47 protein-coding genes and 2 tRNA genes are annotated in these 57,671 nt (G+C 72.9%); 12 read left to right on the forward strand and 37 right to left on the reverse strand.

The genetic code is table 11. The features are described 5' to 3' along the window. The first annotated feature begins 197 nt into the window (after positions 1 to 197). From ACIRPK_RS30455 to ACIRPK_RS30465, 3 genes are all read left to right on the forward strand, one after another. Positions 198 to 1,160: an acyl-CoA desaturase gene (locus ACIRPK_RS30455; RefSeq protein WP_403044324.1), complete on the forward strand. Its 963-nt coding sequence runs from the start codon at positions 198 to 200 to the stop codon at positions 1,158 to 1,160. Between the two features lie 26 nt (positions 1,161 to 1,186). After that, on the forward strand, positions 1,187 to 1,897 hold the full coding sequence (locus ACIRPK_RS30460; protein WP_403044326.1) for a TetR family transcriptional regulator: 711 nt from the start codon (positions 1,187 to 1,189) through the stop codon (positions 1,895 to 1,897). Between the two features lie 91 nt (positions 1,898 to 1,988). Next, positions 1,989 to 2,480: a MarR family winged helix-turn-helix transcriptional regulator gene (locus ACIRPK_RS30465; protein ID WP_403044465.1), complete on the forward strand. Its 492-nt coding sequence runs from the start codon at positions 1,989 to 1,991 to the stop codon at positions 2,478 to 2,480. Between the two features lie 432 nt (positions 2,481 to 2,912). On the opposite strand, the gene ACIRPK_RS30470 is transcribed toward ACIRPK_RS30465, so the two are convergent. From ACIRPK_RS30470 to ACIRPK_RS30505, 8 genes are all read right to left on the reverse strand, one after another. After that, positions 2,913 to 4,448, reverse strand: coding sequence for a polysaccharide biosynthesis protein (locus ACIRPK_RS30470; RefSeq protein ID WP_403044328.1), 1,536 nt, complete (start codon positions 4,446 to 4,448; stop codon positions 2,913 to 2,915). 55 nt (positions 4,449 to 4,503) lie between these two features. Further along, positions 4,504 to 5,367, reverse strand: a complete 864-nt coding sequence (locus tag ACIRPK_RS30475; protein WP_403044331.1) for a LuxR C-terminal-related transcriptional regulator — start codon at positions 5,365 to 5,367, stop codon at positions 4,504 to 4,506. A 225-nt stretch (positions 5,368 to 5,592) separates the two neighbouring features. Further along, a complete protein-coding gene (galK, locus tag ACIRPK_RS30480; protein ID WP_403044333.1) occupies positions 5,593 to 6,723 on the reverse strand; it encodes a galactokinase in 1,131 nt (376 codons plus the stop codon). Next, positions 6,720 to 7,682 (reverse strand): UDP-glucose 4-epimerase GalE, encoded by a 963-nt coding sequence (galE, locus tag ACIRPK_RS30485; protein WP_403044335.1) that lies wholly within the window; start codon positions 7,680 to 7,682, stop codon positions 6,720 to 6,722. The genes galK and galE overlap by 4 nt, the downstream gene beginning before the upstream one ends. After that, the gene (gene galT / locus ACIRPK_RS30490) at positions 7,679 to 8,767 is read right to left on the reverse strand and encodes a galactose-1-phosphate uridylyltransferase (protein ID WP_403044337.1); all 1,089 of its coding nucleotides are present in this window, start codon (positions 8,765 to 8,767) and stop codon (positions 7,679 to 7,681) included. Before galT ends, galE begins: the two co-directional genes overlap by 4 nt. A 353-nt stretch (positions 8,768 to 9,120) precedes the next feature. Further along, a complete protein-coding gene (locus ACIRPK_RS30495) occupies positions 9,121 to 9,789 on the reverse strand; it encodes a LuxR C-terminal-related transcriptional regulator (protein WP_403044339.1) in 669 nt (222 codons plus the stop codon). A gap of 174 nt (positions 9,790 to 9,963) precedes the next feature. Further along, positions 9,964 to 10,039, reverse strand: a tRNA-Thr gene (locus tag ACIRPK_RS30500). 91 nt (positions 10,040 to 10,130) lie between these two features. After that, positions 10,131 to 11,471 carry an MFS transporter gene (locus tag ACIRPK_RS30505; protein ID WP_403044342.1) on the reverse strand — a complete coding sequence of 447 codons (1,341 nt, stop codon included), beginning with the start codon at positions 11,469 to 11,471 and terminating at the stop codon, positions 10,131 to 10,133. Positions 11,472 to 11,627: 156 nt separating this feature from the next. Between ACIRPK_RS30505 and ACIRPK_RS30510 the strand changes: the two genes are divergently transcribed. Continuing rightward, entirely contained in the window at positions 11,628 to 11,804 is a 177-nt protein-coding gene (locus ACIRPK_RS30510) for a hypothetical protein (RefSeq protein WP_403044344.1), read from the forward strand. Between the two features lie 61 nt (positions 11,805 to 11,865). Then, positions 11,866 to 13,761, forward strand: a complete 1,896-nt coding sequence (locus tag ACIRPK_RS30515; protein ID WP_403044346.1) for an FUSC family protein — start codon at positions 11,866 to 11,868, stop codon at positions 13,759 to 13,761. Positions 13,762 to 14,053: 292 nt separating this feature from the next. Here ACIRPK_RS30515 and ACIRPK_RS30520 read toward each other — a convergent pair whose 3' ends face one another. From ACIRPK_RS30520 to rsmI, 8 genes are all read right to left on the reverse strand, one after another. Continuing rightward, positions 14,054 to 15,847, reverse strand: coding sequence for an ABC-F family ATP-binding cassette domain-containing protein (locus ACIRPK_RS30520; protein ID WP_403044349.1), 1,794 nt, complete (start codon positions 15,845 to 15,847; stop codon positions 14,054 to 14,056). A gap of 66 nt (positions 15,848 to 15,913) precedes the next feature. Then, on the reverse strand, positions 15,914 to 16,900 hold the full coding sequence (locus tag ACIRPK_RS30525) for an aldo/keto reductase (protein WP_403044351.1): 987 nt from the start codon (positions 16,898 to 16,900) through the stop codon (positions 15,914 to 15,916). A 74-nt stretch (positions 16,901 to 16,974) separates the two neighbouring features. Continuing rightward, positions 16,975 to 17,892: a 4-(cytidine 5'-diphospho)-2-C-methyl-D-erythritol kinase gene (locus tag ACIRPK_RS30530; RefSeq protein ID WP_403044354.1), complete on the reverse strand. Its 918-nt coding sequence runs from the start codon at positions 17,890 to 17,892 to the stop codon at positions 16,975 to 16,977. Further along, positions 17,889 to 18,773, reverse strand: a complete 885-nt coding sequence (gene rsmA / locus ACIRPK_RS30535) for a 16S rRNA (adenine(1518)-N(6)/adenine(1519)-N(6))-dimethyltransferase RsmA (protein ID WP_403044356.1) — start codon at positions 18,771 to 18,773, stop codon at positions 17,889 to 17,891. Before rsmA ends, ACIRPK_RS30530 begins: the two co-directional genes overlap by 4 nt. A gap of 20 nt (positions 18,774 to 18,793) precedes the next feature. Further along, the gene (locus ACIRPK_RS30540) at positions 18,794 to 19,663 is read right to left on the reverse strand and encodes a TatD family hydrolase (RefSeq protein WP_403044359.1); all 870 of its coding nucleotides are present in this window, start codon (positions 19,661 to 19,663) and stop codon (positions 18,794 to 18,796) included. Beyond that, positions 19,663 to 21,282: a methionine--tRNA ligase gene (gene metG / locus ACIRPK_RS30545; RefSeq protein WP_403044362.1), complete on the reverse strand. Its 1,620-nt coding sequence runs from the start codon at positions 21,280 to 21,282 to the stop codon at positions 19,663 to 19,665. Before metG ends, ACIRPK_RS30540 begins: the two co-directional genes overlap by 1 nt. A 75-nt stretch (positions 21,283 to 21,357) precedes the next feature. Continuing rightward, a complete protein-coding gene (locus ACIRPK_RS30550; RefSeq protein ID WP_403044365.1) occupies positions 21,358 to 21,774 on the reverse strand; it encodes a hypothetical protein in 417 nt (138 codons plus the stop codon). Between the two features lie 205 nt (positions 21,775 to 21,979). Beyond that, positions 21,980 to 22,828 (reverse strand): 16S rRNA (cytidine(1402)-2'-O)-methyltransferase, encoded by an 849-nt coding sequence (rsmI, locus tag ACIRPK_RS30555; protein WP_403044368.1) that lies wholly within the window; start codon positions 22,826 to 22,828, stop codon positions 21,980 to 21,982. Between the two features lie 431 nt (positions 22,829 to 23,259). Here rsmI and ACIRPK_RS30560 point away from each other — a divergent pair, with 431 nt between their 5' ends. Together ACIRPK_RS30560 and ACIRPK_RS30565 are read left to right on the forward strand one after the other, a co-directional pair. Then, on the forward strand, positions 23,260 to 25,104 hold the full coding sequence (locus tag ACIRPK_RS30560; protein WP_403044371.1) for a dolichyl-phosphate-mannose--protein mannosyltransferase: 1,845 nt from the start codon (positions 23,260 to 23,262) through the stop codon (positions 25,102 to 25,104). Positions 25,105 to 25,225: 121 nt separating this feature from the next. Further along, positions 25,226 to 26,929, forward strand: coding sequence for a penicillin-binding transpeptidase domain-containing protein (locus ACIRPK_RS30565; RefSeq protein WP_403044374.1), 1,704 nt, complete (start codon positions 25,226 to 25,228; stop codon positions 26,927 to 26,929). Between the two features lie 7 nt (positions 26,930 to 26,936). Here ACIRPK_RS30565 and ACIRPK_RS30570 read toward each other — a convergent pair whose 3' ends face one another. The 8 genes from ACIRPK_RS30570 to ACIRPK_RS30605 form a co-directional block, all read right to left on the reverse strand. Continuing rightward, positions 26,937 to 28,448: a N,N-dimethylformamidase beta subunit family domain-containing protein gene (locus ACIRPK_RS30570; protein WP_403044377.1), complete on the reverse strand. Its 1,512-nt coding sequence runs from the start codon at positions 28,446 to 28,448 to the stop codon at positions 26,937 to 26,939. Positions 28,449 to 28,496: 48 nt separating this feature from the next. After that, the gene (locus ACIRPK_RS30575) at positions 28,497 to 29,816 is read right to left on the reverse strand and encodes a glycosyltransferase family 87 protein (protein WP_403044380.1); all 1,320 of its coding nucleotides are present in this window, start codon (positions 29,814 to 29,816) and stop codon (positions 28,497 to 28,499) included. Between the two features lie 105 nt (positions 29,817 to 29,921). Further along, on the reverse strand, positions 29,922 to 31,403 hold the full coding sequence (locus ACIRPK_RS30580) for an amino acid permease (RefSeq protein ID WP_403044382.1): 1,482 nt from the start codon (positions 31,401 to 31,403) through the stop codon (positions 29,922 to 29,924). A 136-nt stretch (positions 31,404 to 31,539) separates the two neighbouring features. Continuing rightward, positions 31,540 to 32,799 carry a glycosyltransferase 87 family protein gene (locus ACIRPK_RS30585; protein WP_403044384.1) on the reverse strand — a complete coding sequence of 420 codons (1,260 nt, stop codon included), beginning with the start codon at positions 32,797 to 32,799 and terminating at the stop codon, positions 31,540 to 31,542. A gap of 180 nt (positions 32,800 to 32,979) precedes the next feature. Beyond that, positions 32,980 to 34,386, reverse strand: a complete 1,407-nt coding sequence (locus tag ACIRPK_RS30590; protein ID WP_403044467.1) for a penicillin-binding transpeptidase domain-containing protein — start codon at positions 34,384 to 34,386, stop codon at positions 32,980 to 32,982. A gap of 113 nt (positions 34,387 to 34,499) precedes the next feature. Continuing rightward, positions 34,500 to 35,870, reverse strand: coding sequence for an FtsW/RodA/SpoVE family cell cycle protein (locus ACIRPK_RS30595; protein WP_403044386.1), 1,371 nt, complete (start codon positions 35,868 to 35,870; stop codon positions 34,500 to 34,502). 73 nt (positions 35,871 to 35,943) lie between these two features. Beyond that, a complete protein-coding gene (locus ACIRPK_RS30600) occupies positions 35,944 to 36,453 on the reverse strand; it encodes a DUF1269 domain-containing protein (protein WP_403044389.1) in 510 nt (169 codons plus the stop codon). Between the two features lie 112 nt (positions 36,454 to 36,565). After that, complete coding sequence (locus tag ACIRPK_RS30605; protein WP_403044391.1) at positions 36,566 to 37,753, reverse strand: FAD-dependent monooxygenase; 1,188 nt, start codon at positions 37,751 to 37,753, stop codon at positions 36,566 to 36,568. A 90-nt stretch (positions 37,754 to 37,843) separates the two neighbouring features. On the opposite strand from ACIRPK_RS30605, the gene ACIRPK_RS30610 reads away from it, so the two are divergent. The 3 genes from ACIRPK_RS30610 to ACIRPK_RS30620 are packed head-to-tail and all read left to right on the forward strand — an operon-like array spanning position 37,844 to position 40,789. After that, positions 37,844 to 38,563: a TetR/AcrR family transcriptional regulator C-terminal domain-containing protein gene (locus ACIRPK_RS30610; protein WP_403044393.1), complete on the forward strand. Its 720-nt coding sequence runs from the start codon at positions 37,844 to 37,846 to the stop codon at positions 38,561 to 38,563. 37 nt (positions 38,564 to 38,600) lie between these two features. After that, positions 38,601 to 39,914, forward strand: a complete 1,314-nt coding sequence (locus ACIRPK_RS30615) for a VWA domain-containing protein (protein ID WP_403044394.1) — start codon at positions 38,601 to 38,603, stop codon at positions 39,912 to 39,914. 2 nt (positions 39,915 to 39,916) lie between these two features. Beyond that, complete coding sequence (locus ACIRPK_RS30620; RefSeq protein WP_403044396.1) at positions 39,917 to 40,789, forward strand: peptidase; 873 nt, start codon at positions 39,917 to 39,919, stop codon at positions 40,787 to 40,789. Between the two features lie 577 nt (positions 40,790 to 41,366). On the opposite strand, the gene ACIRPK_RS30625 is transcribed toward ACIRPK_RS30620, so the two are convergent. The 12 genes from ACIRPK_RS30625 to ACIRPK_RS30680 form a co-directional block, all read right to left on the reverse strand. Continuing rightward, positions 41,367 to 42,317 carry a GNAT family N-acetyltransferase gene (locus tag ACIRPK_RS30625; protein WP_403044399.1) on the reverse strand — a complete coding sequence of 317 codons (951 nt, stop codon included), beginning with the start codon at positions 42,315 to 42,317 and terminating at the stop codon, positions 41,367 to 41,369. Between the two features lie 194 nt (positions 42,318 to 42,511). Then, complete coding sequence (locus ACIRPK_RS30630; RefSeq protein ID WP_403044401.1) at positions 42,512 to 44,053, reverse strand: M28 family peptidase; 1,542 nt, start codon at positions 44,051 to 44,053, stop codon at positions 42,512 to 42,514. A 334-nt stretch (positions 44,054 to 44,387) separates the two neighbouring features. Continuing rightward, positions 44,388 to 45,449, reverse strand: a complete 1,062-nt coding sequence (locus ACIRPK_RS30635) for a CU044_5270 family protein (protein ID WP_403044404.1) — start codon at positions 45,447 to 45,449, stop codon at positions 44,388 to 44,390. Next, positions 45,446 to 46,075, reverse strand: coding sequence for an RNA polymerase sigma factor (locus ACIRPK_RS30640; RefSeq protein ID WP_403044407.1), 630 nt, complete (start codon positions 46,073 to 46,075; stop codon positions 45,446 to 45,448). Before ACIRPK_RS30640 ends, ACIRPK_RS30635 begins: the two co-directional genes overlap by 4 nt. A 162-nt stretch (positions 46,076 to 46,237) precedes the next feature. Then, a tRNA-Ala gene (locus ACIRPK_RS30645) sits at positions 46,238 to 46,314 on the reverse strand. Between the two features lie 58 nt (positions 46,315 to 46,372). Next, positions 46,373 to 47,404: a hypothetical protein gene (locus ACIRPK_RS30650; RefSeq protein WP_403044409.1), complete on the reverse strand. Its 1,032-nt coding sequence runs from the start codon at positions 47,402 to 47,404 to the stop codon at positions 46,373 to 46,375. Positions 47,405 to 47,554: 150 nt separating this feature from the next. Then, a complete protein-coding gene (locus tag ACIRPK_RS30655) occupies positions 47,555 to 48,136 on the reverse strand; it encodes a GNAT family N-acetyltransferase (protein WP_403044410.1) in 582 nt (193 codons plus the stop codon). A gap of 41 nt (positions 48,137 to 48,177) precedes the next feature. Further along, entirely contained in the window at positions 48,178 to 48,699 is a 522-nt protein-coding gene (locus ACIRPK_RS30660; protein WP_403044412.1) for a molybdenum cofactor biosynthesis protein B, read from the reverse strand. Next, positions 48,696 to 49,127, reverse strand: a complete 432-nt coding sequence (gene moaC, locus ACIRPK_RS30665; protein ID WP_403044475.1) for a cyclic pyranopterin monophosphate synthase MoaC — start codon at positions 49,125 to 49,127, stop codon at positions 48,696 to 48,698. Before moaC ends, ACIRPK_RS30660 begins: the two co-directional genes overlap by 4 nt. Before the next feature lie 107 nt (positions 49,128 to 49,234). Further along, on the reverse strand, positions 49,235 to 50,536 hold the full coding sequence (gene glp, locus ACIRPK_RS30670) for a gephyrin-like molybdotransferase Glp (protein ID WP_403044415.1): 1,302 nt from the start codon (positions 50,534 to 50,536) through the stop codon (positions 49,235 to 49,237). A 20-nt stretch (positions 50,537 to 50,556) separates the two neighbouring features. After that, positions 50,557 to 51,474, reverse strand: coding sequence for a UTP--glucose-1-phosphate uridylyltransferase GalU (gene galU, locus ACIRPK_RS30675; RefSeq protein ID WP_403044418.1), 918 nt, complete (start codon positions 51,472 to 51,474; stop codon positions 50,557 to 50,559). Positions 51,475 to 51,548: 74 nt separating this feature from the next. Next, positions 51,549 to 52,427, reverse strand: a complete 879-nt coding sequence (locus ACIRPK_RS30680; protein ID WP_403044421.1) for a GGDEF domain-containing protein — start codon at positions 52,425 to 52,427, stop codon at positions 51,549 to 51,551. A 100-nt stretch (positions 52,428 to 52,527) separates the two neighbouring features. On the opposite strand from ACIRPK_RS30680, the gene ACIRPK_RS30685 reads away from it, so the two are divergent. Further along, complete coding sequence (locus ACIRPK_RS30685; protein ID WP_403044424.1) at positions 52,528 to 53,106, forward strand: 5-formyltetrahydrofolate cyclo-ligase; 579 nt, start codon at positions 52,528 to 52,530, stop codon at positions 53,104 to 53,106. Between the two features lie 29 nt (positions 53,107 to 53,135). Here the strand turns inward: ACIRPK_RS30685 and ACIRPK_RS30690 are convergent, their stop codons facing one another. Next, positions 53,136 to 55,856: a penicillin acylase family protein gene (locus ACIRPK_RS30690; protein WP_403044426.1), complete on the reverse strand. Its 2,721-nt coding sequence runs from the start codon at positions 55,854 to 55,856 to the stop codon at positions 53,136 to 53,138. A gap of 273 nt (positions 55,857 to 56,129) precedes the next feature. On the opposite strand from ACIRPK_RS30690, the gene ACIRPK_RS30695 reads away from it, so the two are divergent. Then, positions 56,130 to 57,614 (forward strand): potassium/proton antiporter, encoded by a 1,485-nt coding sequence (locus ACIRPK_RS30695; RefSeq protein WP_403044429.1) that lies wholly within the window; start codon positions 56,130 to 56,132, stop codon positions 57,612 to 57,614. Positions 57,615 to 57,671 lie beyond the last annotated feature (57 nt).

Genomic DNA, 57,671 nt, shown 5'->3' on the forward strand with positions numbered 1-57,671 from the left:
AGCTACCTCGCCGGCCTCCAGCTTCGCGGCGCGATGATCTGGATCAAGGACCTCGCCAGAACCACCGCTTGATCACGACCAAATACGCGCCCTAGGGGCCCCTAGCCATGGCCGACACGTCTTCCCAACCGGGGCGGCAGAACTTACGATGCCGTAGGTTACGGCTACGTAGGTAGCCCCTTCCCTCAAGGAACCCCATGACGATCCAGGCCAGCGAAGCGCCCCCAGAGGCTGATGCCATCGCCGCCACCCAGCTCTCCGCCACCCGAGGTGGCGAGAAGCAGGGCCTCGCCGAGCGGATCACGCTCGGCCTCTTCATCGGGGTGCCCTTCCTGGCGCTGCTGGCCGTCGTGCCGGTGGCCTGGGGCTGGGGCCTCGGCTGGACCGACCTGGCGATCGCCACGGTGATGTACTTCGTCGCCTGCCACGGCATCACGATCGGGTTCCACCGCTACTTCACGCACGGCTCGTTCAAGGCCAAGCGCCCGCTGGTGATCGCGATGGCGATCGCCGGCAGCCTGGCGATCGAGGGCCCGCTGGTGCGCTGGGTGGCCGACCACCGCAAGCACCACCGGTTCAGCGACAAGGAGGGCGACCCGCACTCGCCGTGGCGTTACGGCGAGTCGGTGCCCGCGCTGCTCAAGGGCCTCTGGTGGGCCCACATGGGCTGGCTCTTCGACGAGGAGCAGACCTCCCAGGTCAAGTACGCGCCCGACCTGGTGAAGGACCCGGTGCTGCGGACCGTCTCCCGGCTGTTCTGGGTCTGGACCCTGGTCTCGATGCTGATCCCGCCACTGGTCGGCGGTCTGGTCTCGATGTCCTGGCAGGGCGCGCTGACCGCCTTCTTCTGGGGCTCGCTGGTCCGGGTGGCCCTGCTGCACCACGTCACCTGGTCGATCAACTCGATCTGCCACGCGATCGGCTCCCGGCCGTTCAAGTCCCGTGACAGGTCCGGCAACGTCTGGTGGCTGGCGGTGCTGTCCTGCGGCGAGTCCTGGCACAACCTGCACCACGCCGACCCCACCTCGGCCCGGCACGGGGTGCTGCGCGGCCAGATCGACTCCTCCGCCCGGCTGATCCGCTGGTTCGAACTGGCGGGCTGGGCGACGGATGTGCGGTGGCCGGACGCGGAGCGGATCGCGGCCCGCCGCACCGCATGACCCGACGCCTGCAGCATGATGTAAGGGTGAACGGGAGCAACGGAGACACCACGGACGGCCGGACCACACGAGCGGAGACCGCCCGTACCCGGTCGGCCGCTCCCGCCCGGACCACCAAGGCGGGCCGGGTCAGGATGACCGGCAAGCAGCGCCGCGAACAACTGCTCGACATCGGCCGGACGGTGTTCGCCGAGCGCGGCTACGACGGCACCTCGGTGGAGGAGATCGCCGAGCGGGCCGGGGTCTCCAAGCCGGTGGTCTACGAGCACTTCGGGGGCAAGGAGGGGCTGTACGCGGTCGTGGTCGACCGGGAGATGCAGCTCCTCCTCGACATGGTCACCGGCGCGCTCACGGGGGGGCACTCCCGTGAGCTGCTGGAGCAGGCCGCCTTCGCGCTGATGGACTACATCGACACCTCGACCGACGGTTTCAAGATCCTGGTCCGGGACTCCCCGGTGGCGCAGTCCACCGGCAGCTTCGCCTCGCTGATCAGCGACATCGCCACCCAGGTCGAGGACATCCTCGGCCTGGAGTTCAAGTCCCGCGGCTTCGACGCCCGGCTGGCGCCGATGTACTCGCAGATGCTGGTCGGCATGGTCGCGCTCACCGGCCAGTGGTGGCTGGAGGTCCGCCGCCCGGGCAAGGCCGAGGTGGCCGCCCACCTGGTGAACCTGGCCTGGCACGGCCTGGAGGGCATGGAGCGGCACCCCAAACTGGTCGGCGACCGGCAGCTCTGACCCTCGCGGCAGCTGTGCCCGCGGTGTTCACCGAGGAAGTCTTGACGTCAAGAGGCTTCATATCGACACACCCGTGGCTACACTGATCCACATGGAGGACGAGGTCGACCGGCTGGTCGCTGCATGGCGCCGTGAGCGCCCCGACCTCGACGTGCGACCGCTTGAGGTGCTCAGCCGGGTCAGCCGGCTCGCCAGGCACCTGGACCGCGCCCGCCGCACCGCCTTCGCCGAGCACGGCCTGGAGCCGTGGGAGTTCGACGTGCTGACCGCCCTGCGCCGGGCCGGCTCCCCCTACCAGCTCTCCCCCGGCCAGCTGCTCACCCAGACCCTGGTCACCTCCGGCACCATGACCAACCGGATCGACCGGCTCACCGGCAAGGGCCTGGTCAAGCGGCTGCCCGACCCCGACGACCGGCGCGGCGTGCTGGTCCGGCTGACCGAGGACGGGCGGGACCGCGCGGACGAGGCGCTGGCCGGTCTGCTGGCCCACGAGCGAGCCCTGCTGGCCGAACTGACGGGGCAGCAGCAGACCGAGCTCGCGGGGCTCCTCCGCCAGCTGGTGGCACCGTTCGACGCGGTCTGAGTCCGCCTCCGGCTGCTCAGCTCTTGGCAGGTGCTCTGGGTCTACGGTCCAGGGGCTCGGGGAACTGCGAGGAGATCTGGCGTGCGGGTCACTGCGAAAGTGCCTGACCACCTACGCACGCGTGACCTCTTCCGAGGCCGGCGTCGCAGTTCCCCGAGCCCCTGACCGTAGATGCCGAGCCACCTGCAAAAAGTCGGCGCCGCCCACGCGGCGGAGCCGCACAACAGCAGAGCCCCGAGCCCCTGACTCCGTAGCGGGCTGAGCACCTGCCAAAAAGTCGGCGTCGCCCACGCGGCGGAGCCGCACAACAGCAGAGCCCCGAGCCCCTGACTCCGTAGCGGGCTGAGCACCTGCCAAAAAGTCGGCGTCGCCCACGCGGCGGAGCCGCACAGCAGCAGAGCCCCGGGCCCCTGTATTTCCGACAGCTCGTGCCTAGAAACCGTCCGGGTAGGGGCTGCTGAGGGCGGGGACGGGCTGGGCGACGGGGGTTTGGTAGCCGGGGAGGAGTTCGGCCAGGCGGCGGCGGACCTCGGCGTCGGAGTTGCCCGCGGCGGCCTGGTAGAGGCCGGTCAGGCCACCGGCCAGGTCCTCGGGGCCGGCCGTGTGGTCGGCGACGGTGGCGTAGATCCGGGCGTGGGCGGTGGGGACGCGGACCTCGCCCTCGGAGAACAGGGCTTCGTTGAGCTTCTCGCCGGCCCGGAGACCGGTGTACCGGATCTCCACCTCCTCGGCCTCCAACTGGACCTGCCGGGCGAAGTTGTGCACCAGGTCGACGATCCGGACCGGCTCGCCCATGTCCAGCACGAACACCTCGCCGCCGTGCGCCATCCGCCCGGCCTCCAGCACCAGGCCGACCGCCTCCTCGATGGTCATGAAGAACCGGGTCACGTCGGGGTGGGTGACCGTCACCGGGCCGCCGCTGCGGAGCTGTTCGGCCAGCACCGAGAGCAGCGAGCCCCGCGAGCCGAGCACGTTGCCGAACCGGACCGCCGAGAAGACGCCGGTGCCGAGGTTGCGGGCGTCCCGGGCGTTGGCCTGCACGATCAGCTCGGCCAGCCGCTTGCTGGCGCCGAGCACCGAGGTCGGGTCGGCCGCCTTGTCGGTGGAGATCAGCACGAACCGCTCGACGCCGGTGGCCAGGGCGGCCTCGACCAGGTTGTCGGTGCCCAGCACGTTGGACTTCACCGCCTCGGAGGGGTGGCGCTCCAGCAGCGGGAGGTGCTTGTGGGCGGCGGCGTGGAAGACCACCTCGGGCCGGAGGTCGCGGAAGATCTGCTGGATTCTCGGCCGGTCCCGGATGTCGGCGATCACCAGCGAGTCGTCGGTGAGCAACGCCTCGCCCCAGATGTCGAGTTGGAGCCGGTGCAGGTTGGACTCGTCGTGGTCGAGCATGTACAGCTCGGCCGGTCCGAAGGCGTGCAGCTGACGGCAGAGTTCGCTGCCGATCGAGCCGCCCGCGCCGGTGACCAGGACCCGGCGGCCCTCGATCACGGCCCGGACGTCCGAGGAGACCACGTGCACCTCGTGCCGGCCGATCAGCCGGTTGACGTCCAGGCTGCGCAGGTCGGAGCCGACCACCTCGCGGCGGAGGGCGGACAGGAAGGACGGCAGGTAACGGACCGAGGCGCCGGCCGCCGCCGCCGCGGTGGCCAGCTGGCGGACCCGCTGGTGGGCCAGCCCGGGGATCGCCAGCACCACCACCTGGGCCCGGTGCCGGACCGCGAGCTCGGTCAGCTCGGCGAGCGTGCCGAGCACCGGTGCGCCGCTGACCAGCTGACCGGCCTTCAGCGGGTCGTCGTCCAGCAGCCCGACCGGGAGCAGCCCGAAGTCGGGCGTCCGGTCGAGGTCGCGGACCAGCGCGGTGCCGGCCGAACCGGCACCGACCACGATCGTACGCAGACCTGAACCGCCCTCCTGGAGTGGATGGTTGGACGGCTTCAGGCGTGCGGCATTGTTGTACGGCGACATGTGTCCTCCGAATTCCCTGACCTGACGATGTCGGTACCTGGGCTTGGGGGGCTGGTCAGCCGGCGCCGGGGCCTGTGGCGACGGTTGGGGTGGCGCGCGGGGTGGGCGGGGCGGCCGGTTCGGACGGGCTGACGCCCGCCCGTCGGGCCACGGCGACGGCGGCGAGGGTGGAGTGCACCCCCAACTTGCCGAGCACGTTCTGCATGTGGGTGCGGACGGTGTGCGGCGAGAGGTAGAGCCGCTCGGCCACGGCCTGCCGGCCGAGACCGGCGACCATGCAGCGGAGCACCTCCTCCTCCCGGGGGGTGAGGCTCTCCACCAGCCGTTCGCTCTCCGTCCGGTCCCGTCGGGCGGCGGTCAACTCCCGTACCACCCCGGTGAGCAGGGCGGGCGGCAGGTGGGTCTCGTCCCGCAGGACGCCGCGGATCACGGCCATCAGCCGCGGCAGCGAACTGTCCTTGGCCACCCAGCCGCAGGCACCGGCCTGCAGTGCCCGGACGGCGCGGCGCGGGTCGTCCTCGCGGGCCAGCACCACGGCACGCAGCTCGGGGTACGTCCGACAGGCCCTGGCCAGCAGGGGTAAGCCGTCGGGTGCCGGCCCTGCGGGCGGCCTGAGCGGGCCCGGCTGGGTCGGCACGGAGAGCCGACCGGGTGCCGGTGCGCGGCCGAACTGTCCTTCCGGCTCGGCCTGTTGGCGGGGGCGGCGCAAGGCGGCGGCGCCTACGGGGCCCAGGTCGGCGTCGATCAGGATCACGTCGAAGGCCCGCCCTTCGGCGGCGGCCCGCTCCAGGGCGCGCTCGGCGCCGGCCGCGCTGCCGGCCACGCCGACCTCGACGTCCGCCTCGGCGGCCAGGGTGGCCGCCAGCGCCTCGGCAAAGATGCGGTGGTCGTCGACCACCAGGACGCGAACCCGCCCCATCGTCGTTCCCCCCTGCTCAGGTGCCGACCCCCACCGGCTGCCGGGCCCACTGCGGCGGGCTCGCCCACTTCATGCCCCCCGGTTCCCTGCGGGACTCAGCGTACGGAAGAGGGCAGCGCATCGGTGGGGATTTGGTGAAGTTTCGTCATTCACCCCGCAGTTGTCCGGACACGACGGCGCCCCGGGCCGACGCTGGGTCGGCCCGGGGCGCTGTACCGCCGCAGGTCAGCTCAGCCGACGTGCCCCGGCCGCCGGGGTGGCGGTGAAGGTGCGCGGGTCGGCGTACCCGGCGGACTTGAAGGCACCGGTCACGGCGGCCGCGACGGCGTCCAGCCGTTCGGCGTCGACCAGGGCGATCACCGAGCCGCCGAAGCCGCCGCCGGTCATCCGGGCGCCGAGCGCACCGGCCTCGACCGCCGCCGCCACCGCCAGGTCGGTCTCCGGGCAGGAGACCCCGTAGTCGTCCCGGAGCGAGGCGTGCCCGGCGGTCAGCACCGGGCCGAGCCCGGCGAAGTCACCGGCGTCCAGCAGGGCGACGGCCTGCTGCACCCGGGCGTCCTCGGTCACCACGTGCCGGACCAGCGGCCGGAGTTCGGCCGGCAGCGCGGCCAGCGCGGCGGCCAGCCCCGCCGGGTCGAGGTCGCGCAGGGCGGGCAGCCCGAGCAGCGCGGCGGCCCGCTCGCAGCCCGCCCGCAGGTCGGCGTACGCACCGTCGGCCAGGTCGTGCTTGACCCGGGTGTCGATCACCAGCAGGCGCAGGCCCCGGCCGGCCAGGTCGAGCGGCACCTGACGCTGCGCCAGGTCCCTGGTGTCCAGGAAGAGCGCACCGCCCTCGGCGCAGCACGTCGAGGCCATCTGGTCCATCACCCCGCACGGGACGCCGACGAAGGCGTTCTCGGCCCGCTGCGCGAGCAGGGCCAACTCGGCCGCGTCGAGGTCCAGTTCGTACAGGTCGCGGTAGGCGGTGGCGACCACGCACTCCAGCGAGGCGGAGGAGGACAGACCCGCCCCGGTCGGCACGTCGCTGTCGAACCAGAAGTCCGCGCCGCCGACCGGGTGCCCCGCCTCGCGGAACGCCCAGACCACTGCGGCGGGGTACTTGGCCCAGCCCGCCACGGCGCCGGGGGTCAGCCCCGCGACGTCCAGCTCGGTCACCCGGCCGTCGCCCTGCTCGCTCCACAGCCGCAACAGGCCGTCGGTGCGCAGCCGGACGGCCGCCCTGGTGGTGTGCGGCAGGGCGATCGGGAGCACGTAGCCGTCGTTGTAGTCGGTGTGCTCGCCGATCAGGTTGACTCGGCCGGGCGCCGCCCAGACCCCGGTCGGGGCGGCACCGTGGACGGACTGGAAATCGGTCATGCGGGCTTCTTCTCCAGGGTGAACTGCCAGGCGTCCTTGACGATCTCGTCCAGGTCGGCACGACGGGGGGTCCAGCCCAGCGCCTGGTGGGCGCGGGCGGCGGAGGCGACCAGGACGGCCGGGTCGCCGGGGCGGCGGTCGGTGACCACGACCGGGATCTCCCGGCCGGTCACCCGCTTCACCGACTCGATCACCTGGCGGACGGAGAAACCGCTGCCGTTGCCGAGGTTGCAGATCAGGTGCTCGCCGGGCTTGGCGGCGTCCAGCGCCAGCAGGTGGGCGTCGGCCAGGTCGGCCACGTGGATGTAGTCGCGGATGCAGGTGCCGTCCGGCGTCGGGTAGTCCTCGCCGTAGACCGCGATGTGCGGGCGGTCGCCCAGGGCGGCCTGGAAGACCAGCGGGATCAGGTGCGACTCCGGGTCGTGCCGCTCGCCGTACGCCCCGTACGCCCCGGCCACGTTGAAGTAGCGCAGCGAGACGGCGGCCAGGCCGTGCGCGACCGCCTCACTGGTGATCAGGTGGTCCACCGCGAGCTTGGTGGCGCCGTAGGTGTTGGTCGGCGAGGTACGGGCGGTCTCGGCGATCGGCACCTCCTCCGGCTCGCCGTAGACGGCGGCGGTGGAGGAGAACACCAGCTTGCCGACCCCGGCCTTGCGCATCGCGCTGATCAGCTCCAGCGAGCCGGCCACGTTGTTCCGCCAGTACTTCTCCGGGTCGGCCACCGACTCGCCGACCTGCGAGCAGGCGGCGAAGTGCAGCACGCCGTCGAAGGAGGAGTCCAGCACCTCGGCCGCGTCCTGGATCCGGCCCCGGACGAACTCGGCCCCGGCCGGGACCCCCTCCCGGAAGCCGGTCGAGAGGTCGTCGAGCACGGTGACCTGGTGGCCCGCCTCCAGCAGGTGCGCGGTGACCACACTGCCGACGTAACCGGCGCCACCGGTGACCAGGTACTTACTCATGTTGCGACCTCCCGCAGGCGACGGGCCGCCGACTCCGGCGACACGTCGTTGATGAATGCGTCCATGCCGGACTCGACGCCGGCCAGGAACTTGAGCTTGCCTACCGTACGACGGATCGTGAACAGCTCCAGGTGCAGTGCCAGCTCGGTGCGGTGCCGGGCGGGCGCCTGGTGCCAGGCCGCGATGTACGGGGTCGGAGCGGCACCGTCGAACAACCGGTCGAAGCGGCGCAGCAGTTCGAGGTAGATCCCCGGGAACTCGGCCCGCTCCGGCTCGGTCAGCCCGGTCAGGTCGGCCACCCGGCGGTTCGGGTACAGGTGCACCTCGTACGGCCAGCGGGCGGCGAACGGGACGAACGCCGTCCAGTGCTCGCCCCGGAGCACCACTCGTACGGGATCGGCGAGTTCGGCCGCGAGCAGGTCCTCGGACAGGTTCCGGCCGGTGGCGGCGCGGTGCTCCTCGGCCCGGGCGGTCATCTTGACGGTGCGGGGGGTGACGAACGGGAAGGCGTAGATCTGGCCGTGCGAGTGGGCCAGCGTGACGCCGATCTCGGCGCCGCGGTTCTCGAAGCAGTAGACCTGCTCGACGCCCGGCAGCGCGGAGAGCTCGGCCGTCCGGTCGGTCCACGCGTCCAGCACCAGGCGGGCCCGGCCCTCGCTCAGGTCGGCGAACGACGCCTGGTGCTCGGCGGTGAAGCAGACCACCTCGCAGCGGCCCACCCCGGCCGCCAGCTCGCGCAGCGGCGTGGCGTCCGGCTCCACCTCGGCGGCGGCACCGAGCGCGAGCGAGGGGAACCGGTTCTCGAACACCACCACCTCGTAGTCCGACGCCGGGATCTCGCTCGACCGCCCGTCCCGGGACGGGCAGAGCGGGCACTCGTCGGCCGGCGGGTGGTAGGTCCGGCCCTGCCGGTGGGCCGCCACCGTGACGTGGTCCCCGGTGACCGGGTCGCGGCGCACCTCCGACAGGGCGGTGGTCGCCTCCAACGGACGCAGGTCGATGGAGGAGCGGTCGGTGGGGCCCTCCGCCGCATCGAAGTAGATGAGCTCGCGACCGTCCGCGAGCTTGGTCGTGGTCTTCTGCACGGCTCCGCCTTCCGAATGTGCACTGCGCTCACATAATCAAACACAACTACACATGAGTCAACACCGGAGCTCAGGGCCGCACGCTGGGCGGGCGCTCCGGGGCTGTGCCTTTTGCGAGCGATCCAGGGGTTCGGGGCTGCACTGTAGGCAGGCGCTCAACGGTCGACTACCCAGGGGCTCGGGGAACTGCGAGGAGATCTGGCGCCGGGATCACTGCGAAAGTGCCTGACCGCCTACCCACGTGTGACCTTTTCCGAGGCCGGCGTCGCAGTTCCCCGAGCCCCTGGCGCCGTGGGCGGCTGAGCAGTTCCCCGAGCCCCTGGAGCCGTAGGCAGTGAGCACCTGCCGAAGGATCAGGGGCGGGTGATGCGGGCGAGGAGGCCGGTGCGGACGGCGAGGGCGGTGGCTTCGAGGCGGGTGCGGGCGCCGAGCTTCATCAGGACGCGTTGGACGTGGGTGCGGGCGGTGCTCGGGGCGATGCCCATGCCGGCGGCGATCGCGGTGGTGTCCTGGCCCTCGGAGATCCGGAGCAGGACCTGGACCTCCCGCAGGGTCAGGGCCCGGAGCAGCCGCAGCGAGTCGTCGTCCGGTTCGGGGACCGGGCGGAGCACCCGCTCGAACGCCCCCTGCAGCACCTCGACCGCGACCGCCGCCTCGCCCGCCCGGACCCGGGCGATCGCCCGCTCGACCACCTCGATCCGCTCGTCGCTGCGGACGTAGCCCGCCGCGCCGGCCGCGAAGGCCGCCGCCACCCGCCCGGGCTCGCCGACCGGGCCGAGCACCACCACGGCGATCTCGGGCCGTTCCCGGCGCAGCCGCCGGAGCGGTTCGAAGGCGTCCGGGGCACCCGCTCCGGCCACCCCCAGCAGGCAGACCTCGGGGCGTCGGCCGACCACCGACTCGGCCACCGCCCGGGCCGGCGAGCCGATCGCGAGCACCCGGTGCCCGCGCAGGGTCAGCGCGGCGGCCAGCGCCTCCGCGAGCAGTCTGTGGTCGTCGACCACCACGAGCCGAACGCCCACGGCGCCCTCCACTCCCCGTCCGGCCACCCTCCGCACCCCGTCCGTACCCGGCGGGCCACCGTGACGCACCATCAGAGCGCATTCGGCCCCGGCCCGCCAGAGCGCGGGCGGGTCGGGTCACGCCCTCGGGAAACACAACAGGCCCCCGCCGAGATGGCGGGAGCCTGTGATGAGTGGAGCCCCCATGCGGAATCGAACCGCAGACCTTCTCCTTACCATGGAGACGCTCTACCGACTGAGCTATAGGGGCGAACCGGTCGAACGAGGAAGACATTACACGGTGATCGGCCCGTACGGGAAATCCGTTCCGCCGCCCACCCCGCTCCCCGTCCGACGGCCCGTCAGCCGGGCTCGGCGAGCAGCCCGGGCCGCCGCACCGCGCCCAGGTCGCGCCCCCGGGTCTCGGGCAGCGCGAGCAGGCTGAGCAGGGAGACCACCCCTACCCCGGCCGCGTACCAGCCGATCGGGACGGCAGTGCCGTAGACGCCGTACAGCCGGGTGGCGACCAGCGGGGCGGTGGCCCCGCCGACCACCCCGCCGAGGTTGTAGCCGAGCGCCACGCCGGTGTACCGCACCCGGGTCGGGAACAGCTCGGGCAGGTAGCCGGCCACCGGCCCGAAGTGCAGCCCGAGCACGGCCATCGAACCGATCAGCGCCACCCCGACCAGCACCGGCCTGGCGGTCTCCAGCAGCACGAAGAGCAACGGCGCCCAGCCGACACCCAGGGAGGTCGTGACGAGCAGGGTCCGCCGCCGGCCCCAGCGGTCGCCCTGCCCCGCGCTGAGCCAGACCGTGCCCGCCATGGCCAGCGCGCCGGCCAGCAGCAGCCCGAGCACCAGGCCGCCGGCCAGGCCCAGTCCAGCGGTCGCGTAGGCCAGCGCGTAGGTGGTGGTCAGGTAGAACAGCGTGTACCCGACCATGATCGAGAGTCCGGCGAGCAGCACCGTCCGCCCGTGCTCCCGGAACAGCTCGACCACCGGCACCCGGGCCCGCTCCGGCTGCTCCCGGAACAGCGGTGACTCGGCGACCCGCAGCCGGACGAACAGCCCGAACGCCACCAGCACGGCCGAGGCCAGGAACGGCACCCGCCAGCCCCAGCCCAGGAAGGCCGACCTGCTCAGCCCCTCGGAGAACGCCAGGAAGACCGCGTTCGCCAGGAAGAAGCCCGCGCACGGCCCGAGTTGCAGGTACCCGCCGTACCGCCCGCGCCGCCCCGCCGGGGCGTGCTCGGCCAGCAGCAGGGCCGCGCCGCCCCACTCGCCGCCCAGGCCGATCCCCTGACAGAACCTCAGGACGACCAGCAGCACCGGCGCCCAGACCCCCCAGGCCCCGTACCCGGGCAGCAGCCCGACCAGCGCGGTGGACGCCCCCATCAGCAGCAAGGAGCCGACCAGGGTGGTCTTCCGGCCGAGCCGGTCGCCGTAGTGGCCGAACAGCACCGCCCCCACCGGCCGGGCCAGGAACGCCACCGCGTACACCGAGAAGGCGGCCAGCAGCCCGCCGGCCGCACCGAGGCCGGGGAAGAACACCTGGCCGAAGACCAGCGCGGCCGCCGTCCCGTAGATGAAGAAGTCGTAGAACTCGATCGTGGTGCCGACCAGCGCGGCCGCCGCCACCCGGCGGAGCGCCGGAGCCTGTTCGTCGGACCGGTCGGCCACGGCCGCCGGAGGGGAGGAAGTCATGCCCCCACCCTGGAGCGGCCGGACCGGCCCGGACAGCGGTCAGCCGGGTGATCCGGGAGTGCGGTCCCGGATGTCCGCCGGGGTGGTGCATGTCCCGGTACCTGGCGGTATGGTGTGCGCTCCTGGGCAGGAAAGGACGCGGACATGCAGGGGCTGTTGAGCAATCGTGGTGTCCTCCACCGGGTCCTCCCGGTACTCGGCCTGGCCCTCGGATTCTTCCTGCTGGACCTGGGGCTGACGCTCTGTCGGGAGGGCGCCTCGTTCGGCTGGCCGATACCCGGCGCGGTGGTCGCCGCAGGCTCCCTCGGGCTGACGGTGCGCAGCTTCCGCTGAGCGTCCCGTTCTATGCTGGGATGATCCGGTACGCCCGAATCCCAGCGCAGTAGGTGAGCACGTGTCAGCCCCTGGCCGTCCCCGTGGCTGGTGGGCGCACGCCGCCCGGGCCGACCGGCCGCCCGTCCCCTGGGTGCTGGTGATCCGGGCCGCGATCGGCATGCTCACCCCGCTCGCCCTCGGCCTGCTCGGCGGCCGCCTCGACCTCGGCGTCTACGCCGGACTCGGCGCGATGCACGCCACCATGAACGACCGGCTGGAACCCACTGCCCTCCGGGTCCCCCGGATCGCCGGAGCGGTCACCGCCTCCGCGCTCGGCATGCTGGTCGGCGCCGCGCTCCAGCACGCCGGCGCCGGGACGCTCACCGCCGGAGCCGCCCTCACCCTGGTCGCCTTCGCCTCCGGCGCGCTCAGCGCCACCGGTCCGCGCGGCTCGGGCGCCGGGATGCTGCTGCTGGTCTCCGCCGCCCTCGGCGCCGGGATGCCGCTCTCCCACCCCTGGTGGGCCGCCCCGCCGATGATGCTGCTCGGCGCCGGGTACGTCCTGCTGCTCGGCCTCCCGCACCGCGCCCACGCCGGCCACCCCGACGCCGACCCGCGCCGCCGCGCCCTGGCCGCCGCCCTGCGCGCCCTCGGCGCCACCCTCGCCGACCTCGGCACCCCGGCGGGCCCGGCCTCCCGGCAGCTGCTCACCGCCCGGCTCAACCAGCTGCAGGACCTGCTGCCCCCGGCGCACCGTCAGGAAGCCGAGCCGGTCCGGCAGTTGCGGCGCCTGTACGAGGCCGTGCTGGGCGCCACCGAGACCGCCGGCGGACTGCTCTGGGCCCGCCGCCCCGTCCCTGCCGAGGTCGCCGCCCTGCCGGGCGCCCTGGCCGACGCCGTCCTCGGCGCGCCCCCGCCCCGCTACCCCGACTGGCACCCCGACACCCCCGCCCTGCGGGCCCTGGACACCGCCCTGCGCGCGGTCGCCGACACCGCCGCCGGCCGGCCCGTGGTGCTCGGCACCGCTCCGGCCCCGCCGCCCGACCCCTGGCGGCTGCGGGCCCGGCTGCTCTCCCCCGGCTCCGCCCGGTACGGCCTGCGGGTCGCGCTCTGCATCGCGGTCGCCGGGGTGGTCACCGCCGGGGTGCCGCTCAGCCGCAGCTACTGGGTGCCGATGACGGTCGCCTTCGTGCTCAAGCCCGATCTCGGCTCAGTCTTCCAACGGGCCGTCAGCCGGTCGGTCGGCACCGTGCTCGGGGTCGCGGTGGCGGCGGCCGTGCTCTCGGTCACCTCCTCGCAGTGGACGCTCACCGTGATCGCCGCCCTCTGCGTCGCGCTGCTGCCCTACTCGGTCGGGGTGCACTACGGCCTGAACGCCGCCGTGATGACGCCGATGGCGCTGATCCTGGTCCAGTTCGGCGGCGAACCGGGCACCGAGGAGCTCTGGCCCCGGGTGCTGGACACCGCCCTCGGCAGCGGCATCGTGCTGCTCTTCGGCTACCTGCTCTGGCCCGAACGCCCCCGGCACCGGATCGAACCCAAGCTGGTCGCCGCCACCACCGCCGTCCGGGCCTACCTGACCGCCGTGGTGGCCGAACCGGAACCGCTCGCCGAGGTGTGGCTGCGCCGCACCGCCTACCGTGCCCTGGCCGACGCCCGCCAGGAGGTCCGGCACGGCCTCACCGAACCACCCCCGAACGGCCGGCTGGCCGAACAGTGGCTCCCCGCCACCGCCGCCCTGGAGCGGCTCGGCGGAGCGGTCGCCGCCTACGGTGCCCAGCTCCGCTACGGCGGGCGCAGCCCCGACCCCACCGAGGTCGACCGGGTGCTGGACGCCCTCGACCGCCTCACGGCCGCCGCCCGCGACCACCGGCCCCCGAGCGGGCCGGCGGCGCACCCGACGGGGCCGCACGACCCCGCGCTCAGCGTGCTGGGCCGCGCGGCCACCGAGCTCGACACGCTTCTCGCGCCGTAGACCGGGGCCCGGGGGCTGCGCCTTTTGGCAGGGCGTTCAGTTGCACCACCCAGGGGCTCGGGGAACTGCGAGGAGATCTGGCGCTCGGGTCACTGCGAAAGTCCCTGACCACCTACGCAACGATCACCTTGCAAGGGCCGGCGTCGCCCACGCGGCGGAGCCGCACAACAGCAGAGCCCCGAGCCCCTGACTCTTCCGTCCACCTGCCAAAAGCGAGGCGTCGCCCACGCGGCGGAGCCGCACACCAGCACAGCCCCGAGCACCTGCCAAAAGAGTCGGCGGCGTCTGGGGGTTACTCCTGTTCGGCGAGTTCCATCCAGGCGAGCTCGAGCTCCTCCTTGTCCTCGCGGACCTTGCGGAGCTGGGCGTCCAGGTCGGAGATCTTGGCGAAGTCGGCCGCGTGTTCGGCGAGTTGGGCGTGGAGCTTGACCTCCTGGGCGTCCAGCTTGACGATCTGGCGCTCCAGCTTCTGCATCTCCTTCTTGATCGCCCGGCTGTCCCCGGCGGGCTTGCCCACCGGCGCGGCGAGCGCTGCGGGGACGGCCTGCTCGACCATCTTGGCCCGCCGCTCCAGGTACTCGTCGACGCCCTTCGGGAGCATCCGCAGCCGCTGGTCACCGAGCAGCGCGTGCACGGTGTCGGTGGTCCGCTCGATGAAGAACCGGTCGTGGCTGATGACCACCATCGAGCCGGGCCAGCCGTCGAGCAGGTCCTCAAGCTGGTTCAGGGTCTCGATGTCGAGGTCGTTGGTGGGCTCGTCGAGGAAGAGCACGTTGGGCTCGTCCATCAGCAGCCGGAGCAGCTGGAGCCGACGCCGCTCACCACCCGAGAGGTCGCCGACCGGCGTCCACTGCTTGTCCTTGGTGAAGCCGAACTGCTCGCAGAGCTGACCGGCGCTCATCTCCCGGCCCTTGCCGAGGTCGACCCGGCCGCGGATCTGCTCGACGGCCTGGAGCACCCGGGTCGCCGGGTCCAGCTCGGCGATCTCCTGGGAGAGGTAGGCCAGCCGGACGGTCTTGCCGACCTTGATCACCCCGGACGCGGGCTGCACGTCGCCCTGGGTGGCGTGGGCGGCCTGCATGGCGCGCAGCAGCGAGGTCTTGCCCGCGCCGTTGACGCCGAGCAGACCGATCCGGTCACCGGGGCCGAGGTTCCAGGTCAGGTTCTCCAGCAGCAGCTTGGGACCGGCCTTGACGGTGACGTTCTCCAGCTCGAAGACCGTCCGGCCGAGCCGGGCGTTGGCGAACTTCATCAGCTCGCTCTTGTCCCGGGGCTCCGGCACGTCGGCGATCAGGGCGTTCGCGGCCTCGATCCGGTAGCGCGGCTTGGAGGTCCGGGCGGGGGCGCCCCGGCGCAGCCAGGCCAGCTCCTTGCGGGCCAGGTTCTGCCGCTTCTGCTCCTCGGTGGCCTCGGCCCGGGTGCGCTCGGCGCGGGCGAAGACGTAGTCGGAGTAGCCGCCCTCGTACTCGCGGACCTCGCCGCGCTGGACGTCCCACATCCGGGTGCAGACCTGGTCCAGGAACCACCGGTCGTGGGTCACGCAGACCAGGCCGGAGCGGCGGTTCTGCAGGTGCTTCGCCAGCCAGGCGATGCCCTCGACGTCGAGGTGGTTGGTGGGCTCGTCCAGCACGACCAGGTCGTGCTCGCCGAGCAGCAGCTGGGCCAGCGCGATCCGGCGGCGCTCGCCACCGGAGAGCGGACCGATCACGGTGTCCAGGCCCTGGGGGAAGCCGGGCAGGTCGAGGCCGCCGAACAGGCCCTGGATGATGTCGCGGATCCGGGAGTCGCCGAGCCACTCGTGGTCGGCCCGGCCGGCGATGACCTCCTGCCGGATGGTCTTCTTCGGGTCCAGCGAGTCGTGCTGGGTGAGCACCGCGAGCTGGAGGCCGCCGGAGTGGGTGATCCGGCCGCTGTCCGGCTCCTCCAGCTTGGCCAGCATCCGGATCAGCGTGGTCTTGCCGTCACCGTTGCGCCCGACCACACCGATCCGGTCCCCCTCGCTGACGCCGAGGGTGACCCCGTCGAGCAGGGCCCGGGTGCCGTAGACCTTGCTGACGGACTCGATGGTGGCGAGGTTGACGGCCACTGCAGCTGCGCTCCTGGAACTAGAGAGGCCGGGAGACGTCCCGGGGTCTCCAGCCTAGTGGGGTGCTCAGCCGGCGCTGTCCAGCCGTCCGCGCTGCTCGGCCGACAGCTCCAGGTCGAGGGCGGCCAGGCTCTCGTCCAGCTGGGCCACCGAGGAGGCGCCGACCAGCGGGACCACCGGGATCCCGCCGCCGATCAGCCAGGCCAGCACGACCTGGTTGACGGTGGCGCCGGTCTCGGCGGCGACCTGGTCCAGGACGGTCCGGCGGGCCCGGGTGCCCGCGTGGTCGAAGGCCGGGCCGAGCGGCTTGTCCGGCCGGGTGTAGCCACCGCCGAGCAGCGGCGAGTACGCCACCAGGGTGAGCGCCGGGTCCTCCCGGACGTAGCTGAGCAACTCGCCGGTGACCACGCCCTGGTCGCCGTCGACGCTGAGCGCACCCGGCAGGTCGGCCCGGCGGCGGAAGTAGCTGTGGCTGTACTGGAGCACCTCGTACCCCGGCAGCCCGGCCTGCGCGGCCAGACTGCGGGCCCGCTCGACCCGCCAGGTCCAGTGGTTGCTGACGCCCAGCAGGCCCACCGTGCCCTCGCCCACCAGTGCGCCGAGCGCCTCGACGGTCTCCGCCGGCGGCACCTTGGTGTCCTCGACGTGCGCGTACAGCAGGTCGAGCCGCTCGACCCCGAGCCGCTCGCGGCTCTGCTCGGCCTGCTCCCGGACCGCCCGGGCGGACAGGCCGGCGCCGTTCTCCACGTATCCGGTGCCCGGGGCCAGCGGGCGGGCGCCGAGCTTGGTGGCGATCACCACCTCGTCGGTGACGCCCCGGCTGCGCAGCCAGCGGCCGACCAGCAGCTCGCTGGCGTCGCCCTGGCTGCCGTCGATCCAGTACGCGTAGTTGTTGGAGGTGTCGATGAAGGTGCCACCCGCCTCGACGTACCGGTCCAGCACGGCGAACGAGGTGGCCTCGTCGGTCAGCGTGCCCATCAGCATGGCGCCGAGGCTGAGCACGCTGACCTCCCGGCGGGTCTTCGGGTCGGTGCCGATCGTGCGGTACTGCATGCCAGACTCCCCGTCTCACGGCCCGTCGACCGCGGGCGCTGACCAGGAGTCTGGATTCTGGAGTGCACTCCAGGTCAACCGGCCAGGACCGCCGCTCCCGGCACCGGGCCGTAGGTGGCGTGCGCGGCCCGGCAGGTGCCGGAGGCCAGCAGCGCCGCCGCGACCGCGGCGGCGCTCTCGGCGTCCGCGACCAGGAACGCCGTGGTCGGGCCCGAGCCGGAGACCAGCGCGGCCAGCGCGCCCGCCTCGGTGCCGGCCAGCAGGGTGTCGGCCAGCGCGGGCCGGAGCGAGACGGCGGCGGGCTGCAGGTCGTTGGTCAGCGCCTTGGCCAGCGCGGCCGGGTCACCGGCGGCCAGGGCGGCCAGCAGCGCCGGGTCGGCGTCCGGCGTGGGCACCTCGACGTCGGTGCAGCCGATGCCGGCCTCGACCCGCAGCCGGTCGCACTCGCGGAAGACCGCCGGGGTGGAGAGCCCGCCGTCGGCCACCGCGAAGACCCAGTGGAACGTCCCGGTGACCGGCAGCGGCTCCAGGAGCTCGCCCCGCCCCCGGCCCAGCGCGACCCCGCCGAGCAGCGCGAACGGCACGTCCGAGCCGAGCTCGGCGGCCAGCTCGTGCAGCACCCCGGCCGGGGTGTCCAGACCCCACAGCGCGTCGCAGGCGACCAGCGCGGCCGCCCCGTCGGCACTGCCGCCCGCCATGCCGCCCGCGACCGGGACAGCCTTGGCGATGTGCAGCGCGACGTTCGGCTCGATGCCGTGGTGGGCGGCCAGCAGCCGGGCCGCGCGGGCGGCCAGGTTGGTGTCGTCCAGCGGGACCGCACCGGCGTCCGGCCCGGAGCAGGTGAGGGTGACGCCCTCGCCGTGACGGGCCGTCACCTCGTCGCCGAGGGCGACCGCGAAGAACACGTTGGCCAGGTCGTGGAAGCCGTCGGCCCGCAGTCCGCCGACCCCGAGCTGCACGTTGACCTTGGCGGGCACCCGGACCGTGATCACTCGGCACCCCCGACCGGCTTGTGCTCGGCGATCGCGGCGAACTGCTCGACCGTCAGCATCTCGCCGCGCAGCTTGTGGTCGATCCCGGCGGCGGCCAGCGCCTGCTCGGCCCCGGCCGCCGAGCCGGCCCAGCCGGCGAGGGCGGCCCGCAGGGTCTTCCGGCGCTGTGCGAAGGCGGCGTCCACCACCGCGAACACCTCCTTGCGGGTCGCGGTGGTCTGCGGCGGCTGACGACGGACCAGCGAGACCAGCCCGGAGTCCACGTTCGGCGCGGGCCAGAAGACGTTCCGGCCGATCGCCCCGGCCCGCTTCACCTCGGCGTACCAGTTGGCCTTGACCGAGGGCACCCCGTACACCTTGTTGCCCGGCTTGGCGGCGAGCCGGTCGGCGACCTCGCTCTGCACCATCACCAGGGTGCGTTCGATGGTCGGGAAGGTGGCCAGCATGTGCAGCAGCACCGGCACGGCCACGTTGTACGGCAGGTTGGCGACCAGCGCGGTGGGCGGCGGGCCCGGCAGCTCGGTGACCTCCATCGCGTCGCTGAGCACCAGGTCGAAGTCCTTCACCCGCTCCGGCAGCCGGGCGGCCACCGTGGTCGGCAGGTGCCTCGCCAGCAGCGGGTCGATCTCCACCGCCGTGACGTGCTTGGCCACCTCCAGCAGCGCCAGCGTCAGCGACCCGAGCCCGGGCCCGACCTCGACCACCACGTCCTCGGCCGTCACCCCGCCCGCCCGGACGATCCGGCGCACGGTGTTGCCGTCGATCACGAAGTTCTGCCCGCGCTGCTTGGTGGGCTTCACCCCGAGCGTGGCGGCCAGCTCACGGATGTCGGAGGCGCCGAGCAGGAAGCTGTCGGCCGTGGGGGTGGGGTCGCTGTTCACCCGCCAAGGATACGAGCCGTTCAGTACCCGAAGGCGCGGGCGGTGTTGGCCGCGACCGCCGTGGCGAGGCCGTCGTCGGACAGGCCCAGGGTGGCCGCCATCGAGCGCAGGGTGACCGGGATCAGGTACGGCGCGTTGGGGCGGCCCCGGTACGGGTGCGGGGTGAGGAAGGGCGCGTCGGTCTCGATCAGCACCCGGTCCAGCGGGGTGGCCAGCAGGGCGTCCCGGAGCGGCTGGTTCGCCTTGAAGGTGACCGGGCCGGCGAAGGACAGGTACCAGCCGTGCTCGGCGCAGACCCTGGCCATCTCGGCGTCGCCGGAGTAGCAGTGGAAGACGGTGCGCTCGGGCGCGCCCTCGGCCAGCAGGACGTCGATCACGTCCTGGTGCGCCTCCCGGTCGTGGATCACCAGCGCCTTGCCGTGGCGCTTGGCGATCTCGATGTGCCGGCGGAACGACTCCTTCTGGATGTCCACGCCCTCGGGCCCGGTCCGGAAGTAGTCCAGACCGGTCTCGCCGACCGCGAGCACCTGCGGCAGCGCGGCCAGCCGGTCGATCTCGGCCAGCGCCGCCTCCAGCGCGGGCGAGCCGCCCGGGGCCCGCTGCTGCCCCGACCAGCCGTCGGGGTCGCCGAGCACCAGCCGGGGCGCCTCGTTGGGGTGCAGCGCGACGGCCGCGTGGACCTGCTCGAACTCCGCCGCCAGCTCGGCCGCCCAGCGGGAGCCGGCCACGTCGCAGCCCACCTGGACCACGGTGGTCACCCCCACCGAGGCGGCCTTGGCCAGGCTCTCGGCGGGGGTGCCGGACTGCATGTCCAGGTGGGTGTGCGAGTCGGCGACCGGCACCCCGAGGGGGACGGGCAGCGGCGGCGGGGTCGAGCGGTCGTCGGCCATCAGACGGCGGGCTTCTCTTCCAGGCGGGGGAACAGGATCTCGCCCTTGGTCACCGTGGCGCCCACCGGCAGGCGGCCCCAGTCGGCGACGGTGGCGATGGTCTGCGCGGCCAGCGGGCCGAGCTCGGGCTCCGCGCCGAGCGACTCCCAGAGCTTCTCGGCGGTTGCCGGCATCAGCGGGTTGAGCAGCACGGCGGTCGCCCGCAGCGCCTCGGCGGCGGTGTACAGGATGGTGGCGAGCCTCGCCTGGCCCTCCGCCGAGGTGTCCTTGGCGACCTTCCACGGCTCCTGCTCGGTGAGGTAGCCGTTGACCTGCTTGATGAACTCGAAGACGGCCGCGATGCCGCCCGCGAAGTCCAGCTCCTCGCCGATCTTCCGGTCGGCGACCTGAGTGGCCGTCACCAGCCCGTCGGCGACCGCCTGCTCGGCCGCACCGGCCGCCGTGGCGGCGGGCAGCGAGCCCTCGTGGTACTTGCCGACCATGGCGGCGACCCGGGAGGCCAGGTTGCCGAAGTCGTTGGCCAGCTCGGAGGTGTACCGGGCGGAGAAGTCCTCCCAGGAGAACGAGCCGTCGGTGCCGAACGGGATCGCCCGCAGGAAGTAGTACCGGTACGCATCCACGCCGAAGTGCGAGGTGAGGTCCTGCGGGGAGATGCCGGTCAGGTTCGACTTGGACATCTTCTCGCCGCCGACCATCAGCCAGCCGTTGGCGACCACCCGCTTGGGCAGCGGCAGCCCGGCGGCCATCAGCATGGCCGGCCAGATCACCGCGTGGAACCGCAGGATGTCCTTGCCGACCAGGTGCACCGAGGCCGGCCACAGCTCGGCGAACCGCTCCGGGTCGGCGCCGTAACCGGCGGCGGTGATGTAGTTCTGCAGCGCGTCCACCCAGACGTACAGGACGTGCTTCTCGTCCCAGGGCAGCGGGACGCCCCAGTTGAAGGTGGAGCGGGAGATCGACAGGTCCTTGAGGTCCTGCTCGACGAACCGCAGCACCTCGTTGCGGGCCGAGGCCGGGGCGATGAAGTCGGGGTTCTCGGCGTAGAACTCCAGCAGCTTCGGGCCGTAGGCGGAGAGCCGGAAGAAGTAGTTCTCCTCCTCCAGCCACTCGACCGGCTTCTTGTGCACCGGACAGAGCTTCTCGTCCTCGGTGGCGCCCGGCAGCAGCTCGCCGGGGAGCTTGTACTCCTCGCAGCCGACGCAGTACGGGCCCTCGTAGCCGCCCTTGTAGATCTCGCCCTTGTCGAACAGGTCCTGGACGAACTCCTGGACCCGGTCGGTGTGCCGCTGCTGGGTGGTGCGGATGAAGTCGTCGTTGGCCACGTTGAGGTGCTGCCAGAGCGGCTTCCACTCCTCCTCGACCAGCTTGTCGCACCACTCCTGCGGGGTGACCCCGTGGGCGTCCGCCGTGCGCATGATCTTCTGGCCGTGTTCGTCGGTACCGGTCAGGTACCACACCTTCTCCCCGCGCTGGCGGTGCCAGCGGGTGAGGACGTCCCCGGCGACCGTGGTGTACGCGTGGCCCAGGTGCGGGCGATCGTTCACGTAGTAGATCGGGGTGGTGACGTAGTAGGCCGAGTTCGATGCCTCGGTGGTGCTGTGGTCTGCAGTGGCCGCCATGGTCGGAAATCTTAGCGGCGCGAAGGAACCACCCTCGACTCGATTGGCTCGGGGGTGGTCCCCAGGACGCGAGGGTCAGGCCGCGCGGCCGAACAGCGAGCGCAGCCAGGTGCCGAACGAGCGGTGCGGCAGCCGGGTGCGGTGCGGGTGCTCCGGCTCGGCCCGGCCCGCGTAACCGGGGGCGTGGTGCCAGGACCGCTCGACCGAGGCGACCCGGCCGGCCGGCATGATCCGCACGGTGTGCCCGCCGCAGCCCGGGCAGGTCGGCTTCAGCAGCGGGGAGGGGACCCGGACGCCGTTCGCGTGGTACTCGACCACCAGGTGACCGTCCCGCGCCTTGTGGTGCTCGATCCGGTAGTCCTGCTCCCAGCCGTAGCCGCAGCTCAGGCAGGCGAAGGAGTACGCCTCCCGGACGGTCTCCACCGGCGTCGGCGGCCTGGTCGTGCCCAGCGTGGGGTCGGTGTTCGTCGGACTGCCGATCGTGTCGCTCATGACCGTCTCCCAGCGCCCGCCGGGCGTTCGCCCGGCTCGGGTCTTTCCATCCCAGGGAATGCCCGGGGCCCGGACTCCGCCAACCGGGTTTCCGAAGCTTGGCTCCGAATTGGAAATACCTGTACGACAACCGGGCCAAAGCTTCAACAACCCATGGTTTTACGGAGTGCTTCCTCCACGGTACGCGCGGGTCCGGCGGCCCGCGTCAGCTGCCGTGCTTGGCCGCCACCACCGCGTCGAACACCGCCCGCTTGGGCAGCCCGAGCTCGGCGGCGACCGAGGCGATCGCCTCCTTGCGGCCCTCGCCCGCCTCCTGCTCCCGCAGGGTGACCAGCCGGGCCAGCTCGGCCGGGGTGCGCTCCTGCGGCGCGGTCGGCGGGGCGCCGGCCACCACCACGGTGATCTCGCCCCGGACCCCGTCGGCGGCCCAGGCCGCCAGCGTGGCGAGGCCGCCGCGCTTGATCTCCTCGTACGTCTTGGTCAGCTCGCGGCAGACGGCCGCCGGGCGGTCCGCTCCGAAGGCGTCCGCCATCGCGGCCAGCGACTCGGCGATCCGGTGCGGGGCCTCGAAGAACACCATGGTGCGCGGCTCGGCCTTGAGCTCGGCCAGGGTCCGGGCCCGGTCGCCGTTCTTCCGGGGCAGGAAGCCCTCGAAGGTGAACCGGTCCACCGGCAGGCCGGACAGCGCCAGCGCGGTGAGCACGGCGGACGGCCCCGGCACGGCGGTGACCTTGATCCCGACGGCCACGGCGGCGTCCACCAGCCGGTACCCCGGGTCCGAGACGGACGGCATCCCGGCGTCGGTGACCAGCAGCACCCGGGAGCCGTTCTGCAACGCCTCCACCAGCTCCGGGGTCCGGCCCACCTCGTTGCCCTCGAAGTACGACACCACCCGGCCGGTCGGGGTCACCCCGAGCGCCTGGGTCAGCCGACGCAGGCGGCGGGTGTCCTCCGCCGCGATCACGTCCGCCGTGGCCAGCTCGGTGAGCAGTCGGGGCGGCGCGTCCGAGACGTCACCGATGGGAGTTCCTGCGAGCACGAGTACGCCTGTCACCCACCCATCCTCCCAGCTCCCGACGACTCCTCGGCCATCTCCCTCCGGGGGCCCGACGCTGCGCTTTTGGCAGGCGAGTCAGTTGCACTGTCCAGGGGCTCGGGGCTGCGCCTTTGGCAGGGCGTCCAGTTGCACTGTCCAGGGGCTCGGGGAACTGCGAGGAGATCTGGCGTGCGGGTCACTGCGAAAGTGCCTGACCACCCACGCAACGGTGACCTTGTACGAGGCCGGCGTCGCAGTTCCCCGAGCCCCTGGACCGTAGACCCGAAGCGCCTGCCAAAAGTCGGCGACGACCGCGTGGCGGAGCCGCACACCAGCGCAGCCCCGGCCTCCTGGCTTCCGAAGCGTGTACCTGGAGTTCCCCGGCAGAAATGGTGACGAAAGGGGCAGGATCACGGCGGGCCATTGCCTGCTCGGGAGCCGCCCCTACGATGTGGCGGGTGAGCGGCGAAAAGGGCCTTGAGGGGCCGGCTGGCGTAGACCACTCGGAGCGGGGCGGAGCCGTCCTGCTGGACGGTGCTGCCGCCGTGCCGAGCCCCCGGGCGGAAGAGCCCGAGCGGCCGAGCTGGCGCGGTGCGCTGGAACGGTTCGGGCACCGGCCGACCGACCGGGCCGGGACGGCGGAGCGGCTGGCGCCGCCGATGCCGGACGGCCCCGGCGTGACGCCCGACCGGGTGCCGCCCTCGCCGCTGCTGCTCCGCCTCGGGGTGCGCCTGCCGGACGCACTGTGGTCCTGGCTGTGCCGCTGGGCCGGCTGGCTCGGCCCGCTCGTGGTGGCGCTGTTCGCCGGGGTGCTGCGGTTCAGCGGCCTGGGCGGCCCGCACTCGATGATCTTCGACGAGACCTACTACGCCAAGGACGCCTACTCGCTCTGGCAGGTCGGCTACGAGACCAGCTGGCCGGACGACGCCAACGGCAAGATCCTCTCGCCGGTCCAGTCCATCCCGTTCCGGACCGATCCGTCGTACATCGTCCATCCGCCGGTCGGGAAGTGGGTGATCGGGCTGGGCGAGCAGCTGTTCGGGATGAACCCGTTCGGCTGGCGGTTCGCGGTCGCGGTGCTCGGCACCCTCTCGGTGCTGATGGTGGCCCGGATCGGGCGGCGGCTGTTCCGCTCCACCCTGCTGGGCACGGTGGCCGGGCTGCTGCTCGCGGTGGACGGGCTGCACTTCGTGATGAGCCGGTCGGCGCTGCTCGACCTGGTGGTGATGTTCTGGTGCCTGGCCGCGTTCGGCTTCCTGCTGCTCGACCGGGACCGGACCAGGGCGCTGATCGCCCGTCGGCTGGAGCACACGCCCGGCGGTGACTGGCTGTTCCTGGGCTGGCGCCCGTACCGGCTGGCCGCCGGGGTCTGCATCGGCCTGACCCTGGCCACCAAGTGGAGCGGGATGTGGGTGCTGGTGGTCTTCTGGCTGCTCGGCGCGCTCTGGGACACCGGGGCCCGTCGGCTGGCAGGGGCTCGGCACCCGGTCCGGGGCGCGCTGTGGGACTCCGTGCTCGCCGGGGTGGTCCTGTTCGTCGTCACGATCTCGGTCTACGTCGCCAGCTGGGCCGGCTGGTTCGCGTCCAGCACCGAGCCGGGCAAGGGCGGGTACGGCCGGGACTGGGCCCTGCACCGGGGCGGGCTCTCACCGGAGCACATCGGCGGCGTCAGGATGCCGTTCCAGGTCGACCTGACCTGGGTGCCGGACGCGCTGCGCAGCCTCTGGCACTACCACGCGACGATGTGGGACTTCCACGTCGGCCTGACCAGCCCGCACACCTACCAGTCGAACCCGTGGAGCTGGCTGGTCGTCGGCCGCCCGGTGTCGTTCTTCTACGAGTCGCCGAAGCTGGGGCAGTCCGGCTGCACGGTGAACGAGTGCGCGGCCGAGGTGCTCGGGATCGGGACGCCGCTGCTCTGGTGGCTGGGCCTGGTCGCCCTGCTCTACTGCCTGTACCGCTCGGTGCTGCGGGCGGACTGGCGGGCGGGCGCGATCGTGCTCGGGCTGGCGGCCGGGTACGCGCCCTGGTTCCTCTACCAGGAGCGCACCATCTTCCTGTTCTACGCGGTGATCTTCGTGCCGTTCCTGGTGCTCGCGGTGACCATGATGCTCGGGGCGCTGATCGGCCCCGCGACGGCCTCCCGGGACCGGCGGGTGATCGGCGGTACGGCGGCCGGGCTGCTGGTGCTGATGGTGATGTGGAACTTCCTCTACTTCCTGCCGATCTACACCGGCCAGACCATCCCGATGGACGACTGGCGGGCCCGGATGTGGCTCAACAGCTGGATCTGACCCGCCATCCGGCGGATTCTGTACCAGATGCGTCACAAATGACCCTCCGATAACAGGTACACGGAGTTCCCCCACCTACTGTGGAGTGGACCTGCCATGACCATCGGGGGAATTCCGCACCATGAACAACGCCGCCAAGATAGGCATCGCCACCGTCTGCACGGCGCTGGTCGGGGTCGCCGGATTCGGCGCTTACAACGTGTACGACGCGATGAACGGGGACGACGCCAAGTCGCCCAAGGTCCGTACGGTGGTGGCCGAGGCGCCCGCCGCCGACCTGGCCGCAGCCGGGGCCAAGGCGTTCCTGGAGGCGTGGGCCAAGGGTGACCTGGAGGCGGCCGGGGCGCTGACCGACCAGCCGGACACCGCGATCGCCGCCCTGCGGGCCTTCCAGGAGAAGGTGAAACCGAGCGGCGTCACGCTCACCCCCGGTGGCACCCCGACCGCCTCGGCCAGCCCGTCCGCGAGCGCTTCCGCCTCGGCGAAGGCCGCCCCGAGCGCGAGCGCCCCGGCGAGCGCCCCGACCGGCACCGAGGTGCCGTTGAGCTTCCGGGCCAAGGTGGAGTTCGCCGGGACCGCCAACGCCTGGAACTACGAGGGCCGGCTCGGCCTGGTCAAGATGAGCGACGGCAAGGCCGCCGTGCACTGGACCCCGAACGTGATCCACCCGAAGCTGGACAGCGGCGAGAGCATCGCGGTGAAGCCGGTCTTCGCCGAGCCCGCGATGGTGGTGGACCGCAACGGCAAGCCGCTGAACTACCCCTCGCTGACCCCCGCCCTGATGGCCAGGTTCAAGCAGAACGCCGCCGGGGCCCCGGAGGACGCCGGGACCGGTGTGGTGATCACCAAGGACGACGGCAGCGGCACGGCGGACAAGCTGTTCACCATCACCGACCCGAAGCCCGTGCCCTCGCTCAAGCTGACCCTGGACGGCAAGCTCCAGGCCGAGGCCGAGAAGGCGGTGGCGGGCGCGTCCAAGGGCGGCACCCTCCCGGCCTCGCTGGTCGCCATCGAGCCCAGCACCGGGAACGTGCTGGCCTTCGCCAACGCCCCGGCCGGCGGGCAGAACCGGGCCTTCCTGGCCGCGATCGCACCGGGCTCCACCATGAAGGTGATCACCGCGGCCGCACTGCTGGAGGCCGGGGTCAAGCCGGACGACGTGCTGCCCTGCCCCGCCACCCTGAGCGTGGCCGGACAGACCTTCAAGAACGACTTCCCGGATCCGCACGAGGACTGGAAGTTCTCCCAGGACCTCGCCCAGTCCTGCAACACCGCCCTGATCAAGAAGGGTCTGGAGGTGCTGAAGAGCGGCGACATGGAAGCACTGGCCAAGGACGCCTTCGGCATCGGGCCGACCTGGAAGACCGGCATGCTGCTGGCCCCCGCCAAGGCCCCCGCGCCGACCGGGGACAACCTGCGCGCCGCCCAGCTGATCGGCCAGGGCCACATCACCATGAACGCCCTCACCATGGCCTCGATCTCCGCGACCGTGCAGAGCGGCACCTTCCGGCAGCCGATCCTGGTGCCCGGCTCCGAGCAGCAGAAGGCCGACCGGACGCTCTCCCCGGCCACCCTGCAGGGCCTGCGCGCGATGATGAACCTGACCGCCACCAGCGGCACCGCCGCCGGGCCGATGAGCGGCATCACCGCCGGCGCGGGTGCCAAGACCGGTACGGCCCAGGTCGACGGCCAGGCCGACGACAACAGCTGGTTCACCGCCTACCGGGGCAACCTCGCGGTGGCCGCCGAGGTCGGCGGCGGCGGGCACGGTGCCGCGGCCGCCGGACCGGCCTCCGCGATGGTGCTCAAGGTCGGCAACGGCTGACGCCGGATCAGGCCACGGGGTGCCGGTGCGCCGCCGGGCCGGCGGCGAAGGCCCGCAGCAGGTTCTCGGTGACCTGCCGGGTGAACGCCCCGGCCCGGTGGTCCATCCCGTGGTCGGCCCTACCGCCGCCCGGGCCGTCGGCGTCCAGCGCCTCCACCCAGCGCATGGTGCCGGTGGCGAACACCCCGGCCCCGCCGGCCACCGTGCCGTACGCCGAGTCGGCCCGGCTGCGGCGACCGTCGCAGACCACCGGTGAGCTGGCGACGATCTCGACCGGGCCCGCCGCCGGGCCGGCCGAGGGCACCCGGTCGTACTCGACCCCGACCAGGTGCGGGAAGCTGTCGCCGGCCACCGCACCCGTACCGGCCAGCAGCCAGTGCCCGGGGTTGCTCACCACGTACGGCGCGTCCACCGGGTAGCCGTCGTAGCTCACCCCGAGCAGGCCGCTCTCCGGGTCGGCGCCAGGCCCTTCCCGGAAGTCGGTGGTGGCGGGCCGCCCGGCCCGGAAGCCGGGGTCGTCCCGGTAGTCGGACTTCCAGCACACCACCGTCCGGTCGGGACCGAGCGCCGAAGGCTCGTAACGGACCCTGCGGTAGCAGCAGTTGGCGCCCAGGAAGGCCAGGTTGGTGCCCGAGTCGCGGGCCGCCGTGACGTGCTGCCGCTGCTCGTTGGACCAGTACTCGTCGTGCCCCAACGAGACCACCGCCGCGGCCCCGCGCAGCAGTTCGGGCTCTCGGGCCAGGTCGGTCCCGGTGGCGTAGCCGAGCGGCAGCCCGAGCCGTTCGGCCAACGCGATCAGCGGGGCCTCGTAGACCAGGAACAGCCCGGCGCCGTCGTCGTAGTGGTAGGGCCGGTCGAAGACGACCTCCAGCGCCCGGGTGCCGTAGCCGCCGGTCGGGCCGTTGTAGAGGCTGTACCCGCCCCACTCGTTGTACGCCTGCCAGGTCGCCACGGCGTTCACCAGGACGGTCCGCCCCGCGGTCTCCCGGGAGCGGACGGTGACCGGGACGTACCGCTGGCCGGGGCCGCCGACCGCGTCCAGCCGGAGCAGGTAACCGCCCTCGGGCCAGCCGGTGGTGTCGACCGTGGTGGTCCGCGGCCAGTCGGCCCGGACGGTCCTGGTCCCGGCGGCCACGGTGGGCCCCGGGCGGGCCGCGCCGGGCAGTCGCCCGGACCGCCAGACCAGCCGGGCCCTGGCGCCGCCGTACCAGCCCATCCGGTAGGCGGAGACGGTGAAGCCGGGGGCGGTGGTCGACACGTGCAGGCCGAGCGGCTCGCCGGGGAGCACGCTGACCCGGTCGGCGAAGCCCTCGATCGCGTCCGGTGGGCCCGGTGCGGTGACCTTCCAGTCCGCGTCGCCCGGGCGGTCGTTCTCGGCCCTGGCCGGTGCCGGGCTGGGCAGCGGCTGCTGGTTTGCGACCGGGGGCTCGGTGGCGGCCGGGGTGCTCCCACAGGCCGTCAGGCCGGCGGCCGCCACGGCCAGTCCGAGGAACTTCCGCCGCCCGGTATGTTGCGCCATGTCCGCATCGTCCCACGCCCCGGCCGGGAAACCGGGGAGCGGCCCGGGTCAGAGCTGAACGCCCGTCAGGATCGTGGTGAGCCGGTCCCTCGGCCGGGGCCCGGCGGCCAGCCGGGGCCAGATCACCAGCACCGCCGGGAGCGCCAGATAGCCGAACCGGCCGGCCGGGGCGAGCGTGAACGCGACGGTCAGCCCGACCGCCAGCACGTCGCAGGCGGCCACCGCCGAGGTCGGCGGGTAGGCCAGCAGCCAGAGGGTGACCCCGAGCCCGCCGAGGCAGAGCAGGGTGAGCGAGATGGTGTGCCCGGTCGGCCCGAACCCGGCCAGTACCTTGCCCGGCAGCGGGCTGCCCGCCGGGGTGTGCACGGCGGTCAGCCCGAGCGGGAAGCGCACCACCTGTTCGCGCAGCACCTGGCCCTGGGTCAGCAGGTACGGCAGCACCAGCGCGAGGCCGCCGGCCACCGCGGTCAGCGTGGCGCGGGCGGCCGGGCGGCGGCCGTACAGCCGCCAGAGCAGCAGGGCCGCCACCGGGAGCGCGGGCCAGGCGGTCCACTTGAGGGTGCAGGCCAGCACCAGCACCAGACCGGCGGGGACCGCCCGGCCCTTGGCGGCCAGCGCCAGCGCCAGGCAGCAGACCCCGATCAGCGGCAGGTCCACCCCGCCCACGACCAGCGCCAGCGCGATCAGCGGGGAGGCGGTCAGGGTGGCCAGCGGCAGCAGCGGCGAGGCGGCGGGCTGCGGCCGGAGCAGCCGCCAGCAGGCCAGCAGGCAGGCCAGGAAGGTGACGGCGAACCAGATCCGGGCGTCCCCCAGCACCGTGGTCACCGGGTTCCCGCTGCCCAGCAGCGCCCGGGGCAGCCCGAACAGCGCCATGGTCGGCAGGTAGGGGTCGTAGTCGGTGACCCGGGCCGGATCGGGCAGGTACGGGCTGCCGGTGTGCAGCAGCAGGACGGCCGAGCGTTCGACCACCATCACCTCGGACTGGTGCCGGCCCTGCAGCACCAGCAGCACCAGCGGCAGCAGGACGGCGCCGAGCACGGCCGCCCCGGCCGCCGCCCGCGCGGCGTACCGGCGCGGCAGAGCGAGGCGGAGCACGGCGGCCAGACCGTAGGCGGGGGCCGCCACGGTGCCCCAGAAGATCTGGTTCGGCAGGTCGGAGACCAGCGGGAAGGCGAGCGCCCAACCCGCCGCGACCGCACACCCCAGCACCTGGACGGTCCGCCGCCGGGCCGGCCGGAGCCGGGCCCGGCTCGCCGGGTCGGTGGACGTGCGCTGCTCGGGTATCCGGGCGGCCACCCCCGACCGGGGTGCCTCGTGCAGGGGACAGACCGCCTGCTCGGGTGCTCCGGGGGTTCGGGTGGTCGCCATGCTGGAAGGGTAGGGGCTGAGTTGTGCTGTTCCGCAGAAGGAGCGGCAACTGTTATGTGGAGCTCTCGGGAGGGCCCGGCGGCGCGGCGCCGGGCCCTCCGCCGGTCAGCCCGTCCGGGTGGGTCCGGGGTCCGGCCGGTTGAGCTTGGAGTGCTTGACGCTGTAGCCGAAGTAGACGACGGCGGCGACCGCCAGGGCCGCACCGAAGAACGCGTACGTCACCGCGTGCAGCTCGGAGATCAGGTAGGCGCAGAACCCGACGCTGAGCACCGGCACCACCGGGTAACCCGGCACCTTGAAGCCGCGCGGCAGGTCCGGCTGGGTGCGGCGCAGGATGACGACGCCGACCGAGACCACCGAGAACGCCACCAGGGTGCCCAGGCTGGTCAGGTCGGTGAGGATGTCCAGCGGTACGAAGGCGGCCAGCACCGAGACCCCGAGGCCGACCACCCCGGTGTTCCAGACCGGGGTGCCGGTGCGCGGCGAGAGCTCGGCGAACTTCTTCGGCAGCATGCCGTCCCGGCCCATCGAGTACAGGATCCGGGTCTGACCGTAGATCACCACCAGGGTGATGCTGAAGATCGAGACGATCGCGCCGACCGCGAACATGACGGCGGGCCAGCGCTGGCCGGTGACGTCCTGGAGGATCTGCGCCAGCCCGGCCTCCTGGCCGTCGAACTGCTGCCAGGGCTGGGCGCCGACGGCGGTCACCGCCACGCCGATGTAGAGCAGGGTGACCACCACCAGCGAGATGATGATCGCCGCCGGCAGTGTCCGGCGCGGGTTCTTGACCTCCTCGCCGGCCGTGGACACCGCGTCCAGGCCGATGAAGGAGAAGAAGATGCTGGACGCGGCCACCCCGACGCCGCCGATGCCCAGCGGCATGAACGGGGTCAGGTTGCCGGCCTGGAAGCCGGTCAGGCCGATCGCGATGAACAGCAGCAGGATGACGATCTTGATGACCACCATGGTCGCGTTCACCCGGGCCGACTCGCTGGCGCCGCGGATCAGCAGCGTGACCACCATCGCCACCAGGATCACGGCCGGCAGGTTGAACACCCCGCCGTCGCCGGGCGGGGCGGCCATCCACTCCGGCAGCGTGAAGCCGAAGGCCAGGTCGAAGAACTTGTTCAGGTACTGCCCCCAGCTGACCGCGATCGCCGAGGCCGAGACCCCGTACTCCAGCAGCAGGCAGACCCCGACCCCGAAGGCGACGATCTCGCCGAGGGTCGCGTAGGCGTACGAGTAGGAGGAGCCGGAGACCGGGATCGCCGAGGCCATCTCCGCGTAGCAGAGCGCGGTGAGCCCGGCGGTGACGGCGGCCAGCAGGAAGGAGAGCACCACGGCGGGCCCGGCCTCGGGCACCGCGCTGCTCAGCACGAAGAAGATGCCGGTGCCGACGGTCGCCCCGATGCCGATCGAGGACAGCTGCCAGAGGCCGATCGAGCGGCGCAGGTGGATGCCGGACCGGCCGCCCTCCTCGGGCGCGCCGACCGGCGGCGCGTCGGCCGCCCCGCTCTCGGCGATCAGGGTGGCGACCGGTTTCTTCCGGAGCAGGCGCGAGCCGGGGGTGCTCTGAGTGCTCAAGGGGTGGTTCCTTCGGGGCGGGGGAGGTCGGAGCCGGCCTGGCGGGTCGTCAGGCGGTGACCGACAAACCAGACACTTCGCACGCGGCAGACTACGCCTCCGACCCCCGGATCAGGCTCCGGCCACCCGCCGGGGGTCACTCACCGCCGGACCGGGCGGTCACCAGGGAGCCCTGGCTCGGCTCGACCGCGCTGACCACGAGTTCCGAGTTGACCACCGGCTCGGGCTCCTTCACCCGCAGCACGGCCAGCACCAGCACCAGGAACCCGACCAGCACGTAGACCTCGCCGCCGAGGTGCTCCCACGGGGACAGTTGCAGCTCCAGCCCGTTCTTGTGCGGCACCATCCACATGCCGCGCGACAGGAACGCGACCACCACCAGCGCGAGCACGGCCCGGTACGGCAGGCGGCGGCTCCGCTGGGCCGCCTCGGCGGCCAGCAGGACCAGCAGCGGCACGCACCAGATCCAGTGGTGGGTCCAGCTGATCGGCGAGATCAGCAGCGCGGTGATCGCGGTGCAGACCACCCCCCAGGCCTCGGCCCGGGGCGCGCCCCCGCGCAGCGAGCGGGTGGCGAGGGCGAGGCCGGCGACCGCCACCAGGCCGGCCACCGCAGTGGCCGGGAAACCGGGGTGCTCGGTGTGCAGCAGGCGGGCCAGCGCTCCGCTGATCGCCTGGTTGTCGACGATCTCGGTGCGGCCGACCCGGGTGGAGTCCCACAGGTAGGTGGTCCAGAAGCCGTAGGAGGCGCCGGGCAGCGCGACCGTCCCGATCAGCGCGGTGACCAGGAAGGTGGCGCCGGAGACCATGGCCGCCCGGATCCGGCCGGTGAGCAGCAGGTAGACCGCGAATATCCCCGGGGTGAGCTTGATGCCGATGGCCAGGCCGATGCCGATGCCCGTGAAGCGGTGCTTGTGCGTCAGGTCCCAGAGCACCAGACAGGCGATCACCAGGTTGATCTGCCCGTACTGGAGGGTGGTGTAGACCGGTTCGAGGAAGACCCCCGCGCCGACGGCCAGCAGCAGCGCGGGCGCCCGGCGGCCCGGGCGCGGCCAGCCGACCAGCCGGAAGGAGAGGTGGACCAGCAGGGCGAGCAGGGCGATGTTGGCCAGGGTGACCACCACCCGCAGGACCGATATGTCGAACCAGGTCGCGGGGACGAACAGCATCGCGGCGAACGGGGGGTAGGTCGCCGGGAGGTTCCAGCCGGGGAGCCGCATCGCGTAGAGGTCCTGGCCGTTGGCGACGGCCGCGCCCTCCGCCCGGTACACCAGCATGTCGACCATCGAGAAGCCGTGGAAGTGCCGGATCACCGCGAAGACCGAGAGCAGCGCCAGCGCGACCAGCGCCGTGCTGGCCGTACCGGTCCGCATCAGCGCCCTGAGCCGGTCAGGCATGACGACTCGCCGTCGAGCGGGCAGCCGGAGTTCGACGGTGTGACGACATGACGGTTTCCCCCTATGGGCACGGCTCGGAGCCGTCCACGCTAACCCAGCCCGGTACACCGCAACCGTGACTCCCGCCACATCCCTTGTCACAGTGCGGCTGCAGTCCCATGAGATTCCGCCCAGGCTCCGTCAGTTCCCGTTCAGGACGGCCTGCATGACGGCCTTGGCGATCGGGGCGGCCAGCCCGCCGCCGGTGACGTCGGTGGCGTTGCTGTCCGCGATGACCACCGCGACGGCCACCGGGGGGACCTGGTTCGAGCCGCTCGGCTTGGCCCAGGAGATGAACCAGGCGTACGGGATGCCGGAGTTGTCGATGCCCTGCTGGGCGGTGCCGGTCTTGCCGCCGACGGTGGCACCGGGGATCCGGGCGCTCCGGCCGGTGCCGGTCTCCACCACGTCGGTCATCAGCTTCTGCACCTGACCGGCCACGGCGGGGCTCATCGCCTGCCGGTAGTCGGCGGGCTGCATCACCTGGACCGAACTGCCGTCGCTCTTGGTCAGCTTGTCCACAAGCTGTGGATACCGCACGGTGCCGTTGTTGGCGACGCCCGCCGCGACCATCGCCATCACCAGCGGGGTGGCCGCGGTGTCGAACTGGCCGATCGAGGAGAGCGCGACCTGCGAGGCGTTCATCTCGGTGTCGAAGTTGGACCGGGCGGCCCGGACGGGCGTGTCCAGTTTCGCGTCGTTGAAGCCGAAGTTCTGCGCCATCGCGACCATCTTCGGCAGGCCGACCTGGGTGCCGAGGTACCCCATCACGCTGTTGCAGGACCGGACCATCGCCTCGTCCAGCGACTGGCCGGGGGTGTCGCAGGCGCTGGTGTCGTTCACCAGCGCGGTGGTGGTGCCCGGCATCACGAACGGGTACGGCGCGCCGGTCGGGGCGTCGATGTCGGTGACCACGCCGTTGGCCAGCGCGGCGGCGGCGGTGACCACCTTGAACGTCGAGCCGGGCGGGTAGATCTGACGGAGCGCCCGGTTCAGCATCGGCTGGTTCTTGTCGGCCTGCAGCTTGTTCCAGGCGTCCTGGTCGGCGGTCGACGAGCCCGCGAAGCTGCCCGGGTCGTAGCTCGGGGTGGAGGCCAGCGCGAGGATCCGGCCGGTGGCGGGTTCGATCGCGGCGACCGCGCCGGTCTGCCGGCCCAGGCCGTTCACCGCCGCCTGCTGGGCGGCCCGGTTCAGGGTGGTGTACACGTCGCCGCCCGGGTTCTGCTTGCGGGCGATCTCGTCCCAGATCGCCCAGCCGGCCAGCCGGGGGTCGGTGCCGGAGAGCAGGTCGTCCTGGACGCCCTCGAGCTGGGTGTTCCCGTAGGTCTGCGAGGAGTAGCCGGTGACCGCGGCCCAGGCCGGGCCGTCGGTGTAGGTGCGCTTGTAGGCGTACCGCCCGCCGGTCGGGGCGGAGCCGGTGACCGGGTCGGCCCCGACCAGGATGTTGCCGCGCGGCTGGGCGTAGCGCTGGACGGTCTCCCGCTGGTTGGCCGGGTTGTCGTCCAGCGACTTGGCCCGGAACACCTGGACGTAGGTGGCCTGGCCCATCAGCGCGAGCACCAGGACCAGGCAGAAGGTGCCGGCCCGGCGGCCGGTGGTGGAGATCCCGGGCAGCCCCTGCGGGCCGCCGGTGGAACGGGCCTCGGACCTTCGTCGCGACGTCACGGCTGCTCCACCAGGTCGGCTGCGGGCTCGGGGGCGGGTCGGCGGGCCTGGTCGCTCATCCGGACCAGCAGCGCCACGATGATCCAGTTGGTCACCACCGAGGAGCCGCCCTGGGCGATGAAGGGCAGCGTCATCCCGGTCAGCGGGATCAGGTCGAGCACGCCGCCGGCCACCACGAACAGCTGGATGCCGACGATCGCCGCCAGGCCGATCGCCAGCAGCCGGCCGAACGGGTCCCGGAGCGCGATCCCGGTCCGGAAGCCCCGCGAGATCAGCAGCGCGTAGAGCAGGAACAGCGCGATCAGCCCGACCAGGCCGAGCTCCTCGCCGATGGTGGCCAGGATGAAGTCGGACTTGGCGGCGAAGCCGATCAGGATCGAGTGCCCGAGCCCCAGCCCGGTGCCGAGCACCCCGCCCCAGGCGAACGAGAACAGCGACTGGGCGATCTGGTTGGCCCCCTGGCCGGCCGCGATCGAACCCAGCGGGTCCAGCCAGTCGGTCACCCGGCTGTGCACGTGCGGGGAGAGCCAGCCGACCGCGACCGCGCCGACCGCCGCCAGGAACAGGCCGATCGCGATCCAGCCGCTGCGCGCGGTGGCCACGTAGAGCATCACCACGAACAGGCCGAAGAACAGCAGCGAGGTGCCGAGGTCGGTCTCCAGCACCAGCACCCCGACGAAGGCGGCCCAGATCAGCAGCACCGGGCCGAGGTCCCGGCCGCGCGGGAACTGGAACTTCCACACCTTCTTGCCGGTCAGCGCCAGCGCGTCCCGGTGCACGGCCAGGTAGGCGGCGAAGAAGACCGCCAGCAGGATCTTGGCGAACTCGCCCGGCTGGAACGAGATCGGGCCGATCACGATCCAGATCCGGGAGCCGTAGACCGGCGGGAAGAAGATCGGCAGGATCAGCAGCACCAGGGCCGCCAGCGCGCCGAGGTAGGCGTACCGCTGGAGGATCCGGTGGTCGCGCAGCAGCACCACCACGCCGATGAACAGCGCCACCCCGAGGGTGGACCAGAGCAGCTGGGTGGGCGCCGCCTCGCTCTTCGGGGTGGCCCGGTCCAGCCGGTAGATGACGACCAGTCCGATCCCGTTCAGCAGGATCGCGATCGGCAGCAGCAGCGGGTCCGCGTACGGGGCCTTCCAGCGGATCACCCCGTGCGCGAGCAGCGCGAGCACGCCGAGCGCCGCACCGTACCCGGCGGCGCCGGACGGGACCTCGCCGTCGATGTTCACACCGACCTCGATGTACCCGAAGACGGCGATCAGCACCGACCCGAGCACCAGGGCCAGTTCGGTGTTGCGACGGCTCTTGACCAGGCGTCGGCCCGGCGCACCGGCTCTGGCTACGGCGGAGGGAGAGGCCACGGGCGTCCTGTCGGGGGTAGCACGGCGGGGGCGGACGGGCCGTCAGGTCCCGTCCACCCCCAGCTGGTCGCGGTCAGACGCCGGCGGGTGCCTGGCCGCGGGCGGCCTCGACGGTGGCGCGCAGCTCGGCCTCCGCCTCGGCGCTCAGCGAGGTCTGGATGATCTGGCCGCCGTACTGGGCGACGGCCGGGATGACCTTGTCGGCGGTGGCCTTGCGGACCAGCAGGAAGACGGCGGCGCTGCCCGGGGTCAGGTGCTCGCCGACCTGGCGCATGAAGTTGTCGTCCACCCCGACGTCGGTGGAGGCGCCGACGGCGGCACCGGTCGCCCCGCCGACGGCCGCGCCGAGGAACGGCATGAAGAACAGCAGGCCGATCACGCCACCCCAGAGCGCACCGGAGGCGGCCCCGGCACCGGTGGTGGAGACGGCCTGGTGCAGCTTGATCTTGCCGTCCTGGCGGCGCTCGACGACGACCGCGTCCTCGAGGTCGATCAGCTTCTGCTTCTGCAGTCCGACCACGGTGCTCCGGACCTGCTCGGCGGTGGCGAGGTCGGGGTAGGCGATCGCGAACAGGTTGCTCACGGGGTGGGTCCTTCCAACTCGACGGGCACGGCTTCACAGGCACCCTAACGAGAATTAGCCATATTTATTACCGTTGATGCCGGTGTGTCCGATATTCACCCGGCCATCGAGCTCATCCGGCCAGTGCGGCGAGCTCGGCCGGGTAGTCCGGCAGCTCGACGCTGCTGACCTTGCGGCCCTCGTCCAGCATCCGGTTCAGCACCGCGGGCCGGTTCAGCAGCGCGTCCCGCAGCCGGCCGCCGATCCGGCCGGGGGCGAGGAACCTGCCGGTCCGGTCGCCGCCCTTCTGGCAGCCCTGCGCGTACTCCCGCAGCCGGCCCTCGTACGCGGCGAACGCCGCCCGGTGGTCCCCGGCCGCCCGGGCCAGCTCACCAGCCAGCACGTACGCGGCCACCACGCCGGTGCCGGTGCCCATGCCGCCGATGGTCGCGCCGCAGGCGGCGTCGCCGACCAGGGCGGTCCGGCCCCGGGACCAGGTCGGCACGTCGGCCCGGCTGATCGAGTCGAAGTACAGCTCGGACGTCCCGTGGAGCGACTCCAGCATGCCGGGCACCTCCCAGCCGATCCCGGCGAAGTGCTCGGCGATCAGCGCCTTCTGGGCCGTCAGGTCGTGCCGGTCGTAGGTCAGTTCCGGGGCGGCGAAGACCACGAAGGCGTCCGCCAGCCCCGGGTCGCGGTGACCGCCGCCGAGCTGGGCCAGCCGGCCGGGGGTGTTGCAGCCGACCGTCTCGCGGCCGAGGCCGAGGTGGTTGGGCAGCTTCCAGGTCGCCGCGTAGTAGCCGAGGTGGGTGACGAAGTCCCGCTCGGGGCCGAAGGCGATCCGGCGGACGTTCGAGTGCAGGCCGTCGGCGCCGATCACCAGGTCGAACTCGCGCGGCGCGCCGTGCCGGAAGGTGGCCCGCACCCCGTCGGCGGTCTCGGTCAGACCGGTCACCGAGTCGCCGAAGACGTACTCGGTGTACGGCAGGCTCGCCTCGTACAGCGTCCGGGACAGGTCGCCGCGCAGCACCTCGATGTCGCCGCCGGTGAACTCGGCGGGCAGCCGCAGCCGCCGGCGCCCGTCCGGGTCGACGAAGGTGGTGGTCCGGCCGCCGGTCTGCAGCCCGCGCAGCGTGTCCAGCACGCCCATCCGCTCCAGCACCGTCAGGTGGGTCGCGCCACGGAAGTCGACCGCCTGGCCGCCCTCCCGCAGGGCCGGGGCCAGCTCGACCACGGTGGGGTGGAAGCCGTACCGGCCGAGCCAGTGGGCCAGCGCCGGACCGGCGATGCTCGCACCCGAGATGAGGACGTTCTTGCCCATGGGAGACCCCCGTCAGAAACTGTGTCCGTCGGACACTTTCGATACTGTGTACAGTAGACGCAGTTTTGCCGCCGACGCAAGGGAGCCGCCGTGCACCAGGAACCGGACCCGGCCGCCCGGCTGCTCTGGGGGCCGCCACCGAAGGCGGGCCGTGGCCCGAAGGCCGCGCTGAGCCTGGACCGGATCGCCCGGGCGGGGATCGAGATCGCCGACGCGGAGGGGCTGGGCGCGCTCTCCATGCAGCGGGTCGCCGGGCTGCTCGACTACACCAAGATGGCGCTCTACCGGTACGTCCCCGGCAAGGCCGAGCTGGTCGCCCTGATGGTCGACGCCGCGATCGGCGCGGCCCCGCCGGTCGACGGCACCGGCTGGCGCGAGCCGCTCGCCGACTGGTCCAGGCGGCTGGCCGCCGTCTTCCGGCGGCACCCCTGGCTGCTGGACGCCACCGTCGGCCCCCGGTTGGTCGGGCCGGCCGAACTCAGCTGGATGGAACGGGCCGTGGCCGCCCTGGCCGGCACCGCCCTGACCGGCCCGGAGCGCCTCGACGTGGTCGCCGTGCTGGCCGGCCACGTCCGGGCGATCGCCCAGCAGTCCCGCGCGGCCGGCCCCGAGGGCAGCCCCGAGCAGCAACTGCTGCTCACCCTCGGCTCCCTGATCGCCACTCACCGGGACCGCTACCCGGCCACCGCCGCCGCGATGGCCGACAGCGGGTCGGGCGGACAGGACCAGGCGCTGGAGTTCGGACTGCGATGCTTCCTGGACGGGCTCGGCGTGCTCATCGGCGGACGCGGTCCGGGAGTTCGGCCGTAACGACCGGCGTTGGTGATCCGAACTGATGATCCATAAGATGCGGGCCGTGACCACACGACGACGACGACTGCCGGCCCGCCCACTCGGGCTACTGGCCGCCCTGGCGATATCCGCCGGGGCCCTCCTGCACGGGATCCCCGCGTACGCCGACGAGACCGCCGCCGGGGCGGCGGCCGCCGAACCGCCCCGGGTCGACCTGGTGCTGGACGTGAGCGGCTCGATGCGGGCCGCCGACATCCAGGGCAAGAGCCGGATGGCGGTGGCCCAGCAGTCGCTGAACGAGGTGATCGACGCGCTGCCGGCCGAGACCTGGTTCGGCATCCGCACCCTCGGCGCGACGTACCCGGGCAACGACAAGACCGAGGGCTGCAAGGACACCAAGCAGCTCTTCCCGGTCGGAAAGACCGACAAGACCGAGGCCAAGACCGCCGTGGCCACCCTGCGGCCGACCGGCTGGACCCCGATCGGCCTGGCCCTGCGCGGCGCCGCCCAGGACCTGGGCACCGGGCCGACCACCCGGCGGATCGTGCTGATCACCGACGGGGAGGACTCCTGCGCCCCGCCGGACCCGTGCGAGGTGGCCCGTGAACTGGCCGCCCTCGGCACCCACCTGGTGGTCGACACCCTCGGGCTGGCGCACGACGACAAGACCCGGCAGCAGCTGCTGTGCATCGCCAATGCCACCGGCGGCACCTTCACCGACGTCCAGACCCAGCAGCAACTGACCGAGAAGGTCAAGCAGTTGGTCAACCGGGCGGGCAGCACCAACCGGGTCGCGCCTGCCAAGGCGACCGGTACCGAGAAGTGCGAGACCGCTCCCGTGCTGACCCCCGGGGTCTACAGCGACCGGGAGAAGTTCGCCGAGCACCGGGTCTACCGGGTGAACGTCCGGCCCGGCCAGGAGCTGCGGGCCTCGGTCAGCATCTCGCTCGACCGGGCGCTGGCCCGGGACTACGGCGTCCTGCTCAAGGCCACCGACCCGAGCGGCCAGGAACTGGTCCGGGGCACCGACGCGGGCAGCGGCCGGACCGACGTGGCCTCCACCGGCGTCCGCTGGTCCTCGGCCCGCACCGCGTCCCCCTCCGCCTCCGCCGGCCCGAGGCCGGAGGACACGGTCTGCCTGGTGGTCAGCAACTCCTTCGCCCCGGCCCCCGGCGTGGCCGCCGAACCGGGCCTGCCGCTGGAACTGACCCTCGACGTGGCCGCCGCCTCCCCCGCCCCCGACGGCTGGTCCGCCGGACTCGGCCGGGGCTGGGTGCTGCTGCTGGTGCTCACCCTGGCCGGCCTGCTGACCGGGCTGGTCTTCGGCTGGCTGGCACGCTGGCGAATCGCTGTCTGGCGGGAGAACTGACCATGCGTACCACTGCACTGCGAGCCGTCCTGCTCGCCGCCGCCGGGCTGCCGCTGCTGATCGCGGCCTCGCCCTCGCCCTCTCCCTCCGCTTCGGGGGCTGCTTCGGGGGCTGCTTCGGGGGCCGCCAAGCCGGTGACCGACGCGGGCACCAGCTTCCTCACCGCGGTCGCCCTCGGCACCGGCCAGGCCGCCGACGTGGCGGCCTCCACCGGTGACTACCTGTACTGGGCCTTCGGCGCCGCCGAGGGCCAGACCACCACCGTGGACGTGACCGTCACGCTGCCGCCGAGCGCCGACCGGCACGGGCCGCAGAGCTGGTCGGTCGAGCTCTTCGACGGTCTGCGCCGCCGGCAGTCCTGCACGGCGGGACCGCAGGACGCCACCGCCGAGACCGCCGCCGGCACCTTGGCGCTACGCTGCACCCTGCGGCAGATCCGCTCCTGGGCCGAGCCCTGGTCGGGCGACCCGCTGCCGGGCACCTACTACGTCCGGCTGACGGCCGGTCAGGTGCCGCAGAACGACCTCGGTCTGGCGGCCCAGGTCCAGCTGCGGCTGAGCAGCAAGGGCGGGGCGGGCGACGCCCAGCCCGAGGGCGGTGAGCTGCGGGCACCGCGGGTGCCGCCGGTCAACGCCGGGTCCCCCGCAGCTGCGGCGGCGGCCGCCCCGACCGCGAGCACGGCGCCGTCCGACCGTGCGGTGGCCCCCGAGGAGGAGGAGACCCACTGGTACTCCGCCCCCTTCCAAGGCCGCAACACCCGCTGGTTCTGGACCGTCGGCGGCGGCATCCTGGCCTCCCTGGCCGGCGTCCTCGGCTACCGCCTGACCCGCCACCCCCGACGCCCCCCATCCACCCCCACCCCGAGCCAGCCCTGACCCCCGGAGCTGCGCTGTAGGCAGGCGCTCAACGGTCAACTACCCAGGGGCTCGGGGGCTGCACTGTAAGCAGGCTGCTCAGCCGTCAACTACCCAAGGGCTCAAGGGCTGCACTGTAGGTGGGCGCTCAGCCGTCAACTACCCAGGGGGTCAAGGGCTGCACTGTAGGCAGGCTGCTCAGCCGTCAACTACCCAGGGGCCTCCGGGCTGTGCTCTGGGCAGGCGCTCAACGGTCAACTACCCAGGGGCTCGGGGGCTGCGCTGTAGGCAGGCGCTCAGCCGTCAACTACCCAGGGCTCCAGGGCTGCACTGTAGGCAGGCGCTCAACGGTCCACTACCCAGGGGCTCGGGGAACTGCGAGGAGATCTGGCGCTCGGGTCACTGCGAAAGTGCCTGACCACCCACGCAACGGTCACCTTGAACGAGGCCGGCGTCGCAGTTCCCCGAGCCCCCTGCTGGCTGAGCCCGGAGCGCAGCTGACCCAAGCCCCCTGCTGGCTGAGCCCGGAGCGCAGCTGACCCGAACCCCCTGCTGGCTGAGACCGGAGCGCAGCTGACCCGAACCCCTGACCCCTCCGTTACTGCGTCAGCACCAGCCGTACCCCGAAGTTGCGGTATCCCGCGCGGTCGAAGCAGGCCGCCATCGGGCGGTTGTCCAGATCCGTGTCGGCGCCGATCCGCGTCGCGCCCCGACCCGCGTGGAAGCGGGTGATCGCGCCGAGCAGCTCGTCCGCGTACCCCCGCCCGCGCATCCCCGGCAGCACGCCGAGGTACCCGACCACCGGGCCGCCCTGGTTGGCCGAGGGGAGCGCGAAGCCGGCCGGCGCGCCCTCGGGTGTGTACGCCAGCAGCCACCAGGAGCGTTCGCCTGGCATCTGCAGGTAGCAGTCCAGCGTCTCCCTGGCCTGGCCGTCCGCGCCGAGCCGGGCGAGGTCGCGCCGGGTGTCGTCGTCCAGGCTGCCTTCGGCGACCTGCCGGAACATCTCGACGAAGACCTCGTCGTCCGGTTCGGTCCGGAACACCAGCCGGCCGCTCGGTTCGGGCACCGGCAGTTCGGGGGTCCACTCGTAGCGCAGGCGCTCCAGCCGGCCGGTCAGGCCGCTCCGGGCGGCTGCGGCGCTGCGCCACTCCAGGGCGGCCGTGACCGCCGGGTCGTCCCGCCAACCGGCGGCCAGGAAGAGGTGCCACTCAGGGAGTTCGTCCCAGCCGGCCGCCCGGAAGGCGTCGTGGGCGGCGCCGAGCAGCCGGGCCGCGAGCCCGACCCGGTCGGGGACGTCGGGGGCCACCCAGACGCAGTCCAACGCCAGTGGCCGGTCGCTGGTCGGGAAGGCCCACCAGACGGCGCGGGCGAGCAGCCGCCCGTCGGTGTCCTGGGCGATCCAGGTGTGGGCGGGGCGGTAGCCGCCGTTGCCGAGCAGGCTGCGGTAGCGCTCGGGGTCGGCCCAGCTGACCGGTTCGCCGGTGTGGCAGGAGAGCACCAGGTCGAGGTCGGCCTCGACGGTGGGACGGAAGGTGACACGGGAAGACACGCTGCCTCCGAGGACAGTCGGGAGGCGCTTCCGTGCGGTGGGGCCCTAGCGAGCCGGGCGGGAAGGAAGCGCCGGGAGGATGTGGGTGTACATCGCAGGGCCTCCTTCCTCCGCCCGAGGCGGACCTGGCGCCGGGTGCGCCATCGTGCGGGACACTACCCGGCGCCGGATCCGACGGTCCAGCGGTTAATCCGCTACTCCGCGACCTCGTGGTCGTCGTGCAGCCCGCCGCCCGCCGAGCCGCCGGAGGTGTGCTCCGGGGTGACCGGCCGGGACAGCGAGGAGAGGTCCCAGGCGTAGGTGCCGACCGCGTTGGCGATCACGTCGATGTTCAGGTCGAAGGCCCGGTGGTCGAAGTTGGCCAGCGTGTCGCAGGCCTGGTGGTAGCACTTGTCGAAGGCCACCCCCGCCGTGCCGCCGTACTTCGCCGCCTGGGCCTCGGACTTGATGCCCTCGGCCCCGGTGGCGGAGCCCCCGGCCGGGATGCCCGCCGCGATGAACGGGCCGTAGTCCGAGCGGCCGGTGAAGTCGGCGCCCTCGTGCGGCTTCCGCCGCCCGTCCAGGTAGCCGTTGAGCAGCCGCTCGATCTGTGCCGAGCCCTCCGGGCCAGGGCCGGAGCCGACCCGGTCGGAGTCGTCGCCGTCGTAGACGAACTGGGCCGAGTTCGGCGAGGCGATCATGTCGAAGTTCAGGTACAGCTTGATCTTCTTCTGCTCGGCCGCCGGGAGCGCCGCGACGTACGTCTTCGAGCCGACCAGCCCGAACTCCTCCGCCGACCACCAGGCGAACCTGACCTTGTTCGCCACCGGACGGGCCGACAGGCTGCGGGCCACCTCCAGGATGCCCGCCGAACCCGAGCCGTTGTCGTTGATGCCGGGGCCGGCCAGCACCGAGTCCAGGTGGGCGCCGACCATCACGGTGTTGTTCTCGTCCCCGCCCCGGGTCTCGGCCAGCACGTTCCAGGTCTTCCGGGTCTCCACCCGGGTCCTGATGTCCAGGTCGAGGGTGACCGGTCCGGCCGCCGCCCTGGCCGCCAGCGCCAGCCCGTCCGCCTGGGACAGGCCGCCGGTCGGCACCTTGGCCACCACCGGGTCGCCGAGGGTCCCCGCCAGCGGGCCGTCCGTGTTGTTGTAGATCAGCACGCCGACTGCACCGGCCGCCGCGGCTGCGGTCTGCTTGACCGCGAAGCCGCACCCGCCGCGCACGATCAGCGCGATCCGCCCGGTCACCGCCCCCGCCGGGTAGTCGGTCGCCGCGCAGCCGGGGGTGGCGCCACCGGGCACCACCGCGAGCTGGGCCACCAGCCCACCGGCCGGGCCGCTGGCCGAGTAGGTCATCGCGGCCACCGCGACCTGCTCGGCCTGCGGCGAGACCACCGCCAGCCGCTCGGCCAGGGTCTCGTGGAAGACGTAGTCGAACTCCTGCCGGGAGACCTTCAACCCGGCCTCCCTGGCCTTGGCCGCCACGTACTCGGCCGACTGGGCGTGTCCCTCCGAACCGGCCACCCGGGTACCGCCGTTCCGGTCGGCGATCCGCTGCAGCCGCTCCAGCGTGCTCCAGGCGTCCTTCCCCCGGCTCTGCTCGACCAGCTCGGCCGCCAACCGGGCGCCTCTCCCGGCCGGGTCAGGTCCGTGGCCGTGCGCGGCCGCCCCGGCGGCACCGGCCAACACCAACGGCGTGGTCAACGCGGCCACCGCCAGCGCGGCGCCGGCGCAACGACGGGTACGAGAGCTCAAGGCGATTCCTCCGACAGTCCGTCAACATCCAATGAGGAGTGTGGAGAGACCGTAGCGGGAGTTCGCCCGGTGCACATCAAAAAACCCGAACCAGTGCCGGGCAATCCGACGTGCCAGGGCACCGCCACCCGCACCGACCCCCGCACAGCCTCGGGCTCAGGCCGCGTGGGGTCGGTGCCCCGCTCCGGCGGGTCCGGGTGCTGCCAGGCCGGCCACCCTGTCCGCCGGACTGCTCCGGATGAGCGAACCGGTGCGGTGGCACTACGAGTTGGCCACCCTCGTCGCCGTCGCCCTGCTGGTCCACCAGTGATCCCGGGGACGGCCCCGGGCGGGGTCAGGCCTGTGCGGTGCCGGGGCGGATGGCGGGGGTGTCGGCGGCGGCGCGCTTGAGGACGGCGGTGTTGGCGATGACGGTGCCGGGCTTGATGCCTTCGGCTTCGGTGACCTGGACCCGGCGTTCGCCGAGGAGAGCGTACGAGGTGCGGTCGAAGATGATCTCGTCGCGGGTGCCGCCGGTGGTGTCGGTGCGGGCGATGGCGATGCCGGTGCGTCCGGCGGCGTCGGTGGCGCTGTCGAGGAGGACGACGCCGGGGATGCGGGCCGCGGCCTGGTAGAGGGCGGCGGCGAGCTTGCCGGGCACGGCCTGTTCGCGGATCAGGTCGCCGATGGTGACGAAGGCTTCCTGGTCGGGTCCGTGGCCGGCCCCCTTGGTCTCGGCGTAGATCTTCCGCAGCAGTTCCTGCGGGTCGGTGGGCAGGGTGCGCAGGTAGTCGTAGGAGGGCGCGTTGAGGTGGGCGCCGATGTCCGTGCCGAGGGCCTTGCCGCCTTCGGGGGTCTTGCCCTCCTCGGTGAGCCAGCCGGTCCGGCCGTCCGCCGAGTGCCACACCTGCCGCTGGTGGGGCTTGTCGACCCAGACCTTCGAGGTGCCGGCGCTGAAGTCGACGGCGCCCGCGAGATAGGAGACGGTGCTTTCGATGTAGACGTACTGCCCCGGCCGCAGGACGAGGTCGGGAGTGGCCTGCGCGGCCTGGGCGAGCCGGTCCGCCGCGCCGGCCAGACCGGTGACGGAGCCGGCCGGGACGGCGACGACGGGAGCCGCGACGCGCCCGCTGAGGGCGGGGGCCGCGTCCTGCCGGTCGGGGGTGAGGACCGCCACGGTGGTGGCGAGGGCGAAGGCGGCCAGGGTTGCGGGCACCGCGATCAGCAGCCGGCGCCGGCTCCTGGCCGGGGGCCGGACCGGGGCTGCGGCTCGGGGGGTGCGGGTGATCTCGCTCATCAGGAACTCCTCGATCTGGCGTTGCCGGACGGACGGGACGGACGGTGCCCCAACCGGCGGCAGCAGGTGCCTCAGCTCCGCGTCGTCGAACGGCTGCCGCCGCTGCGGGTTGCTGGTCATCTGTTCCACTCCTTGTCCGACCGGACCGGAACCATCCGGCCACCCTGTACTTGTCCAGTGGTCCGCCGGGGTTCCCGGCGGGTTTTCGAGGTCTTGCGCAGTTCCTTGTCGGCCAGGGCGCGCAGCCGGGTGCGGGCCCGGGAGAGTCTGGAGCGGACGGTGCCGACCGGGATGCCGAGCGCCTCGGCGGCCTCGGGGTAGCTGAGGCCGGCCCACACGCACAGCGCGAACACCTCGCGTTCGGTCCGGCGGAGTTTCTCCAGCGCGGCTTTGGCGGCGGTGAGTTGGTCGTGGTCGGCGAGGCGGCCGACCAGTTCGTCGGCGAAGTCCGGGGCGGGGTCGGGGAGCGGCATGCGGGCGAGGGCGGCCGTGTGCCGCCGGGCGGCCCGGGCCCGGTTGCGCAGCACGTTGACGGTGATGCCCATCAACCAGGGCCGGGGCGTGCTCCCTTCGTCGCGCAGCTTGTCCCGCAGCCGCCACGCCTCCAGGAAGACCACCGCCATGACGTCCTCGGCCCCGGCGCGGTCCCCGCTCACCCGGACCGCGTGCGCCAGGACCGCCCGCGAGTGCTCCTGGAACAACTGCCGGAAGGCATCCGGATCCCCGGCCCTGATCCGTTCGTGCATCGAAAAGTCCACACCCCTGGTTGTCCGGCCACCACCCGGCAGTTCCGGTGACCCGCATCACAGTCCAGGGTGACCAACTGGTCGCCCGCTCCGGGCCGGTTGGCGACGGCGCCCCGACAACACAAAGGTCCCGCCCGATCTTCCGATCGGACGGGACCTTGTTGGTGGAGCTGAGGGGATTCGAACCCCTGACCCCCTCGATGCGAACGAGGTGCGCTACCGGACTGCGCCACAGCCCCAACGAGAAGAAACTCTAGCACCTCTTCGCGGGAGCTCGTGACCACCCCTCACCTGGCGCTACTCGTTCGCGGCACGCGGGCGGGAGGGGTAGTCCTCCTCGGCCCCGGGGGTCGGTTCGGCGTACTGGTCGAAGAGCTGGGTGTTGCGGGACTCGGTGCCGCGGCCGGCGTCCCAGGTGGAGCGGGGGTCGAGGCCGCGGGTGGAGCGGGGGGCCACCGGGGCGGTGACGTAGGTGGGGAGGGGGACCGGGACGGGCTCCCAGGAGTCGGGGCCGGCCGCGGCGCGCTCGCGCATGCCGTCGACCCACTCCTCGTGGTCGGTCGCCTCGACCAGGGCGGACTCGGTGGTGGCCAGCCGCAGGTGCGGCCGCCCCTCGGCGGGGGCGGCGACGGGCGCGGGGGCCGGGGCCGAGGGGGCGCCGGACGTCCGGGCGGCCTGCTGACGCTCCGTCGGCTGGGGACGCTCCGCCGGCCTGGGCCGGTCGGCCTGGCGGGGCGCGGCGGCCCGGGTGCGTTCGCGGTCGCGCAGCCGCTCCGCATCCCGGGCGGCCCGGGTGCGGTCGAGCTTGACCTCGTACCGCTGGCGCTCCAGCCGGCGCAGGTGGCCGATGTAGAGGGTGAGCAGCAGGCCGGGCAGCGCGGGCACCCAGAGGAAGGCCACGCCGAACACCGCCGCGGCCACCGCACCGGCGGCGAAGGCCAGGAAGAGCGTGGTGACCATCCGGCGCCGGCGGGCCAGCAGCCGGGCCCGGCGCTCGACCGAACCCCGCGCGGCCGCCGCCAAGGCGGAGGGCGGGGCGGGGAGGGCGTGGGTGGCCGGTTCGGGGCCCGGCTCGGCCGGGGCCGCGCTTCGGGGGTCGGCCTCCGCCTCCGGGGCGGAGTCCGACTCAGGACTGGTCTCGTCGTCGCCAGATACCCGGGCCGCCCGCCGCTCCATGGCCGACCGTCCGGCCAGCAGGCGGATCGCGGTACTGAAGCGTTCCGTCGGACGCGCCTCGTTGAGCTCGTCCTGCCTGCGGAGCCACATCGGCACCAGATAGGCAGCCCAGGCCCCTACGATGACCGCGTAGATAAGGCCGCTACTGCGCATGTTTCACACGGTACGGGCGCGGGGGAAGGCCCGGCAGCAATTTGGCGCGGCGTGTCGTGTGATCAAGCTGATTCTCCGACTATTTTGCCGGTATTTGTGACCACTCGGCCGGGCGGCGATGCCATATCGATATCTATTTCGAACATTTATTCAATTACCGTCCCGGCCCTGCGACCTGACCGACCGCCAGCGGGCCAGCATGCCCTCCGGCACCTCCTCGGCGGTCAGCGCGTACACCAGGTGGTCCCGCCAGTCGCCGTCGATGTGCAGATAACGCGGCCGCATTCCCTCCTCGCGGAAGCCGAGCTTTTCGGCCACCCGCCGGCTCGGCCAGTTCTCCGGCCGAATGCAGACCTCCAGCCGGTGCAGGCCGAGCGTGCCGAAGCAGTGGTCCACCGCGAGGGCGACGGCGGTCGGCATGATGCCCCGCCCGGCCACCGACTCGTCCACCCAGTACCCGATGTTGGCCGAGCACATCGAGCCCCAGGTCATCCCGCCGACCGTCAGCTGTCCGACCAGGCGGCCCCGGTGCAGCACCACGAACGGCACCATCCGGCCCGCCGCCGCCTCGTGCCGGAGGTAGCGGGCCATCTGCCGGAAGGTCGGCCGGGGTACTCCGGCCCGGCCGGAACCGGCGGGCGGGACGGTGGCCTCCCAGCGGCGCAGCCAGTCCCGGTTGCGCTGGCTGACCTCCTGCCAGGAGCGTTGGTCGCGGACCCGGATCGGGCGCAACGCGACGTCCCCGTCCAGGAGTTCGACCTGCCAGGAGGCGTTCAGGACGCACCCCCATGGTCGGTCCCGGCGGGCCCGCCCGAGCCGGCGGGCCGCGGGTGGTCGCCGCCGCCGAGCTGGTCCACCGCGTGCGGCAGCAGCGGGGCCAGCACCGCCAGCCCGTCCCTGACCCCGCCGGTGGAGCCCGGCAGGTTGACGATCAGGGTCCGGCCGGCCAGCCCGGCCAGGCCCCGGGACAGCGCCGAGGTGGGCACCTTCTCCCGGCCGTACGCCCGGATCGCCTCGGCGATGCCGGGGATCTGACGGTCGATCACCCGGGCGGTCATCTCCGGGGTGAGGTCCATCGGCGAGATGCCGGTGCCGCCGGTGGTGACCACCGCGTCGTACCCGGCGGCCACCGCGGCCCGCAGGGCGGCCTCCACCGGCTCGCCGTCCGGGACCACCTGCGGCCCGTCCACGGCGAAGCCCATCGCCCGCAGGCCCTCGGCGACCAGCGGGCCGCCCCGGTCCTCGTACACCCCGGCCGAGGCCCGGTTGGAGACGGTGACGGCGAGCGCCCTCATGACGAGGCCGTCCAGTCGCCGCTCTTGCCGCCGGTCTTGCTGAGCACCCGGACGTGTTCGATGGTGGCGCCCTTGTCGACGGCCTTGACCATGTCGATCACGGTGAGCCCGGCCACCGCGACGGCGGTCAGCGCCTCCATCTCGACGCCGGTCCGGTCGGCGGTCCGCACGGTGGCGGTGATCTCCACCGCGTCGTCGGCCACCGTGAGCTCGACGGTGACGCCGGAGATCGCGATCGGGTGGCAGAGCGGGATCAGCTCCGGGGTCTTCTTGGCCCCCATGATCCCGGCGATCCGGGCCACCGCGAGGGCGTCGCCCTTGGGGACGCCCTCGCCGCGCAGCAGCTCGATCACCCGGGGGGCCACCCGGACCCGGCCGGCGGCGACGGCCGTCCGGACGGTGGTGGCCTTCTCGGAGACGTCGACCATCCGGGCGGCGCCGGTCTCGTCGACGTGGGTGAGACGCGGTGTTTCGGACAAGGGGACTCCACGGTGGCACGGGTCAAGTACCGCGCTACCGTACAACCCCGCCCCGGTCAGCCCGTGAGAAGGACCACATCGACGGTGCGTCCGGCCGCCACCGAGGTCTCCTCCTCGGGCACCACGATCAGGCAGTTGGCCCGGGCCAGCGCGCCGACCAGGTGTGAGCCCTCGCCGCCGACCGGCGCCACCTCGCCGTCCGCGTACCAGCCGCGCAGGTACTGGCGCCGCCCGGCCGGCGAGCGCAGCTCGCCGGTGCAGACCGCCCGGACCACCGGCCGGTGGACGTCGGGGGCGCCCATCATGGTGCGGATCACCGGCCGGACGAACAGCTCGAAGGAGATGTACGAGCTGACCGGGTTGCCCGGCAGGGCGAGCAGCGGGGTGCCCTGGATCCGGCCGAAGCCCTGCGGCTTGCCGGGCTGCATCCGCAGCCGCCGGAAGTCGACCTCGCCGTACTCGGCGAAGACCTCCTTGACCACGTCGTACGCGCCGACGCTGACCCCGCCGCTGGTGACGATCAGGTCGGCCCGGCCGAGCTGGTCCTCCAGCACCGCGCGGAGCACCGCCGCGTCGTCCGGCACGCCGCCGACCCGGTAGGCGATCGCCCCGGCGTCCTGGGCGGCGGCGGTGAGGGTGAAGCTGTTGGAGTCGGAGATCTGGCCGGGGCCCACCGGCTCGCCGGGCTGCACCAGCTCGCTGCCGGTGGAGAGCACCACCACCCGGGGACGGGGGCGGACCCGGACGGTGGCCCGGCCGATCGCGGCCAGCAGGCCGAGCTGGGTGGGGCCGAGCAGCGCGCCCGCCTCCAGCACCCGCTCCCCCGCCGACAGGTCGCTGCCCCGGCGGCGGATGTGCGCGCCCTCGGCGACCGGGCGGAGCACCCGGACCTCCTCGGCGCCGCCCGCGGGCGCGGCGGTCATCGCGTCGGCGGCCTCACCGGTGCCGGTGCCGCCGTCGGTCCACTCGACCGGGGCGACCGCCTCGGCGCCGGGCGGCATCGGCGCACCGGTCATGATCCGGGCGGCCTGCCCGGGGCCCACCTTGGGGAGTTCGGCCGCACCGGCCGCGATCTCGCCGACCACGGTGAGCACCGAGGGGTACGGCCCGGTGGCCCCGGTGGTGTCGGCGGTGCGGACCGCGTAGCCGTCCATCGAGCTGTTGTCGAAAGGCGGCAGGTCGACCTCGGAGTCGACGTCCTCGGCCAGCCGGCAGCCCTGGGCGTCGAGCAGCTGGAGCTCGATCGCCGGGAGCGGGACGACATCTGACAGGACGTCCGCCAGATGCTCGTCCACGCTCCACATGCGCGGCGGCGCCGGGGTCTCTTCGCAGCAGGAATCCGAAGTCGTCCCGGTCATCGCCCACACTCGCCTTCTGGTCAGCTCTGCATCTCCGTGGCGACGAACTCCTTGAGCCAGGAGCGGAAGTCCGGGCCCAGGTCATCACGTTCGCACGCCAGACGGACGATAGCGCGAAGGTAGTCCGCGCGGTCGCCGGTGTCGTACCGGCGGCCCTTGAAGAGCACGCCGTGCACCGGGCCGCCGCCGGTCTCGTCCCGGGTCGCCAACTCGCGCAGCGCGTCGGTCAGCTGGATCTCGCCGCCCCGGCCGGGCGGGGTGTCGCGCAGCACGTCGAAGACGGCCGGGTCGAGGATGTAACGGCCGATCACCGCGTAGTTGGACGGGGCTTCGGCGGTGTCCGGCTTCTCCACCAGGTCGGTGACCCGGAACACGTCCTCGCCGAAGCCGTTCGGCTTGACCGCGGCGCAGCCGTACAGGTGGATCTGCTCCGGCTCGACCTCCATCAGCGCCACCACCGAGCCGCCGAGCTCCTGCTGGACCTCGATCATCCGGGACAGCAGCGGGTCGCGCGGGTCGATCAGGTCGTCACCGAGCAGGACCGCGAACGGCTGGCCCGCGACGTGCTGTTCGGCGACCGAGACCGCGTGGCCGAGGCCCTTCGGGTCGCCCTGCCGGACGTAGTGCATGTTGGCCAGCTGCACCGACTCCTGGACCCGGCGGAGCTTGTCCTTGTCACCCTTACGAGCGAGCAGCTCCTCCAGCTCGTAGGCCCGGTCGAAGTGGTCCTCGAGAGCGCGCTTGTTGCGGCCGGTGACCATCAGTATGTCGGAGAGGCCGGCCGCGGAGGCCTCCTCGACGACGTACTGGATCGCGGGCTTGTCGACGACCGGCAGCATCTCCTTCGGGGTGGCCTTGGTCGCGGGGAGGAACCGGGTCCCCAACCCGGCGGCAGGCACCACGGCCTTGGTGACAGGGAGGCGAGTCTTCGTCGTCATGCTTCAGACCTTACTGAGGCGGGGTTCCACCGGGCTGAGGGCAGGGTTAACCAGCGATGAAACCGAACAGCTGATCAGGGGCCCGTGTCGTGTCCAGCAGCCACGGCGGCCGTCGAGTGGGCGGTCCCGGCGGAGGTGAGGGAGACCTCTTCGGCACCGGGCGACAGATTACCGGGCTTTTCCACCGCCTCCGCCACGGCCACCGCCGGACCGTCCTCGGACGCCCCGGGGCCGGTCAACTCGGCCGCCCCACGCCAGCAGTCACCGCCCCCGGCGCGCGCCGCACCGAGCGCGCGGTCGGCGGCGCGCAGCAACAGGGCGGCATGCGCACCGTCCTCCGGCAGCACGGCGATCCCGACCGACGCGGTCAGGCCGTTCCGCCCGGACACCCGGCCGGGTTCGGTCCCGGCCGGGGACCAGTCGAGCAGTTGGTGTCTGCGGACCGTCCAGCAGAGCCGCTCGGCCACCTGCACCGCGCCGTCCAGGCCGGTGTCGGGCAGCACCACCAGGAACTCCTCGCCGCCGTACCGGCCCAGGGTGTCCGAGCGCCGGATCTCCACGCTCAGCCGCTGCGCGAGGTCGCGCAGTATCGCGTTGCCCCGGGCCCGGCCGTGCTCGGCGACCACCGCCTCGAAGCCCGCGATCTCCACCATCAGCAGCGCCAACGGCCGTGGCACGGCGCCCGGGTCGACCCGGCGGGCCCGCTCCACCTCGCGGTCCAGGGTGAGCTGGAGGTGCCGGTAGTTCCACACCCCGGTGAGCGGGTCGCAGGAGGCGGTGCGCTGGAGCACGTCCCGCTCGGCGGTCAGCTCGTCGACCCTGAGCCGGAGCGCGGCCTCCCGGGTCTCGGCGTCGGTGGCGCGTCGGCGCAGCCGAACACCCGTCAGGACGACGGCGCCCAGCGCCGGGGCGCTCAGCACGGCCAGCGCCTGGACCAGGAACGGGGTGGACATCCGGTGCCTTCCGCATGTCAGGCTCTGTGCACCGGGCAGCCGCCGCTCGCCGCGGAGTGCGGGCGGGCCACCCGGCCGGAGCGGGACCAAGGAGTATCCAGTGCACAACGACAAAGCCGGTCTGAGGTCACGCCTCCTCGCGGAACGGCGTGAACTGTCCCCCGAACGGCGGGAGCACGCGGCCGCCCGGCTGGCCACGCACGCCGGGTCGCTCGCGCGGGCGGGCCAGACCGTGGCGGCGTACGTCTCGGTCGGCGCCGAGCCCGGCACCCGGCCGCTGCTGGACGCCCTGCGGGCGGACGGGGTCCGGGTGCTGCTGCCCGTCCTGCTGCCCGACAACGACCTGGACTGGGCCGAGTACCGGGGCCCGGAGTCGCTCGCCCCGGCCGCCCGCGGGCTGCTGGAGCCGACCGGCCCCCGGCTCGGCCCGGACGCGGTCTGCGAGGCCGCCCTGGTCCTGCTGCCCGGCCTCGCGGTGGACCGCCTGGGCATCCGGCTGGGCCGCGGCGGCGGCTCCTACGACCGGGTGCTGGCCCGGCTGACCCGTCGTCGGGCCGAGCCGCTGCTGGCCACCCTGCTGTACGACACCGAACTGCTGGACACCGTGCCGGCCGAGCCGCACGACCTGCCGGTGCACGCCGCGGTCACCCCGTCCGGCGTGCACCGGCTGAGCCGCTGAGCCGCCCGACGTGACCCGGAGGAGAGGCGCTACCCGCTGGTGAGCACCAGCTTGTGCTTGGTGGCCTGCTCGACCGCCTCCGCCGACCAGGCCCAGGGCAGCAGGTCGCCCTTCAGCCAGAGCGCGGTCTGGTCGTTGTAGTTGTCATGGAAGGCGTGCCCGGAGGCGCCGCCCACGTTGATCCAGTGCGAGGCGTCGAAGTTGCTCAGGTCGACCACCATCCGCATCGAGGGCACCCAGTCCACCTGGTAGCCGGCCGCCGCGTTCCAGCCCGCCGCGTTGACCGCCGCGGTGCCGCCGGAGAGCTGGTACGGACCCCGGTTCAGCAGCCGGTGCACCAGCCCGGAGGCGATCGAGGAGTCGTCCTTGCCGAGGGTCTGCTCGGTGAGCGTCAAGGTGTGCAGCCGGCCCCAGGTCCAGGTCGAGATGTCCTTGGTGAGCTTGGCGGTCAGCTCCTGCCGGGCGTTCTTGAGCGACTCGGCGAGCAGCTTCCCCAGACCCTTCTGGGTCTGGTGGTTGGCGTCCTTGTACTCCCACCAGGGGCTGTCCGGCTGGTCGAGCAGGGTGCGCACCACCTCGGTCCAGCGGTCCCCGCCGTCCGGCTGGGCCTGCCCCGGGTCGCGGGTGCCGCAGACGGTGACCGGCGGCGCCGGGTTGAGGTCGTCGTCCGGCAGCGTGGAGTCGCGCTTCTGACGGACCAGCAGGCAGTCGCCCTCGACCCGCAGCCCGGCCGGGAACTTCTGCCCGAAGGCGAGCGTGAGCAGCTGGCGCCAGACCGCGTTGTAGTAGGCGGCGGCGGCCGAGTCGGCGTCCTGGTGGAAGTTCCAGTCCTTCAGCAGGTCCTGGGCCTCCCGCACGTACGGGTCGTCGATCCGGACCTTGAGCAGCAGCGGCACCAGGGTCTTGGCCATCACGCTGGTGTTGTCCAGCTGCATGACCCGCATGTCGTCGGGGGAGATCTTGCCGCCGTTCTTCAGGCGGTCGGTGATCTGGTCGGTGATCTCCTTGGCCCGGGTGCCGTACTCCCAGTCCTTGGTCAGCAGGAAGCCGTACTTCTGGTCCACCACGGCCTGGTTGGCGGTGACGATGTACCCGGCCGAGGGGTTGAAGCTGTACGGCAGCGACTTGAACGGGATCGGCTCGGCCTTCCAGCCGTACGAGGAGTCCCAGCCCGGCGCGGGGTAGCGGCCGTCGCCCTTGGTGCGCTGCGGGATCATGCCGGGGGCCTGGTAGCCGATGTTGTTCTTGGTGTCGGCGTAGATCAGGTTCTGCGCGGGGACCGCGAAGTCGGCTGCGGCGGCCCGGAAGGCGTCCCAGTCGGCGGCCCGGTCCAGCTTGAAGACCGCGTCCATGGTCTTCCCGGGGATCAGCGCCGTCCACTGCAGGGCGACGCCGTAACCGGCCGCCCGGTCCGGGGCGTTGTCGGCGGGGGCGTACTTGCCGACGTTCTGCTGCTCGGTGCTCTTGTCGGAGATCAGCGGGCCCCGGTCGGTGGTGCGCACCACGATGGTGCGGTCCTCACCGCCGGCCACCTTGATGGTCTCCTTGCGGGTCTCGAAGTTCTTCTGCCGGCCGTCCACCAGGTAGGTCTCCGGGCTGGTGACCTTCTCCAGGTAGAGGTCGGTCACGTCGGCGCCCAGGTTGGTGAAGCCCCAGGAGATGTTCTGGTTGTGGCCGATCACCACGCCCGGCATCCCGGCGAAGGTGTAGCCCGCGGTGTCGAACTGGCAGGCCGGGCCGACGCTGCGGCAGTGCAGGCCCATCTGGTACCAGACCGACGGGATCGACGGGCCGAGGTGCGGGTCGTTGGCCATCAGCGGCTTGCCGGTGGTGGTGAACTGCCCGCCGACCACCCAGGAGTTGGAGCCGATGCCCTGACCGGGACGGCCCAGCAGCTGCGGCAGCGTGGCCATCCGGTCCGCGACGTCCTTGAGCAGCGCCTCGCTGCCGGCCCGGCTCTGGGTGGTGGCCGCCCCGGTGCTCGGTGCGGCGGTCCCGTCGGCCGGCTGGTAGGCGCCGTCGGCGCCGACCTTGCCGGTCTTCACGATGGTGCCGTTGCGGTCGTACGGGTAGGCCGGGTAGAGCTGGTCGATCTTCTCCGGGCTGAAGTCCTGGGCCAGCAGCGAGCGGTCGATCTCCTCCTGCATGTTGCCGGAGAGGTTCCAGGCCATCGCCTTGAGCCAGGAGACCGAGTCCACCGGGTCCCACTGCTCCGGCTTGTAGTCGCCGTTCACCGCGCCGAGCAGGGAGTACTCGATCGAGGCCGAGCTGCCGCCGGGGTGCTCGGCCAGCCAGGCGTTCACGCCCTCGCTGTACGCCTTCAGGTACTTCTTGGTGTCGTCGGAGAGCTTGCTGTCGTACTCCTCCTGGGCCACCCGGCGCCAGCCCATGGTGCGCAGGAACGAGTCGGTCTCGACCTGGCCGGAGCCGAACATCTCGGACAGCCGACCGGCGGTGACGTGCCGTCGGACGTCCATCTCCCAGAACCGGTCCTGCGCCTGGACGTACCCCTGGGCCCGGAACAGGTCCTCGGAGCTGTCGGCGTAGAGCTGCGGGATCCCGTTGCCGTCCCGCTTCACGTCCGCCGGCGCGGTCATCCCGGCCACCTTGACGCTGCCCTCGACCACCGGGAAGGAGGACCGGACGGTCTGCACGGCGAAGAACCCGGCGCCCGCCGTACCCGCGATCAACACCACGACCAGCACGAGCACGAACAGACGAGCGCGCCGGAACCTCTTCGAGCGGGGCATCTGGTTGAGTCCTTGGCTGGGAGACGGGCGGCCGTGACAGACCACCACATTAGGGCGCACCGGCCGAGGGGGCCGCACCCGGGGGCGCCCACGTCGGGTCAGGTGGACCCTACCGGGCCAAGCTGAGCGGAAGCTGGTCGGCCGGATGTAAAAGAACAGGTAAAATGTTAGACTCGGTAACGATTCCGGCCGACGGACCGTCAGGTCCCCGGGTGGACGCTGCCTTCAGACGCCCCATCAGCCCGCCCCCTCACTCTCCCGAGGTGCCACTGCGTGACTGTCGACGACCTGAACCGCTTTCTGCTCGAAGCCGCCGTGGTCCTGCTGGTCGCGGTGGTCGCGGTGCGCATCTCGACCCGCTCCGGCCTCCCCAGCCTGCTGATCTACCTCGGCATCGGCGTCGCCCTGGGCCAGAACGGTCTCGGCATCGAGTTCGACAACGCCGCGCTGACCCAGGTGCTGGGCTACACCGCGCTGGTGGTGATCCTCACCGAGGGTGGCCTGAAGACCAGTTGGCGGTCCATCAAACCCGTGATGCCGGCCGCCACCGCGCTGGCCACGGTGGGCGTCGCGGTCAGCGTCGCGGTCACCGCGGCCGGGGCGCACTACCTGGCCGACTTCGACTGGCGCACCTCGCTGCTGCTCGGCGCGATCGTCTCCTCCACCGACGCGGCGGCGGTCTTCTCGGTGCTGCGCACCGTCCCGCTGCCGTCCCGGCTGACCGGCCTGCTGGAGGCCGAGTCCGGCTTCAACGACGCCCCCGTGGTGATCCTGGTGCTGGCCTTCGCCACCAGCGGACCGCTGGACTCCTGGTACGTGCTGGTCGGCACGATCATCGCCGAGCTGGCGATCGGTGCGGCGGTCGGCCTGGCGGTCGGCAAGCTCGGCGCGTACGCCGTCCGGCACATGGCGCTGCCCTCCTCCGGCCTGTACCCGATCGCGGTGATGTCGCTGGCGGTCGGCGCGTACGCGGGCGGCGCGCTGCTGCACGGCTCCGGCTTCCTCGCGGTCTACGTCGCCTCGCTGGTGCTCGGCAACTCCAAGCTCCCGCACGGCCCGGCGGTGCGCGGCTTCGCGGACGGGCTGGCCTGGATCGGGCAGATCGGCATGTTCGTGGTGCTCGGCCTGCTCTGCACGCCCGCCAGCATGGGCAGCGCGATCGTCCCCGCCCTGGTGATCGGCGCCGTGCTGGTCTTCCTCGCCCGGCCCGCCTCGGTGCTGCTGTCGATGACGCCGTTCCGGCTGCCCTGGCGCGAGCAGGCCCTGCTCAGCTGGGCCGGGCTGCGCGGTGCGGTGCCCATCGTGCTGGCCACCATCCCGCTGGTCGCGCAGGCGCCGCTGGCCCGCGAGGTGTTCAACATCGTCTTCATCCTGGTGGTGGTGTTCACCCTGCTCCAGGGCCCCACCCTGCCGCTGGTCGCCAAGTGGCTGCGGATCTCCGAGGGCTCGCTCGGCCACGACCTCGGGATCGAGTCCGCCCCGCTGGAGCGCCTGCACGGCCAGCTGCTCTCGGTCTCGCTGTCGGCCGACTCCCGGATGGCGGGCGTCGAGGTCAGCGAGCTCCGGCTGCCGGCCGGCGCCGCCGTCACCCTGGTGGTGCGCGACGGCAGCAGCTTCGTCCCCGACCGCACCACCGTGCTCCGGCCGCTGGACGAGCTGCTGGTGGTCACCACCGAGGAGGTCAGCGAGGCGGCCGAGCGCCGGCTGCGCGCGGTCGACCAGGGCGGAAAGCTGGCGGGATGGCTGCGCGGGCGGTAGTCCGTGTGTTTTGCGCGACGTTCACCTTCGGTTCGCTGGGCGAGTCGCCCGTTCGAC

The organism is Kitasatospora sp. NPDC101801 (assembly GCF_044766665.1).
GTDB lineage: Bacteria > Actinomycetota > Actinomycetes > Streptomycetales > Streptomycetaceae > Kitasatospora.

Bases quoted from the DNA above. Each gene is read 5' to 3' on its own strand.
- ACIRPK_RS30455 (WP_403044324.1), top strand. From the start codon at position 198: ATGACGATCCAGGCCAGCGAAGCGCCCCCAGAGGCTGATGCCATCGCC.
- ACIRPK_RS30465 (WP_403044465.1), top strand. From the start codon at position 1,989: ATGGAGGACGAGGTCGACCGGCTGGTCGCTGCATGGCGCCGTGAGCGC.
- ACIRPK_RS30470 (WP_403044328.1), bottom strand. From the start codon at position 4,448: ATGTCGCCGTACAACAATGCCGCACGCCTGAAGCCGTCCAACCATCCA.
- ACIRPK_RS30475 (WP_403044331.1), bottom strand. From the start codon at position 5,367: ATGGGGCGGGTTCGCGTCCTGGTGGTCGACGACCACCGCATCTTTGCC.
- galK (WP_403044333.1), bottom strand. From the start codon at position 6,723: ATGACCGATTTCCAGTCCGTCCACGGTGCCGCCCCGACCGGGGTCTGG.
- galE (WP_403044335.1), bottom strand. From the start codon at position 7,682: ATGAGTAAGTACCTGGTCACCGGTGGCGCCGGTTACGTCGGCAGTGTG.
- ACIRPK_RS30505 (WP_403044342.1), bottom strand. From the start codon at position 11,471: ATGACTTCCTCCCCTCCGGCGGCCGTGGCCGACCGGTCCGACGAACAG.
- ACIRPK_RS30525 (WP_403044351.1), bottom strand. From the start codon at position 16,900: ATGCAGTACCGCACGATCGGCACCGACCCGAAGACCCGCCGGGAGGTC.
- ACIRPK_RS30540 (WP_403044359.1), bottom strand. From the start codon at position 19,663: ATGGCCGACGACCGCTCGACCCCGCCGCCGCTGCCCGTCCCCCTCGGG.
- metG (WP_403044362.1), bottom strand. From the start codon at position 21,282: ATGGCGGCCACTGCAGACCACAGCACCACCGAGGCATCGAACTCGGCC.
- ACIRPK_RS30550 (WP_403044365.1), bottom strand. From the start codon at position 21,774: ATGAGCGACACGATCGGCAGTCCGACGAACACCGACCCCACGCTGGGC.
- ACIRPK_RS30560 (WP_403044371.1), top strand. From the start codon at position 23,260: ATGTGGCGGGTGAGCGGCGAAAAGGGCCTTGAGGGGCCGGCTGGCGTA.
- ACIRPK_RS30565 (WP_403044374.1), top strand. From the start codon at position 25,226: ATGAACAACGCCGCCAAGATAGGCATCGCCACCGTCTGCACGGCGCTG.
- ACIRPK_RS30570 (WP_403044377.1), bottom strand. From the start codon at position 28,448: ATGGCGCAACATACCGGGCGGCGGAAGTTCCTCGGACTGGCCGTGGCG.
- ACIRPK_RS30575 (WP_403044380.1), bottom strand. From the start codon at position 29,816: ATGGCGACCACCCGAACCCCCGGAGCACCCGAGCAGGCGGTCTGTCCC.
- ACIRPK_RS30585 (WP_403044384.1), bottom strand. From the start codon at position 32,799: ATGCCTGACCGGCTCAGGGCGCTGATGCGGACCGGTACGGCCAGCACG.
- ACIRPK_RS30590 (WP_403044467.1), bottom strand. From the start codon at position 34,386: ATGGGCCAGGCCACCTACGTCCAGGTGTTCCGGGCCAAGTCGCTGGAC.
- ACIRPK_RS30605 (WP_403044391.1), bottom strand. From the start codon at position 37,753: ATGGGCAAGAACGTCCTCATCTCGGGTGCGAGCATCGCCGGTCCGGCG.
- ACIRPK_RS30615 (WP_403044394.1), top strand. From the start codon at position 38,601: ATGCGGGCCGTGACCACACGACGACGACGACTGCCGGCCCGCCCACTC.
- ACIRPK_RS30620 (WP_403044396.1), top strand. From the start codon at position 39,917: ATGCGTACCACTGCACTGCGAGCCGTCCTGCTCGCCGCCGCCGGGCTG.
- ACIRPK_RS30635 (WP_403044404.1), bottom strand. From the start codon at position 45,449: ATGACCAGCAACCCGCAGCGGCGGCAGCCGTTCGACGACGCGGAGCTG.
- ACIRPK_RS30640 (WP_403044407.1), bottom strand. From the start codon at position 46,075: ATGCACGAACGGATCAGGGCCGGGGATCCGGATGCCTTCCGGCAGTTG.
- ACIRPK_RS30650 (WP_403044409.1), bottom strand. From the start codon at position 47,404: ATGCGCAGTAGCGGCCTTATCTACGCGGTCATCGTAGGGGCCTGGGCT.
- ACIRPK_RS30660 (WP_403044412.1), bottom strand. From the start codon at position 48,699: ATGAGGGCGCTCGCCGTCACCGTCTCCAACCGGGCCTCGGCCGGGGTG.
- moaC (WP_403044475.1), bottom strand. From the start codon at position 49,127: ATGGTCGACGTCTCCGAGAAGGCCACCACCGTCCGGACGGCCGTCGCC.
- glp (WP_403044415.1), bottom strand. From the start codon at position 50,536: ATGACCGGGACGACTTCGGATTCCTGCTGCGAAGAGACCCCGGCGCCG.
- galU (WP_403044418.1), bottom strand. From the start codon at position 51,474: ATGACGACGAAGACTCGCCTCCCTGTCACCAAGGCCGTGGTGCCTGCC.
- ACIRPK_RS30680 (WP_403044421.1), bottom strand. From the start codon at position 52,427: ATGTCCACCCCGTTCCTGGTCCAGGCGCTGGCCGTGCTGAGCGCCCCG.
- ACIRPK_RS30690 (WP_403044426.1), bottom strand. From the start codon at position 55,856: ATGCCCCGCTCGAAGAGGTTCCGGCGCGCTCGTCTGTTCGTGCTCGTG.